The organism is Occallatibacter sp. FHG110214_02, from assembly GCF_059115385.1.
Genome location: NZ_JBZYWK010000015.1, coordinates 1 through 57671, shown reverse-complemented (window position 1 = coordinate 57671; position 57671 = coordinate 1). Strand labels below are relative to the sequence as shown.

46 protein-coding genes are annotated in these 57671 nt (G+C 60.0%); 21 read left to right on the top strand and 25 right to left on the bottom strand.

The features are described 5' to 3' along the window. Positions 1-291 precede the first annotated feature (291 nt). Entirely contained in the window at positions 292-3216 is a 2925-nt protein-coding gene (locus AC5S3R_RS13985; protein ID WP_494267690.1) for a TonB-dependent receptor, read from the bottom strand. Positions 3217-3609: 393 nt separating this feature from the next. After that, entirely contained in the window at positions 3610-4842 is a 1233-nt protein-coding gene (locus AC5S3R_RS13980) for a nucleoside permease (protein WP_494267689.1), read from the bottom strand. A gap of 264 nt (positions 4843-5106) precedes the next feature. Here AC5S3R_RS13980 and AC5S3R_RS13975 point away from each other — a divergent pair, with 264 nt between their 5' ends. The 3 genes from AC5S3R_RS13975 (at position 5107) to coaE (ending at position 7490) form a co-directional block, all read left to right on the top strand. Beyond that, the gene (locus tag AC5S3R_RS13975) at positions 5107-5628 is read left to right on the top strand and encodes a hypothetical protein (protein WP_494267688.1); all 522 of its coding nucleotides are present in this window, start codon (positions 5107-5109) and stop codon (positions 5626-5628) included. A 243-nt stretch (positions 5629-5871) separates the two neighbouring features. Beyond that, the gene (locus tag AC5S3R_RS13970; protein WP_494267687.1) at positions 5872-6786 is read left to right on the top strand and encodes a bifunctional 5,10-methylenetetrahydrofolate dehydrogenase/5,10-methenyltetrahydrofolate cyclohydrolase; all 915 of its coding nucleotides are present in this window, start codon (positions 5872-5874) and stop codon (positions 6784-6786) included. Continuing rightward, on the top strand, positions 6786-7490 hold the full coding sequence (coaE, locus tag AC5S3R_RS13965; protein ID WP_494267686.1) for a dephospho-CoA kinase: 705 nt from the start codon (positions 6786-6788) through the stop codon (positions 7488-7490). The genes AC5S3R_RS13970 and coaE overlap by 1 nt, the downstream gene beginning before the upstream one ends. A 138-nt stretch (positions 7491-7628) precedes the next feature. Here the strand turns inward: coaE and AC5S3R_RS13960 are convergent, their stop codons facing one another. After that, positions 7629-8918, bottom strand: a complete 1290-nt coding sequence (locus AC5S3R_RS13960) for a GGDEF domain-containing protein (protein WP_494267684.1) — start codon at positions 8916-8918, stop codon at positions 7629-7631. A gap of 245 nt (positions 8919-9163) precedes the next feature. Between AC5S3R_RS13960 and AC5S3R_RS13955 the strand changes: the two genes are divergently transcribed. Beyond that, complete coding sequence (locus tag AC5S3R_RS13955) at positions 9164-10339, top strand: S1C family serine protease (RefSeq protein ID WP_494267681.1); 1176 nt, start codon at positions 9164-9166, stop codon at positions 10337-10339. 248 nt (positions 10340-10587) lie between these two features. Here the strand turns inward: AC5S3R_RS13955 and AC5S3R_RS13950 are convergent, their stop codons facing one another. Together AC5S3R_RS13950 and AC5S3R_RS13945 are read right to left on the bottom strand one after the other, a co-directional pair. Beyond that, positions 10588-10818, bottom strand: a complete 231-nt coding sequence (locus AC5S3R_RS13950; protein ID WP_494267680.1) for a hypothetical protein — start codon at positions 10816-10818, stop codon at positions 10588-10590. 105 nt (positions 10819-10923) lie between these two features. Next, entirely contained in the window at positions 10924-11202 is a 279-nt protein-coding gene (locus AC5S3R_RS13945) for a hypothetical protein (RefSeq protein WP_494267679.1), read from the bottom strand. 447 nt (positions 11203-11649) lie between these two features. Between AC5S3R_RS13945 and AC5S3R_RS13940 the strand changes: the two genes are divergently transcribed. Beyond that, entirely contained in the window at positions 11650-13044 is a 1395-nt protein-coding gene (locus AC5S3R_RS13940; RefSeq protein WP_494267678.1) for a dicarboxylate/amino acid:cation symporter, read from the top strand. A gap of 133 nt (positions 13045-13177) precedes the next feature. Here the strand turns inward: AC5S3R_RS13940 and purN are convergent, their stop codons facing one another. From purN to AC5S3R_RS13900, 8 genes are all read right to left on the bottom strand, one after another. Further along, entirely contained in the window at positions 13178-13798 is a 621-nt protein-coding gene (gene purN / locus AC5S3R_RS13935; RefSeq protein WP_494267676.1) for a phosphoribosylglycinamide formyltransferase, read from the bottom strand. 90 nt (positions 13799-13888) lie between these two features. Continuing rightward, positions 13889-14938: a phosphoribosylformylglycinamidine cyclo-ligase gene (purM, locus tag AC5S3R_RS13930; protein WP_494267674.1), complete on the bottom strand. Its 1050-nt coding sequence runs from the start codon at positions 14936-14938 to the stop codon at positions 13889-13891. Positions 14939-15141: 203 nt separating this feature from the next. Continuing rightward, positions 15142-16131: a serine hydrolase gene (locus AC5S3R_RS13925; RefSeq protein ID WP_494267673.1), complete on the bottom strand. Its 990-nt coding sequence runs from the start codon at positions 16129-16131 to the stop codon at positions 15142-15144. A 148-nt stretch (positions 16132-16279) separates the two neighbouring features. Then, positions 16280-16705 (bottom strand): peptide-methionine (R)-S-oxide reductase MsrB, encoded by a 426-nt coding sequence (gene msrB, locus AC5S3R_RS13920; protein WP_494267672.1) that lies wholly within the window; start codon positions 16703-16705, stop codon positions 16280-16282. A 131-nt stretch (positions 16706-16836) separates the two neighbouring features. After that, a complete protein-coding gene (gene ypfJ, locus AC5S3R_RS13915; protein ID WP_494267671.1) occupies positions 16837-17736 on the bottom strand; it encodes a KPN_02809 family neutral zinc metallopeptidase in 900 nt (299 codons plus the stop codon). A 64-nt stretch (positions 17737-17800) separates the two neighbouring features. After that, the gene (locus tag AC5S3R_RS13910; protein ID WP_494267670.1) at positions 17801-18190 is read right to left on the bottom strand and encodes a RidA family protein; all 390 of its coding nucleotides are present in this window, start codon (positions 18188-18190) and stop codon (positions 17801-17803) included. A 56-nt stretch (positions 18191-18246) separates the two neighbouring features. After that, entirely contained in the window at positions 18247-18660 is a 414-nt protein-coding gene (locus AC5S3R_RS13905) for a DUF1761 domain-containing protein (RefSeq protein ID WP_494267669.1), read from the bottom strand. A 69-nt stretch (positions 18661-18729) separates the two neighbouring features. Further along, on the bottom strand, positions 18730-19629 hold the full coding sequence (locus AC5S3R_RS13900; protein WP_494267668.1) for a DNA-formamidopyrimidine glycosylase family protein: 900 nt from the start codon (positions 19627-19629) through the stop codon (positions 18730-18732). Between the two features lie 185 nt (positions 19630-19814). On the opposite strand from AC5S3R_RS13900, the gene AC5S3R_RS13895 reads away from it, so the two are divergent. Further along, the gene (locus tag AC5S3R_RS13895) at positions 19815-20516 is read left to right on the top strand and encodes a hypothetical protein (protein ID WP_494267667.1); all 702 of its coding nucleotides are present in this window, start codon (positions 19815-19817) and stop codon (positions 20514-20516) included. 26 nt (positions 20517-20542) lie between these two features. Here the strand turns inward: AC5S3R_RS13895 and panC are convergent, their stop codons facing one another. Then, positions 20543-21385, bottom strand: a complete 843-nt coding sequence (gene panC, locus AC5S3R_RS13890) for a pantoate--beta-alanine ligase (protein ID WP_494267666.1) — start codon at positions 21383-21385, stop codon at positions 20543-20545. Between the two features lie 123 nt (positions 21386-21508). After that, positions 21509-23548: a threonine--tRNA ligase gene (gene thrS, locus AC5S3R_RS13885; RefSeq protein WP_494267665.1), complete on the bottom strand. Its 2040-nt coding sequence runs from the start codon at positions 23546-23548 to the stop codon at positions 21509-21511. Between the two features lie 289 nt (positions 23549-23837). Between thrS and AC5S3R_RS13880 the strand changes: the two genes are divergently transcribed. Further along, the gene (locus AC5S3R_RS13880) at positions 23838-24620 is read left to right on the top strand and encodes a hypothetical protein (RefSeq protein WP_494267664.1); all 783 of its coding nucleotides are present in this window, start codon (positions 23838-23840) and stop codon (positions 24618-24620) included. A 96-nt stretch (positions 24621-24716) separates the two neighbouring features. Here the strand turns inward: AC5S3R_RS13880 and AC5S3R_RS13875 are convergent, their stop codons facing one another. After that, the gene (locus tag AC5S3R_RS13875; protein ID WP_058187212.1) at positions 24717-24917 is read right to left on the bottom strand and encodes a cold-shock protein; all 201 of its coding nucleotides are present in this window, start codon (positions 24915-24917) and stop codon (positions 24717-24719) included. A gap of 269 nt (positions 24918-25186) precedes the next feature. Between AC5S3R_RS13875 and AC5S3R_RS13870 the strand changes: the two genes are divergently transcribed. The 7 genes from AC5S3R_RS13870 (at position 25187) to AC5S3R_RS13840 (ending at position 37108) form a co-directional block, all read left to right on the top strand. Continuing rightward, positions 25187-26590: a pyridoxal phosphate-dependent decarboxylase family protein gene (locus tag AC5S3R_RS13870; RefSeq protein ID WP_494267661.1), complete on the top strand. Its 1404-nt coding sequence runs from the start codon at positions 25187-25189 to the stop codon at positions 26588-26590. Next, positions 26587-27579: a hypothetical protein gene (locus tag AC5S3R_RS13865; RefSeq protein WP_494267660.1), complete on the top strand. Its 993-nt coding sequence runs from the start codon at positions 26587-26589 to the stop codon at positions 27577-27579. Before AC5S3R_RS13870 ends, AC5S3R_RS13865 begins: the two co-directional genes overlap by 4 nt. Positions 27580-27592: 13 nt before the next feature. Further along, entirely contained in the window at positions 27593-28756 is a 1164-nt protein-coding gene (galK, locus tag AC5S3R_RS13860) for a galactokinase (RefSeq protein WP_494267659.1), read from the top strand. A gap of 193 nt (positions 28757-28949) precedes the next feature. Beyond that, complete coding sequence (glgP, locus tag AC5S3R_RS13855) at positions 28950-30713, top strand: alpha-glucan family phosphorylase (protein WP_494267658.1); 1764 nt, start codon at positions 28950-28952, stop codon at positions 30711-30713. Between the two features lie 378 nt (positions 30714-31091). Continuing rightward, positions 31092-34379, top strand: a complete 3288-nt coding sequence (locus AC5S3R_RS13850) for an efflux RND transporter permease subunit (RefSeq protein ID WP_494267657.1) — start codon at positions 31092-31094, stop codon at positions 34377-34379. An 18-nt stretch (positions 34380-34397) separates the two neighbouring features. Beyond that, entirely contained in the window at positions 34398-35627 is a 1230-nt protein-coding gene (locus tag AC5S3R_RS13845; RefSeq protein WP_494267656.1) for an efflux RND transporter periplasmic adaptor subunit, read from the top strand. 2 nt (positions 35628-35629) lie between these two features. Further along, positions 35630-37108, top strand: coding sequence for an efflux transporter outer membrane subunit (locus tag AC5S3R_RS13840; protein ID WP_494267655.1), 1479 nt, complete (start codon positions 35630-35632; stop codon positions 37106-37108). A gap of 195 nt (positions 37109-37303) precedes the next feature. Here the strand turns inward: AC5S3R_RS13840 and AC5S3R_RS13835 are convergent, their stop codons facing one another. The 5 genes from AC5S3R_RS13835 to AC5S3R_RS13815 all read right to left on the bottom strand — a co-directional run bounded on the left by AC5S3R_RS13835 (position 37304) and on the right by AC5S3R_RS13815 (position 46353). Continuing rightward, positions 37304-39985, bottom strand: a complete 2682-nt coding sequence (locus tag AC5S3R_RS13835) for an ABC transporter permease (RefSeq protein ID WP_494267654.1) — start codon at positions 39983-39985, stop codon at positions 37304-37306. Between the two features lie 8 nt (positions 39986-39993). Then, positions 39994-42624, bottom strand: a complete 2631-nt coding sequence (locus AC5S3R_RS13830) for an ABC transporter permease (protein WP_494267653.1) — start codon at positions 42622-42624, stop codon at positions 39994-39996. Positions 42625-42632: 8 nt separating this feature from the next. Next, positions 42633-45251: an ABC transporter permease gene (locus AC5S3R_RS13825; protein ID WP_494267651.1), complete on the bottom strand. Its 2619-nt coding sequence runs from the start codon at positions 45249-45251 to the stop codon at positions 42633-42635. A gap of 24 nt (positions 45252-45275) precedes the next feature. Then, on the bottom strand, positions 45276-45620 hold the full coding sequence (locus tag AC5S3R_RS13820) for a PadR family transcriptional regulator (protein ID WP_494267650.1): 345 nt from the start codon (positions 45618-45620) through the stop codon (positions 45276-45278). Between the two features lie 175 nt (positions 45621-45795). Further along, entirely contained in the window at positions 45796-46353 is a 558-nt protein-coding gene (locus tag AC5S3R_RS13815; protein ID WP_494267649.1) for a gamma carbonic anhydrase family protein, read from the bottom strand. A 292-nt stretch (positions 46354-46645) separates the two neighbouring features. On the opposite strand from AC5S3R_RS13815, the gene rpsU reads away from it, so the two are divergent. Together rpsU and AC5S3R_RS13805 are read left to right on the top strand one after the other, a co-directional pair. Beyond that, positions 46646-46843, top strand: coding sequence for a 30S ribosomal protein S21 (gene rpsU, locus AC5S3R_RS13810; RefSeq protein WP_026448468.1), 198 nt, complete (start codon positions 46646-46648; stop codon positions 46841-46843). Between the two features lie 362 nt (positions 46844-47205). After that, positions 47206-47490: a zinc-ribbon domain containing protein gene (locus tag AC5S3R_RS13805; RefSeq protein ID WP_494267648.1), complete on the top strand. Its 285-nt coding sequence runs from the start codon at positions 47206-47208 to the stop codon at positions 47488-47490. A gap of 173 nt (positions 47491-47663) precedes the next feature. On the opposite strand, the gene purD is transcribed toward AC5S3R_RS13805, so the two are convergent. Continuing rightward, positions 47664-48935, bottom strand: a complete 1272-nt coding sequence (purD, locus tag AC5S3R_RS13800) for a phosphoribosylamine--glycine ligase (RefSeq protein ID WP_494267647.1) — start codon at positions 48933-48935, stop codon at positions 47664-47666. A gap of 83 nt (positions 48936-49018) precedes the next feature. On the opposite strand from purD, the gene AC5S3R_RS13795 reads away from it, so the two are divergent. The 5 genes from AC5S3R_RS13795 (at position 49019) to AC5S3R_RS13775 (ending at position 54458) form a co-directional block, all read left to right on the top strand. Continuing rightward, positions 49019-49222 (top strand): hypothetical protein, encoded by a 204-nt coding sequence (locus tag AC5S3R_RS13795; RefSeq protein WP_494267646.1) that lies wholly within the window; start codon positions 49019-49021, stop codon positions 49220-49222. A 101-nt stretch (positions 49223-49323) separates the two neighbouring features. Beyond that, entirely contained in the window at positions 49324-50265 is a 942-nt protein-coding gene (gene miaA, locus AC5S3R_RS13790; RefSeq protein ID WP_494267645.1) for a tRNA (adenosine(37)-N6)-dimethylallyltransferase MiaA, read from the top strand. A 102-nt stretch (positions 50266-50367) separates the two neighbouring features. Next, positions 50368-51801, top strand: coding sequence for a dihydrolipoyl dehydrogenase (gene lpdA / locus AC5S3R_RS13785; protein ID WP_494267644.1), 1434 nt, complete (start codon positions 50368-50370; stop codon positions 51799-51801). A gap of 55 nt (positions 51802-51856) precedes the next feature. Beyond that, the gene (locus AC5S3R_RS13780; RefSeq protein ID WP_494267643.1) at positions 51857-53482 is read left to right on the top strand and encodes a M28 family metallopeptidase; all 1626 of its coding nucleotides are present in this window, start codon (positions 51857-51859) and stop codon (positions 53480-53482) included. 139 nt (positions 53483-53621) lie between these two features. Beyond that, entirely contained in the window at positions 53622-54458 is an 837-nt protein-coding gene (locus AC5S3R_RS13775) for a sugar phosphate isomerase/epimerase family protein (RefSeq protein ID WP_494267642.1), read from the top strand. A 7-nt stretch (positions 54459-54465) separates the two neighbouring features. On the opposite strand, the gene AC5S3R_RS13770 is transcribed toward AC5S3R_RS13775, so the two are convergent. The 3 genes from AC5S3R_RS13770 to AC5S3R_RS13760 all read right to left on the bottom strand — a co-directional run. Further along, entirely contained in the window at positions 54466-56412 is a 1947-nt protein-coding gene (locus tag AC5S3R_RS13770; RefSeq protein WP_494267641.1) for a S53 family peptidase, read from the bottom strand. 484 nt (positions 56413-56896) lie between these two features. Further along, positions 56897-57274, bottom strand: coding sequence for an iron chaperone (locus tag AC5S3R_RS13765; RefSeq protein WP_494267640.1), 378 nt, complete (start codon positions 57272-57274; stop codon positions 56897-56899). Positions 57275-57382: 108 nt separating this feature from the next. Next, positions 57383-57671: transposase (locus AC5S3R_RS13760; protein WP_494267639.1), on the bottom strand; the 289-nt coding region annotated here is incomplete at its 5' end.

Below are 57671 nucleotides of genomic sequence, written 5' to 3'. Positions count from 1 at the left end.
ACGCTCCATTTTGTGAGTGAACAAAAAACAGGGGGCTGGCGGTGTGGGTATCCCATGTCCCCAAGTGCAAGGACCCTTCGGCAAGCTCAGGGCAGGCTATGGGGCACCCGATATTTGTAGCTAGTCGAGAAAAAGCAACGACAAGAACAACTGCAGGTCCTTCAGCTTCGCTCAGGATGACAATGCCTGGGGGGATGGGGAGAGCTCTCTCGGTATCGGTATCCCCGGTCCCCAAATGACAGGGACCGGGGGGCACCCAGGTACGTGACTGCCCGACGGCGAATCCTTGTCCTAGAAGCGGAAGAAGGTTTCAAGGGCTATGCTGCGGCCGGGGGTGCTGTTGCCAAAGTTGCTGTTGAGGGCGGTGGATTCGCCGAAGTAGCTGGAGCTCAGGATGCCTACCGGCTGGGAGTAGTTGGGATGGTTGAGGACGTTTTGTGCCATTACGGCCAGGCCCAGCGTGTATTTGCGCTCGATGGGGAGCGGCTTGGGCTGCTTTTTGCTGCCGGGCTTGGCGGGCGGGGCCTGGGGCTGCTCGTCCTTGGGGAGCGGCGGGCCGAAGTTGAAGCGGCGGTTGATGCGGGCGTTCCATGAGAAGAGGCCGGGACCGGTGCCGTAGTTGATGGGGATGATTTTCTGGCCCGCGATGGGGTCGGCGTCGAAGGTGCCCCACTTGGTTTTGTAGACGCTGGGGCGGGTCAGGTCCGTTGCGAAGGCGGGGCGGTCGTTGAACTGATTGTCGCCGTTGAGGTCGTCGCCGACAGTGATGTTGAAGGGCGAGCTGGACTGGTACATGACGAAAGAGTTGAAGGTAAAGTGCTGCGGGAGGCGCGTGTATCCGCCGGCAAAGACGCGGTGGTGGATGTCCCATGAGGCGCGGCCCCAGTCCTGGCCCAGGTTGTACTGGTTGGAGGGGAAGCTGTTGAGGCCTCCGGTGTCGGCGCTGGCGTGGCTGAACATGTAGTTGCCCCAGAAGCCGCTGATGCGGGTGTTGTAACCCACATTGACGTTGATGCGGTTGCGCTCGGAGAAGCCTTCGGAGCCGTACTGGTAGATGTTTTCAAAGACGCCGAGGGGGCGCGTGCCGCTGGTGGGGTCCTTGGGGTTGTAGGTGCCGGGGAGCGGGGCGTTGATGTTGCGCGTGACGAACTGGTGCAGGCCGCGGGTGTAGAGATAGTTGACGGAGAGGGAGAGCGACTTGAAGAGCTGCTTATCTACTCCAACTCCGGCGATGGCGAGGTAAGGCGCGCGGAGGGTGGGGCTGAGCGCGAAGATGGTGGGCGCGCTGGTGCTGTCCGTGCCGCTGGAGCAGGCTGTGGGGTCGGTGTTGCAGGTGCCGGGGAAGAAGTCGGGGTTATTGATGACGACGGCGGATTGTGTGATGCCGTTCTGGCGCTCGGCCTGCAGGAGTCCGGTGGAGGCGAAGCGGGTATAGAAGAGGCCGCCGCCGGCGCGGATGATGGCGTGGGGCGGTTTGGGTCCGCCTTTGATGACCTTGCCGTCGGGGCCCTTGGTGTCCGGCATGTTTCCTGCGGGGATAGACCAGGCGATGCCGAAGCGTGGGGCGAAGTCCTCGTGGTCGCTGATGCCGGTTTGTGATTCAAAGCGGATGCCGTAGCTGAAGGTGACGCTGGGGACGATCTTCCAGTTGTCTTCGGCGAATGCGCCTACGTCCGCCATATCCACGACGATGGAGGGCGTGCCGTGGGTCTGGGTATAGAGGCTGGCTCCGCCGCCGTTGGCGCGGATTTCAGCAGGGGTGAGTCCCGCGGCTATGCCTTGCTCTGTTATCTGGTAGTGGTTGAGGTCAGCAAAGGTGTAGGAGCCGTTGTAACCCGCAGTCGAATAATTGGAGTCGCGGATGATGCGGAGGCGCGCACCGGTGTTGATTTCGTGGTTGCCGCGGTCGAGGCGGAGGAGGTCGTAGAACTCATAGTGGTCCTGCGCGTCGCGGTTGATGCCGGTGTTGGAGCCGCCGCTGGTGAAAGCGCCCTGCACGGCGATGGTGGGGTCGGTGGAGAGGGGCGTTTGCTCGGTGCGGTCGCGGGTGTACTGGAAGTGGACTTCGTTGAGCGTGGTGGGGGTGAATGCCTGCGAGTCGCTGATCTGCAGAACCTGTTCGGTGGCCGTGGTGCTGACGGCTTGCGACTGCAGCGCAAACTGGCCGACGCCGGAGTTGGAGGCGGTTTCGCGGTTAATCATGTAGCGGATGCTGAGGGTGTGCACGTTGCCGAGCTGCCAGTCAAAGCGCTGGGTGAGGTAGAGCTTGTCGGACGGCGTGCTGACGGCCTGGGTGAAGGCGACCTGGTTGAGCGTGGCGGGGTCGAGGATTTCGGCGTTGATGACGGAGTTGTTGATGGCTCGCTGCGTCCACATGGAGTAGAAGTAGGACGAGGTTTTGGTGACGGGGCCGTCGAGGTCGCCTTCGAGCTGCCACTCGTAGTAGGGCGGCTGCTGGGTGGAGGGGATGAGGGGGTTGAGGGCGTTCCACGGGGAGTTGTTGCCGTGGACCCAGAGGTCGCCGTGGAGCTTGTCCGCGCCGGGCTTGGTGAGGATTTCAATGCGGCCAAAGCCTAGCTGGTCGTACTGGGCGGAGTAGGGGTTCTGGTTGATGCGGATTTCGCGGATGGCGTTTTTGGGCGGGAGCTTGCCGCCGGTGAATCCGTCGACGTAGATTTGCGAGCCGGTTTCGGCGTCGGCTCCGGCGATGGACTGGAGCTGGGTGGAGAGCTCGTCGGGGTCGTCAGAGAGGGCGGAGAGGTTATCGCCTTTGAGGACGACGGCTCCGCCGTTTTTCTCAGGGCTGGTATCGGGCTCGTCGGCGTTGACGACTACGGATTGCTGGTCGGAGGCGATGGCCAGGGTAAGCGTGAGGGTGACGGAGCCTCCGGCGGCCAGGTGAACGTTTTCAACGTGGGCGGGGGAGAAGCCGGCCTCGGAGGCTTCAAGGATGTAGGAACCGGCGGCGAGGCCGCTGAAGGAGAAGTGTCCGGCGGCGTCCGAGGTGGTTCGGACGGGTGCGTGGCCGGTGCGGGTGGCGGTGACGACGGCGTTGGGAATGACTGCGCCGGTGGGATCGGCTACGGTTCCGCCGATGTGGCCGGTAGAGGCGGGTTCGGCTGCTGTGGGGTGGATGTCAGCGTGGCCGGGGGCTGCGGAAGCCAGCGAGGCACAACAGAGCGGAAGAGCGAGAGCAAGAGAGAAAAAGGCACGCATAGATCAGCCGGCTACTCCTGGAGAGCACTGGAAGAGGGGAATTGTGGGTAGTTCACAAGAAAAAAGAGAGTGCGCAACAGGCTGGGCGATCTTGCCGGGTGGGTCTGCCCTGAGAGTTGCCACATATGAGACGAGTCGAGATGGGGTTTCGTTCCTAAAGAAAGTGAAAAAAGCGGGTACAGGGGGTAGCGTTTGGGGTACAGGGTTTTAGATAAAGGGCTAAAGGCTATAAAGAGCAAAAGCTATAAAGGGCAACCGCAGATCCTTCGCTCCGCCTACCCCACTTTGTGGGGCCCCAAAGCGCTTCGCTCAGGATGACACTGCTTTCTTTTGTGGGAGGACGAGGGCGGTATTCCCAGGTCCCAAAAGCAGGGACCTGGGAATACCGGAGATTTAGTGACCTGCGGTCAGGGGGGCGGGGGATGGGGTGGGTTGCTCTTTCTCGCGGAAGGCGAAGAAGAAGAGGATGAGGATGACCGCGGAGAGGCCGCCTGCGGAGAGCCAGATGGGGGTCCACTGGTGGGTTGCGGAGCCGTCGGTGGCTACGGTGGCGTAGCGGTCTACGATGGCTCCGGAGAGCCAGGAGCCGACGAGCATGCCGGCGCCGTAAGTGATGAGGGTCATCATGCCCTGGGCGGCGGCGCGGGCGGATTCGGGGGCCTTGCGGTCGGTATAGATCTGGCCGGTGACGAAGAAGAAGTCATAGCAGATGCCGTGGAGGATGATGCCGAGCATGAGAATCCACGTTCCGGCGCCGGGGTTGCCGAAGGCGAAGCAGGCATAACGGATGGCCCAGGCGATCATGCCGGCGATGAGCATGTATTTGACGCCAAGGCGGCGGAAGAACCAGGGGATGAGCAGCATGCAGCCCAGCTCAGACCACTGGCCGAAGCTCATTTTGAAGGCTGCGAAGGGGACGCCGATTTCGTTGAGGAAGTTGTTGGTGAAGGCATAGTAGAACTGCAGCGGGATGCAGATGAGGAAGGCCGCGACGGCGAAGACGGCGTAGGCGGGCTGCTTGAGGAGCGCGAGAGCTTCGGTGGGGAGGATTTTGCCGAGGGAGAAGCCGCCTTCCGACTTGACGGGCGGGGTGTGCGGGAGGGTGAGCGAGTAGATGGCCAACACTAGCGAGGCTCCGGCGGCGATGCGGAGGGGCTGCGCGGTGGCTTCAAACTTGAGGAAGCTGACGGCGGAGCTGGCGATAATCCAGCCGAGGGTTCCGAGAACGCGGATGGGGCCGAACTCCTGCTGGGGGTTGGTGATGTGGCGGAAGGCGATGGTGTTGACCAGGCCGAGCGTGGCCATGTAGAGGCAGGCGTAGGCGAGCACGAGCCAGTAGATGGGGCCGTAAGTGGTGTGGCTGGCGGCGATCCAGAGGAGGATGGCTCCGGCGAAGTGGAGGGCGGCGAGGACGTGCTGGGTGGCGAAGAAGCGGTCGGCGATCCAGCCGGCGATGAAGGGGGAGACGATGGCTCCGACGGCGGTGGTGCTGGCGACTTGCGCGATCTCAATGCCGGAGAAGTGGAGCGTGCGGCCCAGCCACGTGCCTACGGTTACGTACCATGCGCCCCAGATGAAGAACTCCAGAAACAGCATTGCGGCGAGCCGCACTTTGATTAGCGACATTCTTGAGGGCCTCGGGAAGGATGGGTAGAACTTCGCTAGTAAGGATACGACAGGGACAAGGGAAAAGCGGTAGTGGGTCAGTTTGAATTCATAGACAGATGGAATCAGTGTTGAAGAGCGTGCCAATTTCCGAGTAGGCGACAAATTAGATGCAACCTCATTCCTGGGCCCTAGCGCGTTTCCCGGTACCAAACTACTTCACGCCGTGACGAGGCATCAATGTCGAGGGTTGCGGTCCGTTCAGCAGATAAAATGGAGGCTCCTATGAACTCCGTATGGAACTTGCATCTTCAGCGTTGCGTCATCGAAGATGGTGAGCCAGAGCTCCACGTTGGTGACGTATTCGATTGGCCTGTCACATTCTGGACTGAAACGTTGCTGAGCCGGGCTATTCAAAAAATTGAGGCCGCTCTTCCGCTCGCTGGCAACTATTACCGTGTGAATGCAAAAGTCATCTACATATCGCAAGACCCCACTCAGGCGGGCTGCATTCTGGATTTCGGTATTCAAGCCATCTCCGAGCTAGGTGGCCTCTTGGGCGTTCCTCTTCCGTCAGAGTGCGAACAGGGAGAGTACGTGGCCGGCGAAGTTCGGCTGGACCTCGCTCTCTGTACTGTGGTTCACCCGCTTAACATTACTCGCAAGTGGCGGGTGGAAGAGATTTCCGCCGATTTGGCCCACTACAGATTAAAACCGGGCGACACTTCTGGGCCTCTCTACCAAAAGGTCTCCAGTACCGATGCCGTTCGGGCGGGATCTTATGTTTTGCATTGCTCCCTGGTCTGATTTGAGCGGTTCGTTTGGCTTTCGGTGGAGCTTGGCAAATTAGAGGTCTTTCCATTCGAGTATCCCGCTGGGTAACGAGAAGTCGGTTTATTGGAAGCTACTGCCTAGCAGTTGGCGCAGTTCCGAATGCGTGACCGGCAATTCGGGAGTTACTGATCGCATCCTTGAGATACAAACTAACCCCATTGCCGAAAATCTGCCTTGCGTAATGCGCATTTAAGATTGTGTTTTGGAGCGAAGAGCATGGCGACGATTCTGGATGGGGCTACGATTGCGGCGGCGATTAAGGCCGATGTGGCGGAGGAAGTGAAGAAGCTGGCGGCGCAGGGCGTGACGCCGGGGCTGGCCGTGGTGCAGGTGGGGCATGTGGCGGCCTCCGAGATTTATGTGCGCAACAAGGTGGCTACCAGCAAGGAGCTGGGCTTTCTGAGTGAGCACATTACTCCGCCGGATACGGTGACGACGGAAGAGATGCTCGATACGATTCATGCGCTGAATTCGCGGGATGATATCGACGGCATCCTGGTGCAGTTGCCGCTGCCGAAGCAGGTCGATGCCAAAGTTCTGCTCGATGCGATTGCGCCGGAGAAGGATGTGGATGGGTTTCACCCGGTGAATGCGGGCAGGTTGCAGGCGGGCCGGCCTGCGCTGGCTCCTTGCACTCCGGCGGGCGTGATTGAGATTTTGAAGCGGAGCGGGATTCCGATCAGCGGCGCGAATGCGGTGGTTGTGGGGCGCAGCGATATTGTGGGCAAGCCCGCGGCGATGCTGCTGCTGCATGAGAATGCTACCGTCACGATTTGTCATTCGAAGACGCGCGATCTTGGCGCAGTGACGCGCGAGGCGGACATTCTTGTGGCTGCGATTGGGCGGCCGGGGTTTATTACGCCGGAGATGGTGAAGCCGGGCGCGACGATTATCGACGTGGGCATCAATCGCGTGGAGACGCGCGAGGAGTTCGACAGGTTTTTCAAGGGAAATGAGAAGCGTGAGGCTGCGTTTGCCAAACGCGGCTCGGTGATTGTGGGCGACGTGCATCCGGCGGCGTTTGAGGTTTCTGGTGCGTATACTCCGGTGCCGGGTGGAGTGGGTCTGCTTACGATTGCGATGCTGATGTCGAACACGGTGCGGGCTTGCAAGCTGAGGCACGGGCTCTGATGCTTCGCGTTGGGCTTACCGGCGGGCTTGGCTCGGGTAAGAGCACGGTTGCGGCGCTGCTGCGTGGGCTTGGTGCGCAGGTTATCGAGGCCGATGAGATGGGGCGTGCGCTGATGGAGCCGGGGCAATCTGTGTATGACGGGATTGTTCGCGTATTCGGACCGGATGTTGTCGGCGCGGATGGGAAGCTGAATCGGGCAAAGCTGGCGGAGATGGCCTTTGCCGGCGGGCGGTTGCAGGAACTGAATGCGATTGTGCATCCGGCGGTGATTGCGTCGCAGCGGGCGTGGATGGATTCGGTCTTTGCCAAGGATGCGAAGGCTGTGGCTGTTGTGGAATCGGCGCTGATTTTTGAGGTGGAGCGCGATGCCCGGGAGCGCGGCGAGAGTGAGGGCGTGCTTGCGGATTGGCGGAATCGGTTTGATCGCGTGATTGTGGTGACTGCGCCGGATGAGGTGCGGATTGCGCGGTATGTAGAGCGGGTTTGTTCTGGTAAGGATGCTGCGTGCCGCGAACGCGCTGTAGCCGATGCGCGGCAGCGGATTGCGAAACAGATTCCCGATGCGGAGAAGGCGTCGCGGGCGGATTTTGTGATTGCGAATGATGGGGATAAAGCAGCGCTTGAGGCTCGGGTTGGGGATGTTTGGCGGCGGCTGCAGGTTGAGAGTGCGGGTGTGGTTTCGATAAACGGCGAAGAGCTATAAAGAGCAAAGACTATAAACGGCAAAAGCTATAAAGGACAACCGCAGATCCTTCACTCCGCCTACCCCAATGCGCTTCGTTCAGGATGACACTGCCTTCTTTTGTGGAAGAACTGCGATGGGAACATCCATGATTTTTCGCTAGTGCAATGGGGTCGTTTCTTCTTCGCTGGTGTCGGAGCAACTCCAGATGACACTTTTGCTGTTGGCTTTGCTGCAGACTTTGTTTCTTCCGGCGCGCTTGGCGGAGTAGAGAGCGGCGTCGGCTTCGGACAACAGGTTGGGGATTGCTTCTGTGCCGCTGGCTACGCCGATGCTTGCGGTGACGTGTACATCGCGGCCTTTGCCGGGGTTGGGGATGCCGGCGGATTCGATTGCGGCACGGATTCGGTTGGCTACGCTCATGGCTGTGTTTTGCGGGACGTTTTCGAGCAGGATTACAAACTCTTCGCCACCGTAGCGGAAGGCGTGGTCGTTGTGGCGGCGCAGTTGCGACTGGATGAGGCTGGCGACGCGGACGAGGCACTGGTCTCCGGCGAGATGGCCGGCGTAGTCGTTCAGGTCTTTGAAGTGGTCGATGTCGAGCATGAGCACTGCATGCGGAGTTGGAATGGGATTGTTTTCGATTTCTTCTACGACTTCTCGCAGCAGGCGGCGGTTACCGAGGCCAGTGAGCATGTCATAGGCGCTGGTTCGGTTGAGCTCCGCATTTTGAATGCGCGTGAGAAGTGAGAGCAGGTAGGCATGCCGCGTTTGCTTCTCTGACATGTAGTTGCCGTAGGCAGCGAAGAGGGACGCGGTGACGGTGATGAAAGCGCAGGCGTAGAAGACGCTGCTGTTGTACTGCGGCAAGCGATAGGTGAGATAGATTTCAAAGATGCAGACTCCGATGCAGGCAATGATGGTGGGCAGAAAGCGTATCTGCTGCACGGAGGTGAAGTAGAGGAATGCAAGAGAGAACAACTGCAGCATGGCCCAGCGATAGGGAGACTGGCTCATGAGCGTGAGTGAGACGCAGTTAGCTGTGACAAGCAGCGCGGTTGCTACTACGCATAGCTCGCGCAAAAGCGGGTGCGGATTGCAACGCAGTATCCATTTGGCGGCCACGGCGAGCGGCGTGGTGATGCCCCATTGGATGAGCAGCATCTTTGGAAACATGGCGTCGCCGAGCAGCAGCTTTTGCGGATAGAGAACAAGCTGGAAGATGGCGAGTACGATGAGGCCCATGCGGAAGAGATAGCGGCAGCGCTCCTTGCCCGTCTCCTGCTCGAAGAAATTTTCGAGCGCTGGGGAAAATTGCAGACGCAGGGAATCGCTCTCGATGTGGTCTTCCACGAGGGAATGCGTAATGTGCTGTGGGATTGGACTGCTCAGCATCTTTACCTGATTTGTACTGATGGTTGGTGTCTTCTCATGTTCTGTTCGTTTCATTATCGACGGAATTTTTATGAATTGGTGGGCGTATCCAGAGCCTTTCCGGTGTTTCCGCCATTGTGGTGCCGGTATATAGAACCAAAAAGGCTTAAATTTGAGGCCGGGTAGTTTGTGGCGCATCTGGAAGAGGAAAACCGGGTTCATTAGAATAAGTGCTGAGCAAAAGTGCCGTATGGAGGGGCTGCGTTGAGCGGCTTTGCGTGCGGTGCGTTCGGAAACTTAATGTTCGCGAGGTGGATGGGATGAAGTTGCGCCGGATTCTTTTGGTTCTGCTGCTGGTGGGCGGTTTCTGGTACGTCACGGCGCATGTTTCGGGAGATTTGCGCTCGCTGGGCTTTCTTAAACCAAGCAGCAAGGGCACGGGGCTTGAGCTGACGGAGGCGCATGCCGCGCCGGAGTATGACTCCGAGGAACAGAACAACATTTCTGTTTACAAGCGTGTGCTGCCTTCCGTGGTGAACATTACGGCAACGAGCCTGACGTTCAACTTTTTCTATGGCGCGGTGCCGCAGCAAGGGCAGGGATCGGGGTTTGTGCTGGACAAGGCCGGGCATGTGCTGACGAACTATCACGTGGTGGCGGACGCGAATCGCAACGGCATTGCCAACCGCGGCATTGAAGTGCAGCTCTCGAACAAGCATAAGTATCCGGCGACGGTGGTTGGCACGGACCGCACACACGACCTGGCGCTGCTGCAGATCAATGCGCCGAATCTGCAGCCCGTTACGCTATCGGACTCCTCCGGGCTTGCGGTGGGGCAGAAGGTGTATGCGATTGGCAATCCGTTTGGGTTGAACGGCACGATGACGCGGGGCATTATCAGCTCGATTCGCTCGATTCGCGGCGGCGAAGGCGCGCCAATTGAGGATGCGATTCAGACGGACGCGGCAATCAATCCGGGCAACTCGGGCGGACCGCTGCTGAACTCACGCGGCGAGGTGATTGGCATTAACACGATGATTGCTACGAATGGTTCGGAGCAGAGCGCGGGTATTGGGTTTGCGATTCCGATTAACACGGCCAAGGCGGTGCTGGGCGACCTGACACGCTATGGGCATGTGAACCGTCCTTCGCTGGGGATTGTGAGCTTTCCGATTGGGCCGGATCTTGCGGAGCAGATGGGGCTTTCGGCGGATCAGGGCGTCCTGATTCAGAAGGTGCTTGCCGGCGGCGCGGCGGAGAAGGCCGGGCTGCATGGCGGCAATCAGCAGGCTTACCTGGGGAATACGCCGATTATGATTGGCGGCGATTTGATTGTCGGCATCGACGGGCAGCAGGTTACGGATACGCAGGATATCGATGTGATTATGGACAAGCACCAGGCCGGCGATACGGTAAGTGTGACGGTGCTGCGCGGGCAGAAGCAGATTACGGTAAAACTGCTGCTGGGCGGCGAGGTTAAGTCGCAGACGACTTGAAGGCAGCTTTTTAGCTATTAGCTCTTAGCTGGGCTGTGGGAGAGCTGGCCAGAGGTGCTATCCCACTCATGCGACAAAATGTGTTGCATGAGTGGGGTATTTGGCGCTGATGTGCAACGTGGCCATCTAAGTCGAAAAGGATGCCTCAGGGCCTAAAGGCCCTACTTAATGTGACCTGGTTGATTGCCGGGGCTGAAGCCCCGGCCTACCTGAAAACAAGCGATTGTGCATCAGCGCCGACATTGCGCTTATTGGCGCTGCGTTGTGGTTGTGACTGTGGAGGTTGCGGGGTCGCGGGAGATGAGGCCCAGCAATGCCGAGGCGAGTGCGGTGACGAGGGTGACGACCGTGCCGGTTCCGGCATGGCCCAGCGTGATGCCCTGCTGCGTGAGCACGCCGCCGATGCTGCCAACTGCGATGAGCAGGCCCGCGGCCGTGGTGCGTGGATGAAGCCAGATGTTGCTGATGAGGGTGTTCATGGGGGAGGACTCCTTTACAGGGGACAGGGTGCGGGGTACAGGGTACAGATATGCTTCGGAGTCTTTGGCCCCGTACCCTGCATCCTGTCCCCTGTACCCTGGTTTTTACAGCTTGACGCCGATGGTGGTGAGAAACTGCTTGAGATCGGGCCAGACGGCCTTGAGAGCGTTGACGGTTTCGACATCGAGCACGATGTTGAGCGGGTTGGCGGCTGCGCTGGAGGCGTCGGCAAGCGGCTTTTCAAGCTGGCCGAAGAGCGTGCCGAGGGCGGCTACTACGGTAGGAGCGACTTTCAGGTCGTTTTCGGCTCCGTTGAGCCACTTGAGAGCGTCTTCGGCTCCGATTTCGATTCCCTTTTCTATGCTGACGAGAATGTTTGCCATAATTTGTAGTTCCTTTTCAGAAGTAGTAATGGGCTCCTGACGGAGCCCTCTGCAAAGTTAGTGAACCCAGAACGCTTCGCGTGTCCTGCGTGCCGTGGTTGCGGACAAGCAGGACGCGCGCGGCGTGGCTGAAAATGACTCCACGCGCGCATCTCCACTTGCACTCTGGCAAGACTGCGGAGCGGTGCATGGGTGCATGAAAAAGGGCGCGCCGCTTTGTCCGTTGGGACTGGGCGGCACGCCCTTTGCAATGTCAATTTCCGGCTTATTCTTAGAGTAGCGAAAACACCCATAATTGAGCGCAAAACTGGCGAACTTTTATTCCCTTTAGAATCAGCAGGATGAAAATTATTTTCAGGTCTACCCCCTTGACAAGAATTTTTTCCACAGGCTGCGGGCACCCGGATGGGAGGCCGTATGCTGAGCTAAAGAGATTGCATGGAACGTATGACGACTGAGACTGGCACCCCTCGTAAAGCACTTGATCGCGCATCTGTTGCCGCGCTGGCTGGCGGCGTTTTGTTTTTGTTGCTGGGGGCTGGGCTTGAGCTTGCCGGACTGCATGATGTGGGTGTGGCGCTGCGGTGGGCGGGCACGCTGGGGCTGGCGGGGTATGCGCTGCGGCAGCCAACGCTGATGACGTGGACCTTTGTCTGCATGGTAGTGGGTGTGGAGCTGGGGCTGGATGCTCCGGGGATTGCCGCGGAATGCAGGCTGCCGGGGGATTTGTTTTTGCGGCTCATCAAGATGATTGTTGCGCCGCTGCTGTTTGCCACCATTACGACGGGAATTGCCGGGCATGGCCACTTGAAGGACGTGGGGCGCGTGGCGGTGAAGGCGCTTATCTACTTTGAGGTGGTGACCACGGTTGGGATGGTGCTGGGCGCGGTGGCGATGAACGTGCTGGGCGTGGGTTGGGGGCTGGCCGGGGCTGCCGCGGCTGCGGGTGTGGCCCAGGTGCCGACGGTGGCAACGCATACGTGGCAGGATTTTGTGCTGAGCATCTTTCCGGAGAACATTGCCAAGGCCGTGGCCGACAACCAGATGCTGGAGGTGGCGGTTTTTGCGGTGATGTTTGGTGTGGCGCTGGCTATGGTGGAGCAGGAAAAGCGCGCGCCGATGATGCGGCTGCTGGAGTCGCTGGCCGGGGTGATGTTCAAGCTGACGAAGATTGTGATGGTGCTGGCCCCGGTGGCAGCGGGGTCGGCGATTGCCTATACCGTGGGCAAGATGGGGATGGGGACGCTGGCTTCGCTGGCGCGGCTGGTGGGGACGTTTTACGGGACGCTGGCGGTGTTTGCGCTGGCGGTTCTGCTGCCGATTATGCTGATTTTCCGGATTCCGATGGGGCGGTTTTTGAAGGCTGCGGGCGAGCCGGCGGCGATTGGGTTTGCTACTACGACTTCAGAGGCGGCTCTGCCGGTGGCGATGGAGAACATGGAGTCCTTCGGCGTGCCGCGGTGGATTGTCTCGTTCGTGATTCCGGCGGGGTATAGCTTCAATCTGGATGGGTCGAGCATATACATGTCGATGGCGGCGGTGTTTGTGGCGCAGGCTTCGGGGATTCATCTGGGCTTTGGGCGGCAGGTGGAGATGCTGCTGGTGCTGATGCTGGCGAGCAAGGGTGTGGCTGGGGTTCCGCGAGCGGTGCTGGTGGTGCTGATGGCGACGGCGGGGGCGATTGGGTTGCCGAGTGCGCCGATTCTGCTGATCCTGGGTGTGGATGCGCTGATTGATATGGGACGCACGATGACGAATGTCTTTGGGAATTGTTTGGCTTGTGCGGTGATGGCGCGGAGTGAGGGGCAGCTTGCGCTGCCGAGGACAGGGGACGGGGTGTAGGGTACAGGGTTTAGGTACACGGCGAAAAGCTATAAAGGCAAAGGCTGTATATATTCCATCCATGCGACAAAAAGCGTCGCATGGATGGAGCACCCGGCTTTTGGGGTGGAACCCACTGCCAAGGCTTGGACAGTCAGCTCTTTTTGAGGTAGCGGCGCCCTTCGATTTTGTAGTTGCCGCTGGCTACTCTGGCGATGGCTTCAGTGTAGGCCTGGTGCTCTTCTTTCAGGATGCGGGCGGAGAGGGATTCTGCGGTGTCTTCTTCCAGAACTTCGATGGCGCGTTGCAGGATGATGGTGCCGTGGTCCAGGTGCTCATCGACAAAGTGGACGGTGCAGCCTGCGATTTTTACGCCGTAGTCGAAGGCCTGGTGTTGCGCGTCGAGGCCCGGAAAGGCGGGCAGAAGAGACGGGTGGATGTTGAGGATCTGGTTGGGGAATGCGGTGATGAACTCCGGTGACAGGAGGCGCATGTAGCCGGCGAGGATTACCAGGTCTATGTTGTGTTGCTTGAGGCAGGCGGCTACGTCGGCGTCGTGTTCGGCGCGTTTGCGGCCTTTCGAAACGTAGAGGGCTGTGGGGAGATTGAGCTCCTGCGCGGCGGTCAGGCCGGGGGCTTCTGCGATGTTGGAGATGACTACGGCGATTTCTACGTTGGGCAGGCGGCCTTCGCGGATGGATTGGGCAATGGCGAAGAAGTTGGAGCCGCGGCCGGAGAGCAGGATGCCGAGTTTCAGTTTTTCCGGAGAAGCCAAAGCATACCTCAGGGGCTAAAGCCCGAATGATTCTGCGGCGGGAGATTGCCGGGGTTAAAACCCGGCCAACCTTGCCATCTGCCGCTGTGCTTACAGGTACTGGACGCGCTTTTCGCCTTTGACGATGCGGCCAATGACGTGGAACTTTTCTTCGGCGCGGTCGAGGAGGTTTTTGGCGCGGGTGAACTTGGCGGCGGGGATGACGGCAATCAGGCCGATGCCCATGTTGAAGGTGCGCATCATCTCGTCTTCACTGACCTGGCCGAGCTGGCGGAGGTGCTCGAAGATGGGCAGCACAGGCCAGGAGCCGATTTCGATTTGCGCGGCGGTGTTTTTGGGCAGGATGCGCGGGAGGTTTTCCGTAATGCCGCCGCCGGTGATGTGCGCCATGCCCGCCGTGAGGCCCGCGTTGACGAGCTTCTGGATGATGGGCAGGTAGCTGCGGTGCGTCTTCATGAGCGCCGCGCCGGCCTTCTCCTTGATGGCGGTTACGTATTGCGAGGGCTTGTATCCGGCCACTTCAAAGAGCAGCTTGCGGGCGAGCGAGTAGCCGTTGGTGTGCAGGCCGGTGGAGGGCAGGCCGATGAGCACGTCGCCTGGCTTGATGGTTTCGCCGGTGACCATCTTTTCACGGTCCACGGCGCCGACGATGAAGCCGGCGAGGTCGTATTCGCCATCCGAGTAGAAGCCGGGCATCTGTGCCGTTTCGCCGCCGATGAGCGCGCAGCCGTTGGCTTTGCAGGCTTCGGCGAGGCCGGTGACTACGTCTTCGGTCACCTTGGGGTCGAGCTTGCCGGTGGCCAGGTAGTCGAGGAAGAAGAGCGGCGTTGCGCCCTGCACGGCGATGTCGTTGACGCAATGGTTGACGAGGTCCTGGCCCACGGTGTGATGGATGCCGAGCTCGAAGGCGAGCTTGAGCTTGGTGCCTACGCCGTCCGCGGAGCTGACGAGGATGGGACTCTTGAACTTCTGGAGGTCGAGACGAAAGAGCGCGCCGAAGCCGCCAATGCCGCCGAGGACATTGCGGTTGAAGGTCTTTTGCGCAAGGTACTTGATGCGGTCCTTGGCGCGGTCGCCGGCGGAGATGTCCACGCCGGAGTCGGCGTAAGTAACGGATTTCGGCTTGGTGATTTCAGGCACGATGGAGGCTTTCGTCAGGTGAGATGAAGGTGGGCGAAAAGAAGCCCGAAAGGGTGATTTTACCAGCTATTAGCTGCTAGCTCTTAGCTTTTAGCCTGACGGTGGGAGAACTGATAGGAGTGCTATCCCACCCATCCGGCAAAATGCGCCGTATGGATGGGGCACCCAGACTTGTTCTTCTGCAATGAACTAAAAGCTAAGAGCTAATGGCTGGAAGCTGCTTTTTCGAGCGGGTTTTCCCAGTTGATGATGTCGGAGTCGAGGCCGGTGGGGGACCACTTCTTAACTACGGCTTCGCCTAGTTTGCCGAGGAGCTGCTGGGCGGTGTTGTCGCCGGTCCAGCGCTGGTCCTGGTTGTCGTAGGTGAAGGCGGCGATGACGATGGGGCCGGATTTGCTGGCGATTAACGCTACGTCATTGCGGACGGCGTCGAGTGCGCCGGTTTTGTTGGCGATGGCGGAGCCTTGCTCGCTGGTGTCGAGGGATTCAATGTAGCGCGGGAGGTCTTCGCGGTCTTGCTGCTGGCGGAGGGAGGCGAGGATTTTGGCGCAGATTTGGCCGTCTGCCGGGAGTGAAGCGGAGCCGTCAAGCGAGAGTTTGCAGGTGGCTATGCGGGCCATGATGGAGGCCATTTCGCGGGCGGTGGTTTTGCCCAGGCCGAACTGCTTCTGGTCAGCGGGCATGGGGCCGGTGGCGGGCTTGAAGACCTTTTTGTAGAGCCACGTATTTTTGAGGCCCGCCTGCTGGATGGTGCCGTTGATGTGGTCGAGGCCGAGGCGATCGATGGCCATGTTGGTAGCCGTGTTGTCGCTGAGGACGACCATCAGGTGCAGCACGTCATGCAGGGTGAGCGTGAGCGGTGTGTCGAGCTGGCCGATTACGCCGGAGCCGGGGACCTGGTTGTCCTTATTGAGGATGAGTTTTTCATCCCATGCGGCTTTGCCTGCGCGGATTTGCTCGGCGGCGTCGAGGAGAATGGCCATTTTGATGGTGGAGGCCGTCTGGACGGGCGTGTCGGCGTTGAGGGCGGCAGTTGCGCCGGTTTTCAGGTTTTCCGCGTAGAGAGTGACTTTGCCGTGGTGGGTGGCGGCTATCGTTTGCAGCTCGGTATTGAGGGCGGCGTCTTCTTTTTGTTGGGCGAAGGCGGGGATGGCGGCAAAGAGCGCGGCGGCTAGAAGGAGGGTGCGGGGCATGGAAACATCGTAACGGCGGGAACAAGGAATAAGGGAAGAGGGACAGGGAAAAACAAGAACAAAGACAGTTTTGTGATGAATTGATGGGCGTGTTATCCCCACCCATGCGACAAAAAACGTCGCATGAATGAGGCACCCAGCACCCAGCTTATTCCTTGTTTTCTGCTGGCTGTTCTTTGGTAAAGGTCAGTGAGGCGCTGTTGATGCAGTAGCGGAGGCCGGTGGGTCTTGGGCCGTCGGGGAAAACGTGGCCCAGGTGGCCGCCGCACTTGGCGCAGGTGACCTCTACGCGGCGCATGCCGAAGGTGTTGTCTTCGTGCTCGTCGATGGCCTTGGAATCCGCCGGAATCATGAAGGCGGGCCAGCCGCAGCCGGAGTCGTATTTTGCGCCGGAAGCGAAGAGCAGGGCTCCGCAGCCTGCGCAGTGGTAGCTGCCGGATTCAAAGTTGTATTCGAGCGGGCCGGTGTAGGGGCGCTCGGTGCCTTTTTCGCGCAGTACGTGGTACTGGAGCGGGTCGAGCTGGGCGCGCCATTCGGCTTCGGTTTTGATTACTTTTTCTGTGGTGTCGGCCATGAGGGTTCTCTCTGAGAGATTAGATGGAGTGGGTGAGGTAAAAGCTTCCGGGGCTAAAGCCCCTCATCCTTATTCGCAGCTATTTTCAGGGGCCTGAAGGCCCCTGCTCCCTCCGGTCCATTCCTGCGATTTTACGGAGCCAGCTTGCCGTTGAAGGTGGTGCAGGCGCTGGCTTTGCCTGCCTGGAAGCCGGTGGTGAACCACTTTTCGCGGTCGGCGCTGGAGCCGTGGGTCCAGGTTTCGGGGCTGACCGCGCGGCCGCTCATCTTCTGGATGTGGTCGTCGCCGACGGCTGCTGCGGACTTGAGAGCGGCAGCAATGTCCTGCTGGTTAATCTTGCTGCGCTGCTCGGTGGCGTGGCCCCAGACGCCGGCGAAGCAGTCGGCCTGCAGTTCGAGAGAGACGGAAGCGGGGCTTTCCTGCGAGGGATTTTGCTGGATGAACTGCTGCTCGCGGTTTTCAATGCCGAGCAGGTTCTGGATGTGGTGGCCCAGCTCGTGGGTAATGACGTAAGACTTGGCGAAGTCAGCAGTGGAGCCGCCGAGCTGCGTCAGCTCGTCCCAGAAGCCGAGATCGATGTAGATTTTCTGGTCGGCGGGGCAGTAGAAGGGGCCAGTGGACTCCTGCGCCGTTCCGCAACCGGAGGTGGTCTGGTTGCGGAACAGGACCAGCTTGGCGTGGCGGTACTGGCGGTTGTTGGCCTGGAAGATTTGCGCCCAGGAGCTCTGCGCATCGTCGAGTGTGTAGCTGATTAGCTGCACGTCGCGCTGCTCAGAGGCTGGCGCGCTTACCGGGGCCTGCGTGCGGGAAGCGGTGCCGCTGTTGCCACCGACAAAGTTGTGCCCATGGAAGACGCTGAAGAGCACAATGAGGACGAAGACGCCGATGCCAATGGGACCGGCGCCGAGCAGGCCGACGAAGTTAAGCGGGTTGATGCCGCCGCCACCGCCGCCGAGGTTGAAACCTCCACCGCCTGATTGCCCGCGGCGATCCTCAATATCTTTACTTTCTCCGCCGTCTTGCCATTCCATTGGGTCTTTCCTCCACTTGCTGGTCCTTCAACAGGCTTAGATGCGCAGCGGTGACGTGGTGCGATTAAACTTCCGCGACTAGCTCGATTTCTACGAGGATGTCGCCGGGGAGGCGTGCGGCCTGGATGGTGGTGCGGGCCGGAGGGAGCGTGCCTTCGGGGGCCAGGTATTTCGCGTAGATGGCGTTCATGGCGGCGAAGTTGTTGATGTCAGAGAGGTAGACGTTGGCCTTTACGACGTTGAGGAAGCTGGTGCCCGCAGCTTCCAGCACGGCCTTGAGGTTTTCGAGGGTGCGGATGGTCTGCTCCTCGATGCCGCCGGGGACAATTTTGCCGGTGGCCGGGTCAAGCGGGCCCTGGCCGGCGGTGAAGAGCAGGTTGCCGGTGACGACTCCCTGCGAGTAAGGACCGATGGCGGCAGGGGCGTTGGGAGTGGAGATGATCTTTTTGCTCATGGGGACATTTTAGGGGACAGGGTGCAGGGTACGGGGTACAGGAAAAACAAAATGCTTTAACGCCAGACGGCTAAGATTCCGCCAATCAGGGTCAGGCCGACGAACCAGTAGCCGCCGACGATTAGGAAGTAGCGGAAGGGGCGGCCTTCATAGATGCGCTGCGGGTATTGCACGCCGGCGATGAAGCCCAGCCATGCAATGAAACCGAGGAGTGCGCCATGCAGGAAGCCCGTGGCATGGCCCCAGACGACGAGGTGGTCGAGCACCAGAACGGCAAGGAAACCGCCGACAAACGATGCGATCATGCCGTGGACGACACCCTTGGGCTTCTGGCCGAGCTCGCGGCCCACGATGGCGGCCCATGGCTTGGCGAAGAGCGCGGGCGAGAACCAGAAGGCTCCGAGAATCCAGAGGACGATGGCGGACACGAGAATCGCCCACCAGTTAAGCATGTGGTGCACGTGCTCCATGGACTGGACCTCCGAAAATCGATTCCAACTCTCGTTGATATCAACAGACACGGTCAAGGGAAATTTTGATTATTTCCGCTTGAGAGCTTCCAATTCATCCAGCGTACGGGGCCAGTCGGAGCCTAAGAGGCGCGAGAGGCCGCGGTCGGCGAGAACTTTGCCGCCGGTCTGGCAGGTGGGGCAGTAGTTGGTTTCGTTGTCAGCATACTGGATGTGCTGGATGGGCGAGCCGCAGCGCGGGCAGGGCTGGTTGAACTTGCCGTGCGCGGCCATTTCCGGGCGGAAGGCCGTCACTTTTTCCGGGAAGGCTTTGCGGGCCTCGGCATTGAGGCGGCCTATCCATAGCGTGAGCGTGGAAAGCGTTGCGGTGTAGAGGCTGTCCCACTCTTCATCTTTGAGCTTGTGGGTTTGCAGGATGGGCGAGAGTTTGGCCTCGTGGAGGATTTCGTCGGAGTAAGAGTTGCCGATGCCGCTGAGGATGCGCGGGTCGGTGAGAGCGCGCTTGAGGGTGCGGTTTTCGCGGGTGAGCGCGGCGCGGAACTCTTCCAGGCTTGCGCCGAAAACTTCGAGGCCACCGGGGTTTACTTCTTCTAACGCTGCTTCGCTGCCGAAGACGTGGAGCGATGCGCGGCGTTTGCTGCCGGCCTCGGTCAGGAGCAGCGTGCCGTTGGGGAAGTCGAAGGCGGCGAGGCCGCGCTTGCCGGGGATTTTGGTGTTGGGAGGGCCCCAGTGCAGGCGGCCCGCAATCATCAAGTGCAGCACCAGCCACAGGTCGCCTTCAAGGCCTATGGCGATTCGCTTGCCGATGCGCTTGAGTGCGGTTACTGCGCGACCATCTGCCGATTCGAGCGGCGGTTGCACTGTGCGAAGAAGAAAGATGGAGCCAAGACGAACGTGTTCGAGCTTCTGGCCGAGGATGCGGGCTTCCAGCGCGGTGATGTAGGCGGTGATGTCGGGTAGTTCCGGCATGGAGAATTGATTGTAGTGCGGGCTGAGGATATCTCACGCACTCCTACGGCAAAATGCGTTGTGTGGATGAGAGCCCGAAGCTGAGAGGAGGCAGGACAAGGGGGGACCGCTTCGCGTTTCTTCAATAAACCTGTTTCGCAGTATCCGCATCTTAGCGAAAAAGAAAATGGAGTTCCACCAAACTTATGAAAATTTCCTATCTTCTTGCTCTCGTATGTGTTGCTTCGTCTGCCTCCGTTTGTGTTGCGCAAAGCTCGGACTATCCGGGCGCGTCAGACATACCAACCCTCGCCCGGCCCGCGAATAGCTTCATTATTGGAGCCATGCACATCGACAACGACGAATACCAGGTGCCTGTCGGTTCTGTTGCGCAGTCGGCAACGAAATTTGGCAAGACGGTTACAGCAACCGGCGCTATTGATGTGCTTGCCTACTCCGGGCCAGTGACGACATCTTCGCTGAGCACCTACATGGCCCTGGCAAAACAGCTTCAGGACGGCGGTTACACAGAAGTCTGGAGCTGCGCCCGCGCTACTTGCGGAAGTGCGTTCACGTTAATCAGCCTGCTTAGCCAGCCATTGGTGGATGCCACCAGCCAGACAAATATTATCGATGCCCTCGATGCCGCCAATGATGATGTGCGCTATGGTGCTTTTCGCAAGGGAGATGAATATATGTTGATTGCCGGTACACTTTCTCCCGGAAAGGCGTCTGGGGCTTTTGTTGCCCGTGTGGGCGGACCAGCCGGCCAGAGCGTCATGCAGTCCGGTTCTCCAGCCGCACAAAACAGCACACCCTCTGATAACAACAGCAACTCTCAAAATTCGGGCAAGGCGCAGAAAGTTCGTTCTGTAGCGCACTCTCTCTGGAATCGCATTCCGCAGTAACAGGCGGGATGCGATTCCAGGGGGGATTAGGCAAGAATCGTGTTGTCGATGAGGCGGGTTGTGCCCACGTATGCTGCGACGGCGAAGAGCGTTCCCGGCGTGGCAAAATCGACGGGCAGCAGCGTGGACCAATCGACCAGCTCGATGTAGTCGATGCGGATTTTTGGCTCAGCGGCGAAGATTTCACGGGCGGCGCTGATGAGAACGGATGTGTCGCGGACGCCGTTGGTGAAGAGGGATTCTACGCGGTGGATGGTGCGGCTCAATGTCAGCGCTTGCTTGCGCTCTTCGGCGCTGAGGTAGACGTTGCGCGAAGAGAGCGCGAGGCCGTCTGCGTCGCGGATGATTGGACAGACTACGATTTCGACTCCGAAGCGGAGGTCGGCGGTCATGCGGCGGAGGACGGCGACTTGCGCGGCGTCCTTCTGGCCGAAGTAGGCGCGGTCGGGCTCGGCGGCGAGGAAGAGCTTGCTGACGACGGTGGTGACACCGCGGAAGTGGCCGGGGCGCGAGGCTCCGTCGAGGCGGTTCGATAGGCCTTCGACTTCTACGAAAGTGGATGCGCCTGCTGGATAAACTTCTTCTACAGTCGGCGCGAAGATTACGTCTGCGCCTTCCTGTTCTGCGAGTTTGCTGTCGGCTTCAAAGGTGCGTGGATAGCGGGAGAAGTCTTCGTTAGGGCCGAACTGCGTGGGGTTGACGAAGATGCTTACAGCTACGGCATCGCACTGCCGATGCGCGCCGCGGATGAGGCTGGCGTGGCCTTCGTGGAGCGCGCCCATGGTGGGTACAAGGCCGACGGTTTTGCCTGCGGCGCGCTGGGCGCGGGACCAGGTGCGGAGTTCGGATACGGTATGGATGATTTGCATGGCTGCTCTCTGCTGAAGGCCGTGTGGTCAGGTCCCTCGCTTGGGCTTGCTGGATTTGCGTTCGTGGTGCCCCATGTCCCCAACCCAACTGCAAGGACATAGGGCACCCGGCAATGAGTTCTGTTAGAGTTCCGTGGATTGTGTGGCTGCCAGTTCCTTCGCCTTCGCGATGAAGTCGGCGAGTGGAACGGAGCCTTGGTCGCCTTTGCCTCTTGCGCGGACGCTGACGGCTCCCGCCTCTGCTTCCTTGTCGCCAAAGACGAGGATGTACGGCGTCTTCTGGTTGGCAAAGTCGCGGATCTTGGCGTTCATCTTTTCGTTGCGCAAATCGGTCTCTACGCGGAAGCCTGCGGCCTTTAGCTCGGCTTCGAGTTTTTCAGCGTAGGCGGCGTGGCGTTCGGCGATGGGCACGAGGCCAATCTGCACAGGCGCGAGCCAGAGCGGGAAGGCTCCGGCGTAGTGCTCGATGAGCACACCGAAGAAGCGCTCCACGCTGCCGAACAAGGCGCGGTGCACCATGACGGGCTGGTGGCGCTCGCCGTCTTCGCCTACGTATTCCAGTTCAAAACGAGCAGGCAGGTTGAAGTCAAACTGCACGGTCGAAAGCTGCCAGAGGCGGCCAAGCACATCGACGAGTTTCACGTCGATCTTGGGACCGTAGAAGGCGGCTTCGCCGGGGATGGTCTTGTACTGGATACCTTTGCGGTCGAGGGCGCTCTTGAGGCCATTGATGGCGAGAGCCCAGTTTTCATCCGAGCCGGCATAGTGGGCGCGGTCGCTGGGGTCCCATGTGGATAGTTCCACTTGAAACTCTTTGAAGCCGAAGGTTTTCAGCGTGGCTTCCGCAAAGTCGATGCACGCGACAACTTCATCCTCAATCTGCGAAGGCATGCAGAAGATGTGCGCGTCGTCCTGCGTAAAGCCGCGCACGCGCAGCAGACCGTGCATGGTACCGGAGCGCTCGTAACGATACACGTTGCCCAGTTCGGCGTAGCGCGCGGGCAGGTCACGGTAGCTCTTCGGCGAGTTCTTATAGATAAGGATGTGGCCGGGGCAGTTCATGGGCTTGAGTCGGTATTCGGCGTCGTCAAGTTCCATGGGGGTGTACATGTTGCCGGAATAAAAGCCCTCGTGGCCGCTGACCTTCCATAGCTCGCGGCGCATGACGTGCGGCGTGTAAACAAGCTGATAGCCGCGATTCAGGCACTCTTCGCGCATCCAGTCTTCGAGCGTCTTGCGGATGATGGCTCCGCGCGGGTGCCAGAAGATGAGGCCGGAACCGGCCAGCTCCTGGATGCTGAAGAGGTCAAGCTGCTTGCCGAGAACGCGGTGATCGCGCTTGGCAATTTCTTCCAGGCGTGCGAAGTGCGCGTCGAGGTCTTTCTGCGAAAAGAACGCGGTGCCGTAGACGCGCTGAAGCTGCGGGTTCTTCTCATCGCCAAGCCAGTAGGCTCCGGCAAGATTGGTTACCTTCACGGCTTTCACGCGGCCTGTCGAAGGCACGTGCGGGCCGCGGCAGAAGTCGATGAAGTGACCGTTGCGGTAGAAGCTGACCTCCGCCCCGGGGTCGGTGAACTTAGTGACGAAGTGCTCCTTCATGAAGTCGCCGTCTTTGTGGAATTCGGCGAGAGCCTGCTCACGCGGCTCATAAATGCGCTCGAATTTCTCATCGCGGGCGATGACTTCGGCCATCTTGGCTTCGATGGCGGCGAGGTCTTCCGGCGTGAAGGGCTTTTCACGGTAGAAGTCGTAGAAGAAACCGGAGTCGGTTGCAGGGCCGTGGCCCAGCTTGGTTTCGGGGAAGAGCTCGAGCACAGCCGTCGCCATGACGTGCGCGGCGGAGTGGCGAACGACCTTCAGCGCTTCGGGGTCTTTCTCGGTGATGAGCTCAAGCTTCGCATCTTCCGCGAGCGGCGTGGAGAGGTCAACGAGCTTGGGCGCGTTGGCGGCTTCCGCGGCATACATTGCGGCCTCGCCGGACTCAGCTTCCTTGTCCTCGCCGTCGCCAGAGGTTCTTGCATCGGCAGGAGTGATGCGGGCAACAACCGAGGCTGCGGCAAGGCGCGGCGAAATGGAGTTGGCAATGTCGAGCGGCGTTGTGCCGGCGGCGACTTCGCGAACGGAGCCGTCGGGAAGAGTGATCTTGATTTGCTTCGAGCTCATGATGAAAAGTAGTCCTGAAATAGGTGGGCTAACGCTTCAGGATAAATGACGGGCAGGGGCCGCGGGAGACAATCGCGGATTTCGGGTGCGGCTCCTGCAGTGCTGGCCCAAAGTGGTCTTGCGAAAAGAGAAGAACCTGGGCTATTGTGGTCTTCGCACGGCCTCCCCTGTACATTCTGCATCGCATTTTCCCGTAAGACATTCGCCTGACGAAAAAAGAAGACAGATTGGACTGTCCTCCAGGGCGGATTGTTTCGACTGATTGAATGGGCCCCTTCAGGAGGAAATTATGACCGCCGGAGTCCTTCCTTTTTCTGCACAGATTGCCGCAGCAGCGTTCCAGTGGACCGATGTGCCCTGGGCGCGGGGAGTGTGCGCGCTTGTCGCATTTGGAGTTGTTTGCTGCATCGCCTATACAAAGATGTTCCCAGACAGGAACGCGCCTCTCGGAGTCTTAGTGGCGTTCAATGCGACGGTGGCAGTCAGCGGCGGAGCGGCGTTGATTGTCGGATTGAGCGAAAAATGGCCTGCGCTCCTCCTGGTGGCAGGCGCCTGCCTTGGAGTGGGTTTTCTCTTTGGCCTCATCTTCGGTTATCCGCTTTCTCCCCCGAGGCCACAGAATGGGCAAGGCCCTCCGCCAGCTTCTGCAACGACGACAACGACACCTGCGCCCGGAGCAACGGCTACTACACCTGCGCCGACAACAACGCCTGTGCCTACCACGACACCAGCGTCTGCACCTGCCTCTGCTTCTGTGTCTGCATCCATTCCTATGGCAGCGTTTGCTGGAGGCATGACTGTTCCAAGACAAACGCTACTGCAGCAAACCGCTGATTCCTTGAGCAAGGTTGTTGCCGGAGCCAGCCTTGCAGGCCTGCCGCAGCTCTACGGGCAATTTCTGAATGTCTCGCAGGCAGTGACGCAGATCGCTACGTCTAATGAGTCCGTGCACAATTACACCTACGGGGCGGCGCTGATTTCCTATTTCCTGATCCTGGGATTCCTGACCGGCCTGCTTTTGCCGAACTATTACCACCTGCTAGGGACGACCGACGGGACGGAGAAGAAGTAGGTCTGAGGCATGGAAACACATAAAGGGCTGGGATTGCTCCCAGCCCTTTACGGTTACATCATTGCTAAGATTCTGCCGGAATCCGGCCTATCGGGTTTAGAGAGGCTGCACGTCGGCAGCCTGCCATCCCTTCGGCCCCTTCACTACGTTGAACTGCACTGCTTGGCCTTCCTGCAAGCTCTTGAAGCCATTTGCATTGATTGCCGAGTAGTGCACAAAAACGTCTTCACCATTCTGACGCGAGATGAAGCCGAAGCCCTTCGCGTCATTGAACCACTTCACAGTACCTTGTTCCATCTGGATCATGTTTCCTGAATTGAATTGCGCTGGATGAATCGGAGCGACACCTGGCAGAATCTTGCTTGGTTGGGCGAGTTACTGCTCACACCCGGTTCGACTCTAACGCTGAGGAAATTGTAGCATCTACTCCAAGCAGAGCCCCTCGCTTTTCTTTTTTGCGGGAAAGATGGGGTCGCGCGAGGACGTTACGAAAGTCGTACAGAATGAGGGACCTGCGGGAGTGACTACAAGGCTCCACAGGGGGTGTGTTAGGGTGAAAAGTCGTCATGCCTGTTGACCCTGTCCCCGAGCTTCTGGTCCGCGCCACCGACCGTCTGGCGGCAGAGTTTTCCTCATTGCCGCCTGTGGAAACTGCGGAAAATTGGGCGGAAATCGCCGCTGCGCTGGAAAAAACCGCTGCACGACTTGGGGACAACTATCCTTACTTTCACCCCCTCTATGCAGGGCAGATGTTGAAGCCGCCGCATCCGGCGGCGCGGGCTGCCTATGCGCTGGCGATGGCGGTGAATCCGAATAATCATGCGCGGGACGGCGGACGGGCCAGCTCCGAGATGGAGATTAAAGCTGTTCGGGGAATTGCCGCGATGTTCGGCTGGGCGGAGGCGGGCCGCTGGTCGGAAAGCGGGTTTCTGGGGCACCTAACCTCCGGCGGGACGATGGCGAATCTGGAGGCGCTGTGGATTGCGGGGCAACTGGCACCGGGGAAAAGGATTGTTGGCTCCGGGCAGGCGCATTACACGCATAGCCGTATCTCCAGCGTCCTTAAACTCAACTATTCTGCGGTCTCTGCGGATGCGGCTGGACGCATGGACCTGAATGCATTGGAAGATGAGTTGAAGAAGGGTGATGTGGGAACCGTGGTTGCCACACTCGGAACGACGGCGCTGGGGGCTGTTGATCCTTTGCACGAAATCATTAGCCTGAAACAGCGCTATGGCTTTCGGGTTCATGTGGATGCTGCATATGGAGGTTATTTCCGGCTCATTGTGAACAATCTGCCGCTGTCGGCGGGGCTGGCTTTTCAGGCGATCGATTTTGGCGCGGATTCGATTGTTATCGATCCGCACAAGCATGGACTGCAACCGTATGGATGCGGCTGCGTTTTGTTTCGCGACCCGGCGGTGGGTCGGTTTTACAAGCACGATTCGCCGTATACCTACTTCACGTCGAACGAGCTGCATTTAGGTGAGATTTCGCTGGAGTGCTCGCGGGCCGGGGCCGCGGCAGTGGCGCTTTGGACGACGATGCAGCTTCTTCCGCTGACTCCGGATGGCGCATTTGCTGCGGGTCTGGCTGCTGGCCGGCGCGCGGCGGTAGAGCTGGACCGGAGGCTGCTGGAGGATGCGCGCTTTGAGACCCGCCCCAGCATCGGGCCCGAGCTTGATATTGTGGTTTGGGCAGTGCGTGCGGCGGAGTCGCAGAAGGCTTCCGGGCTGGCCCAGGAGGTTTTCGACAGGTGCGCGGAGCGCAACCTGCACCTGGCGCTTGTACAATTGCCGGTACAGTGGTTCGGCGGCAGCGAACGGGAGACACTTACCTGTTTGCGCTCGGTGCTGATGAAGCCCGAACATGAAGCGTGGCTTCCGCGCATTTGGGATGAGCTGAACGCGGCGACAGACCAGGTTTTAGCAAGCCAGGTTCTACGAAAGGAAACAGTTCAACAGAGATGAGCAGTGACATCGGAAGTCTCGCCAAAAAAGAAAACGTTGTCATTCCGTCTGCCGTGCTCACGGCGGGCGATTGCGCAGTCACTGTGCTGCCGGAGTTCGGCGGAAAGATTGCTTCCATTCGTGTGAAAGGCCGCGAATTGCTGCAGGCTCCGCTGGCACCGGTTGCACCACGTACGCAGACCATGAGCTTTGACGCGGGTGATGCGAGTGGCTGGGATGAATGCTTGCCGTCAGTGGGAGCGTGTACGTTAACGTATACTGGCGGCGTCGCCGAAGTGCCCGATCATGGGGACCTCTGGCGCGTTGTGTGGGAAGACGAGGTACAGGGTGCAGGGGACGGGGTGCAGGGAGCTGCACTTGCGCTGCGCGCTCGCTGTTTTTCGCTGCCGCTGGAAGTGAAACGGACGATGGCTCTTTCCGAGACTGATAAAGGATTTTTGCTTTCGTTGGATTACACCGTCACTAATACGGGGGATGTTCCAGTGCCGTGGTCCTGGGCGGCGCATCCGCTCTTTCTCGCGGAGGCTGGGGACCGCATTGTGCTTCCTGATGCGATTCAGTCGCTTCGTCTGGAAGGCTCGGGCGGCAACCGGCTCGGCAAGGGCGGCGATGCGGTGGACTGGCCTGCCGCAAAGCTGGCGGCGGGTGGGGAAACGGACCTTAGCCTTGCCCTTGCGCCGGATTCCGGCGTGGGTGACAAGCTTTTTGCAGGTCCGCTGGCGGCTGCCGATAACTGGGCTGAGCTGGTGCGTCCTTCTGCTGGCGTAAAGATTCGCGTGAGCTTTGACACAGTGGCCACGCCCTACCTCGGTTTATGGATTTGTTATGGCGGCTGGCCGGACAAGGATGGTCCGAAACAGACTTGCGTTGCCCTTGAGCCTGCCACCGCGCCCGTGGACTCGCTGGCGGTTGCCGGACCGTGGTCGCGGACACTTTCCCCGCAAGAATGGTTCAAGTGGCCCATGCGGGTGGAGATTGAATTTCTGTAACTTCTGGAGATATATGCACGATCCTTCCCAATTGCGTATTTTTCATCGCGAGCGCTACGGCGCAGAGCCCGGCCTTTTTGTTGCCCCGGGCCGTGTCAACCTGATTGGCGAGCACACAGACTACGCCGAGGGCTTTGTAATGCCCGCGGCGATTGACTTCGCCACCCTTGCCTCCATCTCTCCGCGCGAGGACGGCAAGGTCGTTCTCTACTCCAAAAACTACGAAGAGGAGCGCACATTCGATGCGGCGCACCTGCCATGGGAGCGCTCCGGCCACTGGACCGACTATCCGCTCGGCGTACTGGCGATTCTTGCCGGACAGGGAATTACGATTCCCGCTTTCAGCCTGAGCATCTGGAGCGACGTGCCGCTTTCGGCGGGTCTTTCAAGCTCGGCAGCGCTGGAGGTTGCCACGGCGGTTGCCGTCACCTCGCTGGTGGGCAAATCCTTTCCCGGACCCGTGCTGGCTAAGCTCTGCCAGCGGGCGGAAAACGAGTTCGTCGGCGCATCGAGCGGCATTATGGACCAGTTCATCTCCGCGAACGGCAAGAAGGACAACGCGCTGCTGCTTGACTGCCGCGACCTGAGCTACAAGCTCGCGCCCATTCCGGAAGACCTGGCGATTGTGATTGCCAATACCATGATTAAGCACGTCATCACCGGCACGGAGTACACCAGCCGCCGCACCGAGGTGGAAGAGGCCGCCGCCGTCATCGGCAAGCATCGGCCAGAGGTAAAGTTTCTTCGCGACGCCACGCTGGAAGACCTGGAAAAGTACGGCAGCGAGATGAGCCCCAACGCCCTCAAGCGTGCCCGTCACGTTATCAGCGAGAACCTGCGCACCGTGGCTGCGGCGGAAGCGCTGCTCAAGAACGACCGCGCCACGCTCGGCAAGCTGATGGCGGAGGCGCACTGGAGCTACAGCCGCGACTTTGAAGCCAGCGTGATTGAAGCCGACACCATGGTGGAGCTTGCGCAGGACCTGCCCGGCCTTGTGGGAGCGCGCCTTACTGGCGGCGGTTTTGGTGGCTGCACGGTGAACCTTGTCGAGGCCAGCCACGCGACGGAGTTCGCCAAGGCGCTCGGCGAGCGCTACGAAGCAAAATTCAACATCAAGCCCCAGATTTATATCAACCACGCTTCCGAGGGTGCCCGGAGGCTCTACTCAGCGGAATAAACGGCACTTAGGTGCCGTTTTGCACATGGATGTGTGACATTGGGACCGGGCTGTGGAAACTATTCTTGGTAAAATCGCTGTACGACTGGGTGGTTTTTCATAAAAAGCCCGGCATCCTTCCCGGAAAATTGCAGATACAAATCCAGGCTGTTCCCTTTTTTGGCGGACAGCGTGCCGGAGGCACATAAAGCCCATGCCATTCTCCACTGCCAAGACGTTTACGCAGCAAAGCCTGCCCACGACTGGCCAGGTTGCCTACTTTTCCATGGAAATCGCAATCCGCCCGGAGATGCCCACCTACTCCGGCGGCCTTGGCGTGCTTGCCGGCGATACGCTGCGCTCCGCAGCGGACCTCGACCTGCCGCTGATTGCATTTACGCTGCTGCACCGCAAGGGGTACTTCCGCCAGCACCTGGACGGCAGCGGCCAGCAGACCGAAGAGGTGCAGCCATGGAACCCTGCCGACTTCTGCACCGAAGAACCGGCGCGTGTGACGGTTTCCATTGAAGGCCGCACGGTAACGGTTCGCGCCTGGCGCTATGACCTTGCCGGTCGCACGGGGCACATTGTTCCCATCTACCTGCTCGATACGGATATCGAAGGCAACTCCGGCTGGGACCGCGGCCTGACCGACCATCTCTATGGCGGCGACACCAACTACCGCCTGCAGCAGGAGATTGTCCTCGGCATGGGCGGTGTGCGCATGGCTGCCGCGCTTGGCGCGGAGGTCAACGTCTACCACATGAATGAAGGCCACGCGGCGCTGCTGACGCTGGCGTTGCTCGAAAGCCAGATGGGCGGCGGCCCGCAGGGCATTGCCACGGAAGAAGACGTGGCGCTGGTTCGCCAGAAGTGCGTCTTCACCACGCACACGCCGGTTCCCGCAGGGCATGACCGCTTTTCAACTGAGCAGACGATTCGCATTCTCGGCCAGGGGCGTACCGAGCACTTGCAGAAGCTGGACACCTTTAAGGACGGCCTGTTGAACATGACGCTGCTGGCGCTGCGCTTCTCGCGTTACGCAAACGGCGTTGCGCTGCAGCATGGCAAGGTTTCGCGTGAAATGTTCCCCGAGTTCGCCATTGATTCCATCACCAACGGCGTGCATGGGCCAACATGGATTTCCGCGCCAATTCAGCAGATGCTCGACGAGCATATTCCTGCATGGCGGCGCGACCATCTCTATGTTCGCAACACGATTGACGTGCCCAAAGAGGCGATTCTTGCAGCGCATGCACGCGCCAAGGAAGAGCTGCTAGCCGTCGTTGCCGCGCGCACCGGCCAGGTGCTCAATCCCAAGGTGCTGACGCTGGGCTTTGCCCGCCGCGTAGCCACCTACAAGCGCGCCAACCTGCTGTTCACGCAGCCGGAGCGGCTGGTGGAAATCGCCAAGGCCGCGGGCGGCCTGCAGATTCTCTACGCAGGCAAGGCGCACCCGCAGGACGAGCCCGGCAAGGCGCTCATCCGCGAGGTGGTTGAGCGCGCACAGACGCTCGAAAGCGACACGCTGAAGATTGTTTATCTCGAAAACTACGCATGGGACCTGGGCGCGCTGCTTACGGCGGGTGTGGACGTGTGGGTGAACACCCCCAGGCGTCCTTATGAAGCCAGCGGCACCAGCGGCATGAAAGCCGCGCTCAACGGCGTGCCGAGCCTGTCCATCCTGGACGGCTGGTGGATTGAAGGCTGTATCGAGGGTGTGACTGGCTGGCTGATTGAAGACGGCGCGGACGACGCGGCGGAAGCGGGTTCTCTTTATGAAAAACTAGAGAAATCCGTGGTGCCGCTCTATCGCGACTCGCAGGAAAACTGGGCTCGCCTGATGCGCACTACGCTGGCCATCAACGGCACCTACTTCAACACCAACCGCATGGTGCAGCAGTACGTAAAGAACGCGTACTACCCCGCGCCGCTGGTAGAGCCAGTGCCTGTGGGAGAAGCTGCTTTCGCGGATTAAAGGCAAGGGGATAGGGTATCGGGTGCAGGGTATGGGGAAGGGCAAGTCTCCTCATTCCCGCACCCCGTTTGCAGCGCCCGACAATTACCCCTGTACCCTGCCCCCGACACCTTGTACCCCGACTTAGACCTCGGTCTAAGTCTATGATGTCGTGGCGTCTGCGTCATTTCCGGGCTGTTGCACGTCTTAGTAGAATGTGTGCAGTAATTCCTTCGTGCTGAAAACCATGCGTGCATGGTTCGTGTTGGCAACTTGTTCTCATTAACCTGATTGAACTCAGGGACCCCAGCGGGTCCGGCCGCATCAAGCGCAGTCTAGCGCTGTCAGCGCAGGCAAGCGTTCGCAGTCCGGCTCAGCTCTGGAGCGGAAACCAGCCCTATGATGTGGATTGTCCGGCTTGCGCTACGGCGGCCTTATACCTTTGTCGTCTTTGCGCTTTTCATTTTGATCCTTGGCGTCTTCAGCATTGTTTCGATGCCAACGGATATTTTCCCGAATATCGACATCCCTGTCGTGACAGTGGTGTGGCAGTACGCTGGCCTCTCCGCTGACCAGATGGCCAACCGCATTGTCTCGAACTCCGAGCGCGGCATGACCACCACGGTCAGCGATATCGAGCACATTGAGTCGGCGTCCCTCAACGGCATCGCCGTTATCAAAATCTTCTTCCAGCCGCACGTGGACATTGGCTCGGCCGTGGCGGAAGTCTCGGCAATTTCGCAGGTGCAGTTGCGCTCGCTTCCGCCCGGCACCACACCGCCTTTCATCATTCAGTACAACGCATCGAGCGTTCCCGTTCTGCAGCTTGGCCTCTCCGGAGTAGGCCTCGACGAGCAGAGGCTCAACGACCTCGGCCAGAACGCCATCCGCACGCAGCTCGCCACCGTGGAAGGCGCGCAGACGCCCTTCCCCTACGGCGGCAAGCAGCGCCAGGTCCAGGTCGATATCGACCTCGCCGCTCTCCAGGCTCGCGGCCTTTCGCCCGCGGATGTCGTCAACGCCGTTGGCGCGCAGAACCTCATTGCTCCTTCAGGCACCATGAAGGTGGACCGCTTTGAGTACGCCGTCGAAACCAACTCCGCACCCAGCATCGTTGCACAGTTGAATGACCTTCCCATCAAGGCCTCGAACGGCACCGTTGTCTATATTCACGACGTTGCGCACGTCCGTGACGGCAGCCCGCCGCAGACGAATATCGTCCACATTGACGGCCGCCGCGCCATCCTGATGAACGTGATGAAGACCGGCTCGGCCTCCACGCTCGACATTATTGCCGGCGTCCGCGAAAAGGTGGACAACATGGTGAAGCGCGGCGAGCTTCCCGAGCAGTTGAAGATTGTTCCCCTCAGCGACCAGTCCATCTTCGTCAAGGGCGCCATCGGCGGCGTGGTGCGCGAAGCCATCATTGCGGCCTGCCTCACCGCCATCATGATTCTGCTCTTCCTCGGAAGCTGGCGCTCCACGGTTATCATTGCCGTGTCGATTCCGCTTTCAATTCTCTGCTCCATTGCCGTGCTGGCCATGCTGGGGCAGACCATCAACATCATGACGCTCGGCGGCCTCGCGCTCGCCGTCGGCATCCTTGTGGACGACGCAACCGTCGAAATCGAGAACATCAACCGCAATCTCGAATCGGGCAAGGAGATCGAGCAGGCGATTCTCGACGGCGCGGCGCAGATCGCTACGCCCGCGCTCGTCGCCACGCTCGCCATCTGCATTGTCTTCATCCCGATGTTCTTTCTGAGCGGCGTGCCGCGCTACCTCTTCGTGCCTCTCGCTGAAGCCGTAGTCTTCGCCATGCTCGCCAGCTACCTGCTCTCACGTACCGTTGTGCCCACCATGGCGCGCTACCTGCTCAAGGAGCACGACGAAGCCGAGCACCAGAAAAAGCTGAGCAGCCGCAATCCCTTCATCCGTTTCCAGCTCGGCTTTGAGCACCACTTTGAAAACATTCGCGTCGGCTACCTGCGCATCCTTACGCTCTGTGTCAACCACGCGCGCGTCTTCCTCATCCTCTTCCTGCTTTTCATGCTTGGGTCCATCGGGGCGCTTGCGCCGTTCCTTGGGCAGGATTTCTTCCCCGCGGTAGACTCCGGCAGCTTCAAGATTCACGTCCGCGCACACACCGGCACGCGTATCGAAGAGACCGCAGCCCTCTGCGACCGCATCGACGCCACCATCCGCCAGAACATTCCGCAGAAGGAAGTCGTCAGCATCGTCGATAACATCGGCCTGCCCTACTCCGGCCTGAACCTCTCGTACTCCACATCGGCCCCGGTCGGCACGGCGGACGCCGATATCCAGGTGCAACTCAGTGAAGACCACCATCCCACCGAGCCTTACCTCGACCACATCCGCCAAGTGCTGAACCGCCAGTTCCCCGGCGTTACCTTCTACGTGCTGCCGGTTGATATCGTCACGCAGATTCTCAACTTCGGTCTCTCCGCGCCTATCGACATCCAGATTGTCGGCAACAACCTCGTCGCCAACCGTGGGCTTGCCGAAAAGATTCTGAATGAAGTGCGTCAGGTGCCCGGCGCGGTGGATGCCCGCATTCAGCAGCCGTTTGACCTGCCCAACTTTACCGTGGATGTGGATCGCACCCGCGCTTCTGCTGTTGGCCTGACGCAGCAGAACGTGGCGCAGACCGTGCTCGTCTCGCTGTCGGGCAGCTTCCAGACCACGCCCAGCTTCTACCTCGACCCGCGCAACGGCGTCAGCTACAACGTGGCCACGCAGATGCCGCAGTACAAGCTCAATTCGCTGGCCGGCTTGAAGAGCCTTCCTGTCACCGGCAGCGCATCGGCGGCCAATCCAGCGGTTGTCGGAGCGGGCGGCTCCATCACCACCACCGCCGGCACCACGGCCCCCGGCGCGCAAAAATCCGTCCAGGTCCTCGGCAACCTTGCCGACGTGATTCCCGGCACGGAGCTTGGCGAAGTCTCCCACTACGACGTGCAGCCTGTGCTCGACATCTACACCAACGTCAACGGCACGGACCTCGGCACCGTGACGCGCAAGATGCAGGAGATCGTCAACAAGCATGAGAAGGACCTGCCGCGCGGCTCGCACTTCACCCTCCGCGGCCAGAGCGAAACCATGTACAGCTCGTACATCGGCCTTATCGGCGGCCTCGCCATGTCGATCCTGCTGGTCTACCTGCTTATCGTGGTCAACTTCCAGAGCTGGCTTGACCCGGCGTTGATTATCTCGGCGCTGCCTGCCGCACTGGCCGGTATCGTGTGGTTCCTCTTCCTCACGAATACGCGCCTCAGCGTTCCGGCGCTCACCGGAGCCATCATGTGCATGGGCGTGGCTACGGCGAACTCGATTCTCGTCGTCAGCTTTGCCCGCGAGCAGTTGGAAGAGCTTGTCGGCGATGCGCGCAAGTCCGCGCTGAACGCGGGTTTTGTCCGCTTCCGCCCCGTGCTCATGACGGCTCTTGCCATGATTATCGGCATGGTGCCCATGGCGCTTGGCCTTGGCGACGGCGGCGAGCAGAACGCTCCGCTTGGCCGCGCCGTTATCGGCGGCCTGTTGCTGGCAACGGTTGCCACATTGTTCTTTGTTCCTGTGTTCTTCTCCGTTGTGCATGGCTGGCTTGGCAAGCACCGCAAGACAGAGCTCACCACCGGCAGCGCAATCCTAAACGAGTTTGAAGAGTAGTAAGGGAGTATCCAATTTATGACGAGCGAAAACCAGAACCACGCCCCGAACGGCGCCAAAAACCACGAGACCGAGAGCGCTCCCGACCACGCGCCCGTCTCCGGCCGCGGCGCGACCATTGCAATTGTCGTTGTCCTGGTGGTCGTGGTGGCGCTGGCCGTGCACGGTATCTTCAAGCGGCATCACGACAGCGAAGTGCTGGCCGACACCACCAACGAGCTGGCTGCTCCTTCGGTCATCGCGTTGCCCGCCAAGCCCGGCGCGCCCACGGACAACTTCATCCTTCCTGGCAACGTTACGGCCTACTCGGACTCGCCCATCTACGCCCGCACCAGCGGCTACCTGACCAAGTGGTATTACGACATTGGCGCAAGCGTAAAGAAGGGCGCGCTGCTTGCGACGATTGCCACACCGGAACTCGACCAGCAGCTCGCGCAGGCGCAGGCCGACCTTGTTACCGCCGAGACCAACGCGAAGAACGCGCATGTGCAGGCCGACCGCTACAAGGGCCTCGTCGGTTCTGATGCGGTCTCCAAGTTCGACACCGACACCTTCGTCACGCAGGAAGCCGCAACCGCCTCCGCCGTGAAATCCGCACAGGCCAACGTGCAGCGCCTGAAGGAACTGCAGAGCTTCGAGAAGATTTACGCGCCCTTTGATGGCGTCATCACCTCGCGTTCGGTGGACAACGGCCAGCTCATCACCGAAGGCTCCACGCAGGAGCTCTTCCACATGCAGGCCGTGCACACGCTGCGCGTTTACACCAACGTTCCGCAGATTTACACGCCGTCCATCAAGCGCGGCGAGAGCATTGACCTCACCTTCCCCGAGCATCCCAACAGAACGTTCCAGGGAACGCTCGTGCGCACCGCCGACGCGCTTGACCCCTCCAACCGCACGCTGCTTGTCGAGGTCGATGTGGAGAACAAGAGCGGCGAGCTGCTTCCCGGCTCGCTTGCTCAGGTGCACTTCAAGACTGCTGCCGTTGGCCAGACCTTCATCATCCCCGCATCGGCTCTCATCTTCCACAAGGAAGGCATGCAGGTCGGCACCGTGGTCAATGGCAACATCGCCAAGATTGTGCCCGTCACCATTGGCGAAGACGACGGTGCAACCGTGCAGATTATTGCTGGCCTCACCGGCGACGAAAAAGTTATCCAGGACCCGCCTGACTCGCTCGTTGACGGTGAAAAGGTGCATCCGGAAACCCCGAATCACGGCTCCAACCAGCCCGGCGGAGGCAAGTAAGCATGCGGAAGCAGTCCATTATTTCCGCCGCTGGCCTTGCCGCATTGGGCCTGCTGGCGGGTTGCAAGCCGGTCGGTCCCAACTACTCGCGCCCGCAGCTCACCGCGCCGCCTGCGCCTGCTTATAAAGAATCCGGCGGCCCGAACGTCACCACGCCTCCGCCCAACCCCGACGGCGGCGCATGGAAGCCCGCCACGCCTTCCGACGGCATGCTCAAAGGCAACTGGTGGGAGGTTTACAACGACGCGGAGCTGAACAAACTGGAAGTGCGCATCGCCACCGACAACTACGCCGTCAAGCAGGCCACGGAAAACTATCTCGCCGCCCGCGACCAGGTTGCGGCAGTGCGCGCGCAGTTTTACCCGCAGCTTTCCGCAGGCCCCGGCTTCGCGCACTCGCGGGAGTCGGCTCGCCGTCCGCAGTCCACTTCACCCGTTCCGCCCAACTTCAACGACCTGACTTTGGCTGGCTCGGCAAGCTGGGAGCCCGACTTCTGGGGCCGCATCCGCCGCAGCGTAGAAGCAGCCCGCGCTAACGCGCAACTCACTGCTGCGGAAGGCGCCAACCTCACGCTCTCGCTACAGGCTGAGCTTGCCGCTGACTACTTCCAGCTCCGCGGCCTCGACTCGCAGATTCGCCTGCTCAAGTCCACCGTCAGCGACGATGAAAAGCAGCTCGACCTGACCACGCGCCGCCGCAACGGTGGCGTGGCGACCGACGTAGACGTAGCGCAGGCCCGCACCGAGCTTGAAACCGTGCGCGCGCAACTCGTGGACCTGAATGTGGCCCGCTCCACCTTCGAGCACGCCATCGGAACCATCGCCAACATTCCGCTGCACGACTTCAGTATTCCGTTCTCACCGCTTGACCTGCCGCTGCCGCAGATTCCCGTAGGCGTGCCCTCGCAGCTTCTTGAGCGCCGTCCAGACATCGCCGCCGCCGAGCGCCAGGCGCAGGCCGCCAACGCGCAAATCGGCATCGCTATCAGCGCCTACTACCCCACCATCAGCCTCAACGGCACGGGCGGCTTTGAAAGCACCCACGGCGGCACATGGATTCAGGGCCCCAGCGCGCTCTGGTCGCTTGGTGCATCGGCAACGGAACTGCTCTTCGACGCAGGCCAGCGCCACGCCCTCACCGACCAGGCCCGACACCAGTACGAAGCGCAGGCCGATGGCTACAAGAACACGGTTGTCACTGCCTTCCAGGACGTGGAAGACAACCTCTCCACGCTGCGCACGCTCAACGATGAAACCGCAGTCGAGCAGGGCGCAGTCGCCGCCGCGCAGCACTCGCTCGATCTCTCCAACCAGCGCTACAAAGGCGGCGTAACCACATACCTCGAAGTCATCACCGCGGAAACCACGCTGCTCACCAACCAGCGCACCCTCACCGACCTGCAAACCCGCCAGTTCGCGGCAAGCGTCCAGCTAATCCGCGCCCTCGGCGGAGGATGGGATACCACGCAGTTGCCGAAATAAAGCAGGGTACGGGGTTCAGGGTACAGAAAACTAAGGCTGCATCGGTTATTCGGTGTAGCCTTTCTGCTTTGAAAGCTAAATTATTCCCGTAAGTTTGGGTGCCCAGGTCCGTGTTTTCGGACCTGGGATAGCTCAAAGCCCCGTTCTCCCACCATCAAGCTAAAAGCTAGAAGCTAACAGCTAAAAGCTGCCTTTTCACTCCGCCCGCAGCGCCACCACCGGATCAACAGCAGCCGCTTTCCGCGCCGGCAGATAACTCGCTACCGCAGCCGCAGCCGCCAGCACCACTGGCACCGCAACAAACGAAACCGGGTCGAGCGGGCTCACGCCGAAGAGCAGCGACTTCATCAAGCTCACCAACCCCGCCGCCGCGCCCACGCCAATCACCACTCCAATTGCCGTCAGCACCATCGCCGAGCGAACAAACATCCACCGCAGCCCGTCCTTCTGCGCTCCCAGCGCCAGCCGAATCCCAATCTCCCGCGTGCGCTGCGACACCGAGTACGAAATCACGCCGTAAATTCCGATGATGCTCAGCAGCAGCGCCATCGTACCCGCAATCGCCAGCATCACCAGCGTGAACGAAGTCTGCGCCATCGACCTTGTATAAAGCTGCTGCAGCGTGCCCACCTGTGCCAGCGGCAAATCCGCATTCACAGACCACACCGCCTGCTGCATCTGGTTCAGCAGGTCCTCCGTGCCCACGCGGCTCGTGTGCATTGCAAACGAGACAAACCGCAGCCCAATCATCGCCGGAGGCGGCGCAAAGCGTTCGTAAAACATCGTAGGCCAGTAGATGATGCCGGGAGCCGCCGTATCCACGCCGTGCACATACACGTCCTGCACCACGCCAATCACCTCCTGCCATGGCGAATCGTTATACTTCTTCAGTCGCTTGCCAACCGCAGCCGCAGCAGAGCCCCAGTTCTCCTTCGCAAAACTCTCCGAAACAATCACCATAGGCCGCACGCCTTCCAGGTCATCCCATGTAAAGTCGCGGCCCGCCACCAGGCGCGTTCCCAGCGTCGCAAAATATCCCGGCGAAATGTAGTTGTAGAGCTGCATCGGCCCATCGCCGCCCGGATACGCCTTTCCCTCCACCGCAATCAGGTCATAGTTCGGGTCATCCCCATCCATCGGCATCGCGGCTCCAAAGCCAACCGAAATCACGCCCGGAATCGCCCCAAGCTTGTCCATAATCTCGCGCTGCATCCGCGCCACTACATGCTGGTCGTCCGCCATCTGCGCCGGGATAAAGATATTCACGGTCTCGATATGCGCCGCATCCTGAAAGCCCGGCTCAACATGCCGCAGCGCCGCAAAGGTGCGAATCATCAGCACGGAGCTCACCAGCAGCACCATCGCCATGGCCACCTGCGCCACCACCAGCACATTGCGCGAGCGCTGCTGTGCGCGCCCCACGCTTGCCGTGCGGTTGTTGCCAACCATCATCGCCGCGCCCTTCATCCGCGCATACTTCAGCGCCGGAATCGAACCAAACAGCAGCCCCGAGAAAACCGACAGCGCAAACGTAAATCCCAGCGAGCCGGCATCAAATCGAATCTCGCTCAGCCGCGGCAAATCCACCGGCCCCATCGCCGCCAGCAAACGCAACCCCGCATACGTCACGCCAATCGACACCACGCCGCCCATCAAACCCAGCACGACGCTTTCCATCAGCAGCTCGCGCACAATGCGTCCGCGACCCGCACCCAGCGCTGCGCGAATCGAAAGCTCCTGGTGCCGCGTCTCCGCACGCACCAGCAGCAGATTCGCCACATTCACGCACGCAATCAGCATCACCAGCCCCACTGTCGCCATCACCACCCACAGCACGTTGCCAATGTCGCCAACCACCTGCTGCTTCAGCGGACGAAAGTTCGGCCTTATCTTCCACACCTCGTAGTAGTGCGGATTCGACCCCGGCCCGTTCGACCACGAATCCATCCATAGTCCAATCAGCCGCGAAACATCCGCATCCGCCTGCGCCAGCGTTACTCCCTGCTTCAGCCGCGCAATCCCCGCATACCCAAACCCCGCCAGCTTCTGGTTCGTCGGATCAATCGCCAGCGGAATCAGCACGTCAAAGTCCTGGTCCACTACGCGAAAGTTCTTCGGCATCACACCCACAATCGTGCGTGTCTGAGCATTCACCTGCAGGCTGCGGCCAATCACGCCACGGTCACCGCCAAACCTGCGCTGCCAGTAGCCATAGCTCAACATCACGGACATGTCTCCGCGCGGGTCCTGGTCCGCCGCCGTAAACCAGCGCCCTGCCACAGGCGGAACAGCCAGCGTCTCCAGCACTCCGCCGCTCACAAGCACCGCATTCACTTCTTCCGGCTGCGCAATCCCCGTGATGTTCACGTTCTTCGTCGTCAACACGCCCATCGACTCAAAGCTATGGTTGTGCTGCGAGAAGGTCAGGTACATCGACCGCGAAAGCTGCAGCCCGTTGCTGGCATCGGACAAGCCACCCGCTCCCGGCGCATCCAGCCGCAGATACGCCAACTGTTCCGCATGCGGATAAGGCAGCGGCTTCAGCAGCACATCATTCACCACGCTAAAGACTGCCGTGTTCGCGCCAATGCCAATCGCCAGCGTCAGCAGAATCGTCACCGCAAACCCCGGAGCCTTCCGCAGCCGCCGCAGCGCAAACCGCGCATCGCTCAGAGCAGACTCAAGCCACGCCCACTGCCACACCTCTCGGCTGCGCTGTTCCATGAGCGTAGCGTTGCCAAACTCCCGCCGTGCCGCCTGTTCGGCCTCTTTGCGCGTCATGCCGTCAGCCACAAGCTCATCGGCACGCTCATCAATATGCTCCTGAATGGAGACAGAAATATCGTCATACCGCTTCTGCCGCGAGAAAAAGCTCATACTCACTCCTATTCGGCTCGAAGAGCCTGCATGGGATCAACGGATGCAGCACGCATGGAGGGAATATACGCAGCCAGAATGCCCGTCAGCGCCACCACAACGCAAACAGTCGAAAGCACCAAAGGATTGCGAGGCTCCACGTCATACAGTACGGTTGCGAGCACGGACGCCGATGCAAGCGATGCCGCAACGCCAATCGCAATTCCGGTAAACAGCAGCACGGCAGCTTCACGCAGCACCATCCCCATCACGGAGCTTCGTTGCGCCCCAAGAGCCAGCCGCACGCCAATCTCACGCGTTCGCCGCGATACCGAGTACGCGATCACTCCGTAAAGCCCAACCACCGTCAGCAGCAACGCCAGCCCTGCAAAGGCTCCCAGCAGCACCATCGCGAAGCGCGGCTGGCTCAGTTGCAGCGAGAGCAGTTCCGGCATGGTGCGTACTTCCGTCACCGGGATATCGCTGTCCATCGAAGCAACCAGCCGCCTCACTTCCGGCTCAAGGCTTGCCGGATCGAACGATGTGCGTACCGCGGAATACAGGCAGCACCACTGCGGAACCTGGCTGGCGGGCACATACATCATCGGAGCCATCTCAAGCTGCGTGGCGTAGTGCCGCACATTGCCCACAACGCCCACGATGGTGCGCCACGGCGAACCCTTCTCCGGACTGCCGCCCACGCCCGGCTTAAGCTTCTTTCCAATCGGATCTTCTCCGGGAAAATAGCGCTGCGCAAATGCCTGGTTCACCACCATCACCTGCGGCGCATTCACGTTGTCTGCCTCGGTGAAGTCGCGGCCCTTGATCACCGGAACCTGTAACGTCTGAAAAAAACCGGGAGAGTTGAGCGAAAGTTCCGCGCCCGACAGTTGGCCCTTCGGAACAGGATGCTCCGGATTCTCAAAGGTGATAACAGCCGAATCATTCACCATGGGCAGAAACATGGTTCCGCCCGCGGACTTCACTCCCGGCAGAGCGCGCAGCTTCTCAAAATACTCCTGGTAGAACTGTGGGCGCGTGTCCTTGTAGCGAGAGTCGGGCGTCTCAAAAGTAAAAGTCAAAACGTGATCGGGACGGAAGCCTTCATCCATGCGCGTCAGTTTCACAAAGCTGGTAATGAGCAGCCCCGCTCCGGCAGTCAGCACAATCCCCAGCGCCACTTGTCCCACAATCACCGCCGAGCGAAGCCAGTCGTGGCTGGAAACATCGGAGCGTCCGCCTTCCTTCAGCGTGGAAACAAGATCTACCTTTGCGGCAGTTAGTGCGGGAACAACTCCGAAGACGATTCCGGACAGCAGCGCTACTGCCAATGCAAATCCCAGCACCGGCAAATCTACTCCCGCATCTGCCGCGCGCGGAACGCTATCGCCAATGAGCCTAAGTACAACGGGCGTGCAGACAAAGGCAAGCACGCATCCCGCAACGCCACCTGCAAGCCCCAGCAAAAGGCTCTCCGCTAAAAGCTGCCGCACAATTCTCATCCTGCCTGCGCCCAGCGCGGAACGCATTGCAATCTCGCGCTGCCGGTCTCGCATCCGCGCCAACATCAGATTGGCAATGTTGCCGCAGGCAATCAGCAGCACCAGCACCACCGCGCCCAGCACCACCATCAGCAGCGTACTCGTATCGCCCAACACGGACTTGAGTTCGCTTTCCACCTGCACAAAGCTGTGGCGCGTGTTCGTCTCGGGATACTGTTTCGCAAGCCTCGCTGCAATCGCCTTCATCTCCTGGTCAGCCTGTGCAATGGAGACTCCGGGCTTCAGCCTTCCCATCACGGAGAAAAAATGTACTCCGCGATTGTTGGTAAGCGGGTGCGGATCAGCGGGATCGTCGTCTTCCGCCAGCGTTGTCCACAGGTTGTTCTTCGGCGCCGTCACCGGAAAACGGAACGTTGCCGGCATAACTCCGATAATTGTGTAGCTCTTTCCGCTCAAGCGAAGAGCATGGCCGACGATGGAAGGATCGCCGGCAAACTGCGACTTCCACAAATCATGACTGATAAGGAGAACGCGTGTTCCGCGCTTCTCATCCTCGGGCGAAAATGCACGACCCAGCTCTGGTTGAATGCCGAGCGTCGGAGACATCTCCCACGAAACAACTTCACCACTCAGCCGCACCGGGCGCTCTATCCCAGTCAGTGTGTACGACACGTCATGATATGAGAGCATGTGCTCGAAGCTATGATTCTGGGCGCGCCAATCGAAGAAATCCGGATAGCAGACATTGCTCGATTCGTACTGCTGATCCTGGCTTGTTTGCACTTCTACAAGCTGTTGTGGCTTGGCATACGGCAGCGGACGAAGCATTACCGCATCCACAACGCTGAACACAGTTGTATTCGCGCCAATGCCCAGAGCCAGGATCGCCATGACAACCGCGCTGAATCCCGGAGCCTTGCGTAATTGCCGCATTGCGTACTTCAGGTCAGCCCATAAGCTTTCGACGAATGCCCACTGCCACACCTCTCGGCTGCGCTGTTCCATAAGCGTAGCGTTGCCAAACTCCCGCCGTGCCGCCTGTTCTGCCTCTTTGCGTGTCATGCCATCAGCCACCAGCTCATCGGCACGCTCATCAATATGCTCCTGAATGGAGACAGAAATATCGTCATACCGCTTCTGCCGCGAGAAAAAGCTCATACTCACTCCTATTCGGCGCGTAGCGCTTCGGTTGGATTCACTCCAGACGCCTTCCATGCAGGCTGCAACGTTGCCAGCGTTATAGGAATAAGCAACAGCAGAGCAGCCAGAAGATAGACCGGCGCGCTTGCAGGATCGACGCCGTAAAGCTGGCTCACAAGAAAACGGCTCAACACAAGAGCTACACACGCGCCGATAGCCATGCCCACCGCAGCGGCTGTTAAAGTCCGCCGCATAAAGTGGAGCGAAATCTGTTTCCGCGTTGCGCCTAAGGCCATGCGTACGCCTATTTCCTGCGTTCGTTGCGCCACGGAATAAGCCACCACGCCGTAGATACCCACGCAGGCCAGCAACAGCGCTGTGAATGCAAAAAATGCAACCAGCAGAATATTGAACCTCGGCTGCGCAACAGCCTGGTCAAGCAGATCGTCCATTGTGCTTACGTTGCCAATAGCTTGCTGTGCATCAACCTGGTGCACTTGTTCCCTGACAGCCTCAATCAACTGTTCCGGAGGCAGATGCGAGCGAAGGATGAAATAGCGCTGCACCACTCCGTCATTCACCATGTCCGCAGGCCAATAAATCTCCGCGCCCGGATGATTCGCAATCGAACCCGCTGTTCCGCGCACGTTGCCAATCACTCCCACAATCTCAAACGAGTCCTTGCCATACAGCAAGTGCTTTCCAATGGGGTTTCCATCCGGAAGATATTGCTGTACCAACTGCTGGTTTACCATGATGCGGATAGGTTTTGCATTCAGATCAGCTTGCGTAAAGCCGCGCCCAGCCAGCAGCGGAATCCCCATTGCCTTGAGATAGTCGCCGGCAATATGCCGGTCTTCGGCATTGATTTGCGGATGATTGGGAATACGCGGAAGCCAGTCTGCATCGAAGCTGCTTCGCAGTTGCCAGTTAATCGTCGGCAGTGCGTCAATCTGCCCAACGGCAATTACGCCCGGCAGCGACTCAAGTCTCTGCTGCACGCCTGTGTAGAAATTGTGGGTCTCCGCGTCCTTGGTGTACCACGGCAAATTGATAGAGAACGTCAGCCGGTGGTCGGGTTCAAAGCCAAGCGGAGACTTCACAAGTTTCCAGAATGACTCGCCCAGCAAAGATGCCCCAATCAGCAGCACCAGCGAAAGCCCCACCTGAACTGCGATAAAACCGTTACGCACCTTATTTCCGGATGTGCTGCTGAGTCGCGAGTCACTATGTTTCAAGCTCGTATTCAAAGCCAGACGGCGGCTCATCGAGGCAGGCACAAGGCCAAACGCAACTCCCGTGAAAACCGAAATGCCAAGCGCAAACCACATCACCGGCCAGTGCATTTCCACAACGCCCGGCGTTCCAAGCCGCCCAGGTAGCTTGCCGGAGGTTGCATGCACAAGCACAAATGCGGAAGCCAGGCCAATCCCTCCGCCAAGCAGTGCCAGCAAGATGCTCTCTACAAGAAATTGCTGCAGGATTCTGCGGCTGGATGCTCCCAGTGCTCTTCGCAAAGCCACTTCGCGTTCCCGCGATGTGGCGCGCGAAGACAGCAGGTTGGCAACGTTGATGCAGGCAATCAGAAGCAGAAAACCGGACGTGCTCAACAAGACCAGCAGCGCAGGCCGAAGCCCGCCATAGAGGTCATCTCGTAGCGTCTCACTTGTGAATTGCCACACCACATCGGTGGATGGATATTCCCGCTGCAGCTGCTCTCCAATGCGCTGAAAGTCCTGCTGCGCTGTCGCAAGCGACGTGCCTTCCTTCAATCGCGCAAAAACGTTAATAAAGCGCGTGCCTTCATTGCGGCTAGTCGTCCAGCCTGGTGTGAAGTGCGCCGGATGCCAGAGGTCGATTCCTGCTGGCTCGGCAAAGTTTTGCGGCATGATACCGACAATGGTCGCGGCTTCTCCTGCGAACGCCACTTTTTTATTGAGCACGTTGGGATCGCCGCCAAAGATTCTCTGCCAGCCGGAGTAGCTCAACACAATAGCATCGGGCACATAAGGCTGGTCTTCGCTCTCGTTAAAAGTGCGGCCCAGCAACGGCTGTACATCAAAGACCTTCCAGAACTCCCAATTGGTACTCACACCTTTGACGGCAACGGGCAGGTGCGTATCCCAGACAAGAGTTTTGCGGTCAAAGTAAAAGAAGCTCAGGTTTTCGATGGACCTTGTACGAGCATGCAGGTCAAAGAAGCGAAGCACGCCCATCATTCCCGCCGTGGATTGCCCTTGCAGCCGTTCATCCTTGATGTGGATGATGCGTTCTGCGTGAGAATACGGCAGGCTGCGCAGCAGCGTTGCATACACCAGCGTAAAGATGAGCGTAGTCGCCCCGATGCCAAGCGCCATCGTCAGGACCACTGCTACGGCAAACCCCGGCCATTTTCTAATCTGCCGTAAGCCCTGCTGCATATCTGCCCATAGCGACTCCAGACGCGCCAACTGCCACACCTCGCGACTACGCTGCTCCATGAGCGTGGCATTGCCAAACTCCCGCCGCGCAGTCTGCTCGGCCTCTTTGCGCGTCATGCCGTCAGCAACAAGTTCGTCAGCACGCTCATCAATGTGCTCCTGAATCGATACCGAAATATCGTCATAGCGGCGACGGCGGGAAAAGATTTGCCCAAGCAATCCCATGGTGAGCCTCCGGATTTCTGGCAGTTATGCCTTGGCAATAGCCAGCACGCGCGTAATCCCCGCAAACATCCGCTCAAAACTCACAACTTCTTTTTCAAGATGCCGAATCCCCGCCTCGGTAAGCCGGTAAATGCGCGTAGGGCGGCCTTTCGCCGAAACCCCAGCCTCCGCCTCCAGCCAGCCTTCCTTCAGCATTCGCTGCAGCGCCGGGTAGAGCGAGCCTTCCTCCACTTGCAGCAGATCGTCGGAAACCTCTTTGATGTGCTTCACAAGCGCATAGCCGTGCATGGGCTTCAGCCGCAGTGACTGGAGAATCATGATCTCCAGCGCCCCCGGAAATAAATCGCGATGATGAGGGTTTTTCGCCATGCAGGGAGAATACGCCTAAAATACCTATTTTGAAAATAGGTATTTTGGCATTGCATGCAGCTACTGCGGCCTGGCGGCCGCCAATCAGCCTCCGCGGCGCTCCCTGCGGAAGCCTGCAAAAATATCTATAAGACATTGTTTCTATAGGCTTTTCGCTTTTTATGGCCTTTGCTGCTTATTTATAAACCCCTGTCCCCTGCACCCCGTCCCCTGCACCCTGAAGATTTTCCGCCAGGAAAATCTTCGTGTAATCCAGATAGTTCTTCGCATATTCCAGAATCAGCTCGCGGTCTTTATCGCCCAGCTCACGGCGCAGCTTGCCCGGCACGCCGGCCCACAGCGTCCGCGGAGGAACCACCGTATGCTCCGGCAGCACGGCCCCGGCGGCAATAATTGACCCCTCGCCGATGCGGCAGTCATTCAGAATAGTCACGCCCATGCCAATCAGCACAGCGTCCTCCACCACGCAGCCGTGCACCGTGGCGTTGTGGCCAATCGTTACCCAGTCGCCCACCGTTACGGAGTAGAGGTTCCGCTGCCCATGCAGCACGCAGCAATCCTGCACGTTGGAGTTGTTTCCGACGCGAATCGAGTTCACATCGCCGCGAAGCACCGCGTTGAACCACACCGAGGAGTTTTCCCCCAGCGTCACGTCTCCCAGCACCTGCGCCGACACATCCACATAGCTGCTGGCGGGAATTTTCGGCCAGCGCCCCTGGTAGCTGCGAATCATAACTTCCTCCGTTCGTCTGTAGCTGCCTTCACAAATAGATGTTTTTCAATGCGTTACAAAGGTAAAGCTATAGCCGCAAGGGTTACGTGCAAGCCTCAAGCGCTTGCCACTGGCTCTTCAGGCAACAATCCAGTATCATAGATGAGAGCAAATTCTGAGTAAGCCTGTCTTATGAGCTTTGTTCAAGGTTGCCGCTCCCCGGTGGGCGCGTCAACTTAAGCGCTGTGGCTTCGAGATACAGCAACTCAGAATTTACTATGGCCGCCCAGGCAGGTTTGGAGGTGTATACCCTTTGGCGGAAGTTCGTGTTCAAGAAGGCGAGCCGTTAGAAAACGCGCTGCGCCGCTTTAAGCGGAAGGTTCAGCAGGAAGACATCATCAAGGAAGTCAAGCGTCACTCCTACTACCTGAAGCCGGGCGAAAAGAAGCGCGTCAAGGCTGCTCTGGCCCGCAAGCGCAATCGCAAGAAGGCTCGTAAAGAGCAGGACTAACTTAATAGGGCTCTTCCGCCGGCGGCACAAAGCAGCCGGCGGAAGGAATCCTGAAACGCTTTACAAGTTCAAAACACCACACACAGTCGTTCCCCCGCACGCAGTCTTTTTACCTGTCGCCCGGTTCATCACATCAATAAAGGCGGCAGCTTAAGGTACAGGCAACACTCTCCTCCGACGGTGGGTAGCCATTGCCCCTGATTTAGTAAACCCTTCTCCGGAAGGTGCGTTGTTTTGCCGCTTATTTATTTGCGGCCGGGCCCAGGCAGTACATAGAAGTGCGGATTAGGGGAACGGGACCGGCTCACGCGCGCAGATTATGGCCGATCAACAGGATTTCCCTGTCTTTTGGGAAGCCGGTCATGGAATTTACCGATCAAGTGCTCACGTGTGTGGATTGCGGTAACGAGTTCGTTTTTACCGCTGGCGAACAACTCTTCTTCCAGGAAAAACACTTTACCAATACGCCCAAGCGCTGCAAGCCCTGCAAGGCAAAGCGCGCCTCTGGCGGAGTGCGTGTACGCGCGGAAACGCGCACCACGTGTTCCGAATGCGGAAACGAGACCACAGTCCCTTTTCGCCCCACGCAGGGCCGCCCCGTGCTCTGCCGCTCCTGTTTTCAAAAAGCGGCGCCCGCGCGAACGTAGGCCACTGCTCTTTGTCACCCATCTCACTGCAACGCTGTGAGATGGCAGACTGCGGCTTCACAAATTATAGGTTCTAACACCTTTTGGTTCTATAGAAATATAGCTTCGCCTCTCACACACGCAGAGCTATCACCACTCTGCGCGTGTAAGAAGCTTTTACCCCGTACCCTGCTTTACTTCTTCAACGCCCGGTGCCCAATATCCCGCCGGAAGTAGATCCCCTCGAAGCTGATCTCTCCCATCGCCTGGTAGGCCCGGCCCAGCGACTCTTCCAGCGTCTCTCCGGTAGCCGTAACCGCCAGCACGCGTCCGCCCGCCGTCACAACCTGCCCATCTTTCAAGGCTGTGCCCGAGTGAAACACCTGCACGCCCGGCACCTTGGCGGCGTTCTCCAACCCGCTGATCGGATACCCCGTGTGATACTTCCCCGGATACCCAGCCGAGCTTGCAACCACGGTAGCCGCGGCCCCCGGCGTCCACTTCAGCGCCTTCTCGTTCAGCTTGCCGTCAATGCAGGCCTCCAGCAAGTCCACAAGGTCGCTCTCCAGCCGCAGCAAAACCGCCTGCGTCTCCGGATCGCCAAAGCGTGCATTGAACTCCAGCACCTGCGGCCCGCGCGGCGTCATCATCAGCCCCACATACAGCACGCCCACAAACGGAGTCTCCTCCGCAGCCATGCCGCTGATCGTCGGCTCCGCAATATGCCGCAGAATCCAGTCCGTCATGTTCGCATCCAGCAACGCGTCGGTCGAGTAGACGCCCATTCCGCCCGTATTCGGCCCCTTGTCGCCCTCGCCAATCCGCTTGTGGTCCTGCGCCGGAGCCAGCGGAACAACGTGCGCCCCATCACTCAGGCAAAGCAGGCTCAGCTCCTCGCCTTCAAGAAACTCCTCGATAACAATCTGCTCAGCTTTCTCTCCCAGCAGCTTGCCGGAGAAAAGCCCATCCACCGCCTCCAGCGCCGTTGCGCGAGACTCGCAGATAATCACGCCCTTGCCCGCAAACAGCCCGTCAGCCTTCACCACAATCGGCGCGTGGAAATGCTCCACCGCCTCGTGCGCCTCGGCCAGGGTGGTGCAAACCGCATACGCCGCTGTAGGAATCTTGTGCCGCTGCATAAACCGCTTGGCAAAGCCCTTACTGGTCTCCAGCATCGCGGCCTCTTGCGTAGGCCCAAAGGCGCGAAAACCGCGCTCCTCCAAAGCATCCACAATGCCCAGCGAAAGCGGCAGCTCGGGCCCCACGATGGTCAGGTCAGGTCGCTCAGCCTCGACAAGCGCAATCATGGCATTCAAATCGCCAACATTCACGGGCACAGTGCGAGCAATCGCCGCCATACCGCCGTTGCCCGGCGCGCAAACCAGTTCAGTAACCTGCGGAGAACGCAGCACAGCCCAGGCAATCGCGTGCTCCCGCCCGCCCGCGCCAAGAATCAGGACTTTCATCAGTCAGTTATTCCCTTCGTAAAAGCCTATGGTCAGCAATCACACAACCCTAAGTCAATGTGCGATGGAAACCCAGCGATAAGATGGTTGCAGAAGCCATGCCCAACCGCCGCATCCAGCCCCATATCGAGCAGCAGGAAGCCGCCGCCCGCCGCGCCGCGCAAACCCGCACCTTCCAGCGCAACCAGGTCTTCGGCCTGCTCTTTTTCGCGCTGGCTATTCTGGCATGGTGGTACTTCCACGGCAACAAAGCATGGCTCTGGATCCCAAACTGGTGGAAGCCATAAGTGAAGGGTACGGGCTTCAGCCCGTACATCCCTGTCGCAAAAGAAACTGGGCTTTAGCCCCTGAGGGAATCTCCCACTCACATGCCGCATAAACTAGCTCTGTGAGCAACACCAGCACATCCGAACCGCTCGCGGTCCTCCTGCTCGGCCCCACCGGCAGTGGCAAAACCGCGCTCTCGCTCAAGCTCGCTGAGTTCTTCAACGGCGAAATCGTAAACTGCGACTCCGTAGCCGTCTACCGCGGCATGGACCTCGGCTCCGCCAAGCCCACACGCGAAGAGCGCAAACAAGCCCCGCACCATCTCATCGACGTAGCCAACCCCGACGAGCCCTACACCGCTGGCGAGTACAGCCGTGAAGCCCGCGCCGCTTTGCATGAAATCGCAAAACGAGGCCGTCTCCCCATCGTCACCGGCGGAACCGGCCTCTACCTCCGCGCCCTGACGGAAGGCCTCTTCGCCGGACCCACGCGCAGCGAGGACCTCCGCGACCGCCTACGCGCCAGCGCCGAAAAACATGGCCCCAACTGGCTTCATCGCGTTCTCACCAAACTCGATCCCGCAACAGCCGCCCGCATCCATGCCAACGACACCCCCAAGCTTATCCGCGCCATCGAAGTCACTCTCGCTAGCCGCAAGCCCATGTCCGAGCAGCTAACCCGCGACCCGCTCACCGGCTTCCGCTTGTTGCGTATCGGCCTCAACCCGCCCCGCGCAGCGCTTTACGACCGCCTCAACCGCCGCTGCGCCGAAATGTTCGCCTCAGGCCTTATCGAAGAAACCCGAACCCTGCTCACTCGCTATGGCCGAGTAAAAGCTCTCGACTCCCTTGGTTACAAGCAGGCTCTAGCCATCCTCGACAACATGCTCACCGAGCCCGAAGCCATCGCCGCCGCGCAACAGGGCCACCGCAACTACGCCAAGCGCCAGCTCACATGGTTCCGCCGCGAGCCGGAAGTCCACTGGCAAGCCGACTTCGGCGACACCCCTGCCACGCTCTCCGCTGTCCTCCACCTCGTCCGCGCGAATCTTTTCCCCTCCTGAACGACTCTTTAGGTAGGGCAATCTGGTAGGCCGGGGATTAACCCCAGCCAATCGCCCCTTCCGCTAAACTGAAGAGTCACAAGCAACCGAACGGAGCAAACCTTGGCAGACGCAACTTCCGAAATCCTCTATGACGTAGCCGTACTCGGCTCCGGCCCCGCCGGTTATACCGCCGCCATTCGCGGAGCGCAGCTTGGCCTCAAGGTCGCACTCATCGAAGCGGAAAAAGTCCTCGGCGGCACCTGCCTCCACGTCGGCTGCATCCCCACCAAGGCCCTGCTCTTCAACGCCGAAATCTGGGACCATCTCAAGCACGCCGCAGCCTACGGCATCGACGGCATCGGCACGCCCCAGCTCAACTGGTCCGCCGTCCAGCAGCGCAAGACCGGCATCGTCAACAAGCACACCAAGGGCCTTGAGTTCCTCATGAAGAAGAACAAGGTCACGACCATCTCCGGCTACGGCCGCCTCACCGGCCCCGCAGTCGATGGCATCCACACCCTTGAGCTCACCACCGCCGACGGCGCCAAGTCCGAAGTCAAATCGAAGAACATCATCGTCGCCACGGGCTCTGAAGCCCGCACGCTCTTCAACATCAAGCCCGACGACCGCATTCTCACCAACATTGAAATTCTCTCCATCCCCGAGCCGCCCAAGTCCCTCATCGTCGTCGGCTCCGGAGCGGTCGGCGTGGAGTTCAGCTCCATCTTTCGCAGCTTCGGCACAGAAGTGACCATCGTCGAATTCCTCCCGCGCATCGTCCCGGTAGAAGACGAAGAAATCTCCAAGGAGCTAACCCGCCTCTTCAAAAAGCGCGGCATCGACGTCAACACAAGCTGCACCGTCGAGAGCATTGAAAAAACCGAAACAGGCGTGAAAGTAACGTGGAAGACCGCCGCAGGCAAGCTCGTCGAAAAGGAAGCCGACAAGGTGCTCGTAGCCGTAGGCCGCGCCCCGCGCACCGGCGGCATCAACATCGAGAAGACCAAAATCGAGCTGGACCGCGGCTTCATCAAGGTCAACGAAGCCCAACAGACCGCCGAGCCCGGCATCTACGCCGTCGGAGACATCGTCGCCGGCCTGCCGCAGCTCGCCCACGTCGGCGGCATGAGCGGCATCGTCGCCATGTACGCCATTGCGGGCCGCAAATTCCGCCCCGTCCGCCGCGACCGCATCCCAGGCTGCACCTACACCGAGCCGCAAATCGGCTCCGCCGGCCTGACAGAAGCGCAGGCCAAAGAAAAAGGCTACGAAGTCAAGGTAGGCAAATTCCCCTTCGCCGGAAACTCCAAGGCAACAATCGTGGACTCCCACGACGGCTTCGTAAAAATCGTCTCCGACGCCAAGTACGGCGAGATTCTCGGCGTCCACATCATCGGCCCGTCGGCCACCGAGCTAATCGCCGAAGCCGTAGCCGTAATGGAATTGGAAGGCACGGTAGACGAGCTGATGTTCACCATCCACGCCCACCCCACGCTAGCCGAAGCGTTGCTAGACGCCTACGCCGCCGTAGAAGGCAAAGCCATCAACGCATAAGGCGCCGCGTGTAACACGAATTGCGCGAAGCACAATTCGTGTTACGATGCGCCACATGCGGAGAATTCCAGCTTCCCTGTGCGCAGCCCTCGCATGCGCAAGCCTGATCTCTATCCACGCCGTCGCACAAGCCCCCGCGCACCCCCGCGACGCGCAGATTCACGATGCCGACACCCGCGCATGGTGGCACCTCACCGAAGCGCTCTCGAACGATGGCATGGAAGGCCGCGACACCGGCACCGCCGCCTACCAGCACGCCGCCGAGTTCGTAGCCGACCGCTGGAAGCAAGCCGGCCTCCAGCCCGCCGGAGAAAACGGCAGCTACTTCCAGGCCGTCCCCATGCACCAGGTCGATGTAACGCCCGAAGGCACCAGCTTCCTCGTCACGCGCACCTCAGGCGAAGCACTCCCTCTCCGCTTCCTCGAAGAAATCACTGTCACCCCAACCGCCGCGCCCAACGGCATCGAAGGCGCACTCGTCTTCCGCGGCTACTGCGGCAAAAACGATGTAGGCCCCGACGTAGCGGGAAAATTCGTGCTCTGCTTCGGCACGCAGCGGCAGGGCCTCCCCAACGGCGGCGAGCGCACAACCAGCGTCCGCGCTGCCGGAGCCGCAGGAATTATCAACATCGACGACCCATACTTCTCCATCGAGCCGCCGCGCTGGCCCTTCGCCTACTCACGTTCCGTCTCGCTGAAACAAGGCAGCAGCGAACGCCACAGACCATCCGCAGACGGCAAGCCCTTCCTCTCCATGCGCCTCAGCGCGGCAGCCTTCACCAATCTGCTAAAAGGCTCCGGCCAGGACGCCGCGGAAATCCTCAAAACCGGCGGCGCCAAACAGCCCCTCAAGAGCTTCGACATCCCCGCCCGCCTCGCCGTCAAAGTCACCACCACGGAAAAGGAAATAAGCTCTCCCAACGTGCTCGCAGTCCTCCCCGGCACTGACCCAAAACTCAAAGACGAATACGTAGTAGTAGCCGCGCACCTCGACGGCTATGGCTACGGCACTCCCGTCAACGGCGACGCCCTCTACAACGGCGCGCTCGACGACGCAGCCTACGTCGCGCTGCTCACGCAAATGGCAGAAGACATGAACCCCGCCCTGCGCGCCGCGCATAAATCAGACGGCCTCTCACTCCCGCAGCCCAAGCGTTCCATCCTCTTCTGCGCCTTCACCGGAGAAGAAAAAGGCCTCCTCGGCTCCAACTGGTTCGTCGCGCACCCCACCATCCCGCTCGCTCAAATGGCCGCCGACATCAACCTCGACCAGCTCCGCCCGCTCTTCCCGCTCAACATCCTCACCGCCATGGCCATCGACGAAACCACCCTCGGCGCAACCACCAAACAAGTCGGCGCAAAAATGAGCATCGAGCTGCGTGCCGACCGTGAACCCGAACGCGGCCTTCTCCGCCGCGCCGACCAGTTCCCGTTCCTCCGCGCAGGCGTCCCGGCCATCTCCTTCGTCTTCGGCTTCGACCCCGGAACCGACGCCGAAAAGCGCTACCGCGAGTGGTATCAGGTCCGCTACCACCGCCCGCAAGACGACCTTACGCAGCCCATGGACTTCGACGCCGCTACCAAATTCAATCTCTTCTTCTACCGCCTCGTCGGAGCCGTAGCCGACACCTCTCAGCGCCCCGCCTTCCTCCCCGGCAGCCAGTTCCAGCACGGGCAATAACCATCCGCGCCCCCGCACCCCAACAGTAACCTCAAACATTCACTGCTTCTTCGCTGTAAGTTATTCAAAAAGTGAGAAAATAGGAGGTAACAATGGCCGATTCCTGCAATTTATCCAGAACGGCCTGGAGTTGTGACTCATGCTGCGGGTTCTCTCTACGCATCTATTTTTGAATCAGCGCCTGCACCCCGGACTGCTCGAAACGATCCGGGGCACGGGTGTACAAGCGGTTGAAATCTTCGCCGCCCGTCAGCATTTCGACTACACCAGCCGCGACAGCGTGCTGGAGCTTGCCAATTGGTTCCGTTCCAACCCGCTGGAAGCCTTCTCCATGCACGCGCCACTCTTTCCTGACCGCGAAATGGGCCGCGCCGGCGCTCCCGCCGTCAACGTCGTTCACCCGGAAAAAGCCCGCCGCATCGACGCCATGGACGAAATCAAGCGCGCCCTTGAAACCGCCGAGCACATCCCCCTCAAGTTCCTCGTCGTCCACCTCGGCGAGCGCACCGATACCTGGTCGCAGCGCACCATGGAGTACTCACTCACCGCGCTCGAACACCTCGGCGCATTCGCAGCGCCCCTTGGCGTCAAGCTGCTCGTAGAAAACCTCATCAGCGAGCCCACAACACCCGAGCGCCTGCTCACGGTCCTCGACCTCGGCCATCTCGATAACGTAGGCGTCTGCCTCGACCTCGGCCACGCCAACTGTACCGTTGGCATCCCGGAGGCAGTCTCCGTCCTCGCCAAGCGCGTCAAGTCGCTGCACTTTCACGACAACCACGGCATGCGCGACGAACATCTCTGGCCCGGCGACGGCGACATCAACTGGGAACAGACCACAAGCCTGCTGAAAGCCATTCCCACGCCCCCCGCGGCCGTGCTCGAAATCGGCTACGCCCTCGGCGACAATCCCGCCGACATCCCCGCCAAAATCCAGAGCGCCTTTGCCAAGCTCGGCGAAAACCTCTCGGAATAAGCGCGAATCAGTAAGCCCGCGCCGTCCGCATCGATTTTGCCGGTCCTGAAACAGGGCCGGCATGAATCCCCACCGGCTGCGGAGTAGCCTTCGGATTCAGCTTCGTCACCGCCCACTTCGCCACCAGCACCTTCGCATCCACACTGCCCAGCCCCGTCGCCAGGTTGTATGTCTCGCCCGTCGCTGCAAATCCCGTCACGCCCGGCACCGAGTTCGTCCCGGAAGCCGTCTCATGCCACGCTCCCGGCTCCGCCTTCGCCAGCATATACAGCGCCGAATTCACATTCCCCTGCCAGCCGCCCTGCGACTCCACCACCAGCGCCATCACCGACGCAAAGCTCGGCGTAGCCGCAGACGTACCGCTCACCACCCACTGCGACCCGTTCTCAATCACCACATAGCCATCATGCGCCGCCGCCGTCAGCGCCACATCCGGCACCGTCCGCATCGCGTTCGCCGTCACGCCCGTTTGCCACGACGGCTGCGTATACACCGTGCTCACCCCGCCGCCCGTAGCCCAAAGCCCATAGCCGTTGTCCGCCGCGCTCTCATTCCAAACCTGCTCGGGAATATACCCCAGTGCCGACCCGTTCCCCGAGCCATTCGCATCCGTCCAGTACTCCTGCGCGTCTGCCGAATCCTCAAACTCCGTTCCGCCCACGCAGGTCGCATACGGAGACGAGCACATCCCATTCACCGCCGCCTGCGTGCCTTCCTCATCCGTTCCCGCATTGCATCCCGCCGCTCCCTCATCGCCGGATGCCACAAAGACGCTCATCCCCTCCGCCGCTGCCTGCTCCCAAAGGCTGTTGTAAAACGCCATCTCCGCCGCGCCCATCGCCTGCTCGCACTCGGCATAGCTCACGCTCACCACCGGCGCAACAGCATGGTTCACAACGTAAGCCGCTGCCAGGTCCACCCCATCCGTAGTCGCCGAAGTCTTTCCAGCTACCAACGTCACCTTCGCCGCCGGAGCCATCGCCCCCGCCCATTCCACATCCAGCGTCGACTCAATCTGGTCGCCGGTAACCAACCCCGGGTCCTTGCCCGGCAAAATCACCTCCGGCTTGCTTGCCGGCAGCCCCGCCGCCTTGCGAAATGCCGCCACATCGCTCTCCTGCAGATTGCTCCGCCCCACTACAGCAATCCCCACGCCCTTACCCGCCGTGCCATCGGTGTAAAGCGGAGCTGCGTCATAAATCGCCGCCATATCCGCCGGGTAGAGATAGTGAAAGCCCCCCGTATCCCACGCCCCGCGCGAATCCTGCTTTTGCGCGACAAGCGGCTTGTTCACATGCAAAGCTGACCGCCGCCGCACATCATGCAGCGAAACCACCCCGGCCACCACTCCCGCCAGCGCCGCCGGAACCTCCGGGTCCCGCACATTCGCAATATGTTCCACAGCAGAAGAGCCAATCCCCATTGCAGCAAAGCGGTGCATCGGAGCTGCAAAGGCATCCTCTACCTGCGCCGCCGAGCCGGAAAAGCAAATCACCCGCCGCCCCGCCGCCACCTCGTCTACAGAGAACCCATGCCCCTCAAGCCACGCCGTTACCTGCGCCACATCGCCGGCATCCGCTCCAAATCTCGCCCCAAAATCCTCCGGCGTCACCCAGCGATGAAACTCCGCAGCCCCCGGCTTCTGCTGCGCCGCCACCAGCGCATCCAGCGCCGCCTGTTTCTGCGCAGAAGGCTTCAGCAGCAACATCATCTTTTCAAGCTGCAGCCCACCATCCACCGGCCCCATATCAATGCCGGCCCGCACAATGGCAGGCGTATTTCCAGTCAGAACCACCCGACGGCTCTCATCCAGCCGCAGCTCCGGAGCTAAATCCGGACGCACCAAAACCTTCCCCGGCGTCTGGGCCGACACCGTCAAGAGAGAACCAGGCACATACAAAACAGTAGCCAGGAGCACAGTTGCCCCAGCATGGGTAAAACGAAAGTTGTCCAAGGGTCGCTTCCTTCTCTAGGAGAGCTTTTTTGCGCAGCGGCCCGCGCCTTTATCGATATGCCGCTTTCTTAACTCCCTCTAATCTAGTGTTCCGGCGCGCAAAACATTAGCAAAATTCTTTCCGCCACTCGTCACAAAGGTACTCCGCACAGTAACCAAAGGTACTTGGAAATAAAGGTACTTACCGGCTATTTCGTAAGTGACTCAAACCTATACAAAAACCGTACCCAACCCCGCACAGGCATTGTCTGGATTTAAGCCACCAGGGCACTGGGTAGGCCGGGGATTTATCCCGGCAATCAGAAGGCCTACAAAAGCACAGGGCTTTAGCCCCTGAGGTATGCTTTTACCCCAAATCTGTCGTGCCCCATCCTTGCGGTTTTTTTCTGCTGTACCGGGGCCCCCGGCGAGCGATTTGTGCTCGCTGGGGTGGAGAAGGGTGGGAACTCATACCCCCGTCCTCAATCCCCACAAACCCGTCGCATTACTTCCTCCGCGCCAAATTCTCCGCCACGCGAGCCTTCACAATCTTCTTCACCAACGCCGCAGGCAGCGGCCTCTCATGCGAAAACTGCAGCGTCCCCTTCGCCGTCCGGTACCGCGCCACGGCCTCGCCCATCGCATCCATCAGCGCCGCCGACATGGGAAACAAGCTGCAATGCCCTTTAAACGCCGCATAACTCACCAGCACGCCCTTATACCGGAATGCCGGCATCGCATAGCTCATCCCCTCGGTAGCCTCCTCCGGCACAGCTGCGCGAATCGCCTCCCGCACCTTCCCCAGCGTAGAGCGAGCCGGTTCCGGCACCGCCGCCAGGTAAGCCTCCACCGCCTCCAAATCCGACCCACCGGCCTTCTTCATGCCGACCCTCCAGAAAAAGGATGATATCAACATGATTCCGCACTGAAAACATTATTCGACTTTTTAGCCTCGCACATGCCGCAGCAATAGAGTTGCCTTTACTAGTCCCTAGGCCGTATCGACAATTAGGTTAAGGATGATGGCAGAGCAGGCGAGTGCGACGAGGGCTTGGAAGCACGTTTTCGATTTCTCGTAGCGAGTGGCGAATCTGCGGAACTGTTTTAATCTGCTGAAACAGCGTTCGATGCGGTTGCGCAGCTTATACAAGGTTCTGTCGTACTCGCGCTGCAGCTTGCGGTTGGAGCGCGGCGGAATCACCGCCTGGGCTTTCATCGCCACTTTCACATGCGCGACGATCTTGTCCGAGTCGTAGCCCTTGTCGGCAATCACGGCCTCG

Coding starts and splice junctions, on each gene's coding strand:
- AC5S3R_RS13985 (WP_494267690.1), bottom strand. CDS start 3,216: ATGCGTGCCTTTTTCTCTCTTGCTCTCGCTCTTCCGCTCTGTTGTGCC.
- AC5S3R_RS13980 (WP_494267689.1), bottom strand. CDS start 4,842: ATGTCGCTAATCAAAGTGCGGCTCGCCGCAATGCTGTTTCTGGAGTTC.
- AC5S3R_RS13975 (WP_494267688.1), top strand. CDS start 5,107: ATGAACTCCGTATGGAACTTGCATCTTCAGCGTTGCGTCATCGAAGAT.
- AC5S3R_RS13970 (WP_494267687.1), top strand. CDS start 5,872: ATGGCGACGATTCTGGATGGGGCTACGATTGCGGCGGCGATTAAGGCC.
- coaE (WP_494267686.1), top strand. CDS start 6,786: ATGCTTCGCGTTGGGCTTACCGGCGGGCTTGGCTCGGGTAAGAGCACG.
- AC5S3R_RS13960 (WP_494267684.1), bottom strand. CDS start 8,918: ATGAAACGAACAGAACATGAGAAGACACCAACCATCAGTACAAATCAG.
- AC5S3R_RS13955 (WP_494267681.1), top strand. CDS start 9,164: ATGAAGTTGCGCCGGATTCTTTTGGTTCTGCTGCTGGTGGGCGGTTTC.
- AC5S3R_RS13950 (WP_494267680.1), bottom strand. CDS start 10,818: ATGAACACCCTCATCAGCAACATCTGGCTTCATCCACGCACCACGGCC.
- AC5S3R_RS13945 (WP_494267679.1), bottom strand. CDS start 11,202: ATGGCAAACATTCTCGTCAGCATAGAAAAGGGAATCGAAATCGGAGCC.
- AC5S3R_RS13940 (WP_494267678.1), top strand. CDS start 11,650: ATGACGACTGAGACTGGCACCCCTCGTAAAGCACTTGATCGCGCATCT.
- AC5S3R_RS13925 (WP_494267673.1), bottom strand. CDS start 16,131: ATGCCCCGCACCCTCCTTCTAGCCGCCGCGCTCTTTGCCGCCATCCCC.
- msrB (WP_494267672.1), bottom strand. CDS start 16,705: ATGGCCGACACCACAGAAAAAGTAATCAAAACCGAAGCCGAATGGCGC.
- ypfJ (WP_494267671.1), bottom strand. CDS start 17,736: ATGGAATGGCAAGACGGCGGAGAAAGTAAAGATATTGAGGATCGCCGC.
- AC5S3R_RS13910 (WP_494267670.1), bottom strand. CDS start 18,190: ATGAGCAAAAAGATCATCTCCACTCCCAACGCCCCTGCCGCCATCGGT.
- AC5S3R_RS13905 (WP_494267669.1), bottom strand. CDS start 18,660: ATGGAGCACGTGCACCACATGCTTAACTGGTGGGCGATTCTCGTGTCC.
- AC5S3R_RS13900 (WP_494267668.1), bottom strand. CDS start 19,629: ATGCCGGAACTACCCGACATCACCGCCTACATCACCGCGCTGGAAGCC.
- AC5S3R_RS13895 (WP_494267667.1), top strand. CDS start 19,815: ATGAAAATTTCCTATCTTCTTGCTCTCGTATGTGTTGCTTCGTCTGCC.
- panC (WP_494267666.1), bottom strand. CDS start 21,385: ATGCAAATCATCCATACCGTATCCGAACTCCGCACCTGGTCCCGCGCC.
- thrS (WP_494267665.1), bottom strand. CDS start 23,548: ATGAGCTCGAAGCAAATCAAGATCACTCTTCCCGACGGCTCCGTTCGC.
- AC5S3R_RS13880 (WP_494267664.1), top strand. CDS start 23,838: ATGACCGCCGGAGTCCTTCCTTTTTCTGCACAGATTGCCGCAGCAGCG.
- AC5S3R_RS13875 (WP_058187212.1), bottom strand. CDS start 24,917: ATGGAACAAGGTACTGTGAAGTGGTTCAATGACGCGAAGGGCTTCGGC.
- AC5S3R_RS13870 (WP_494267661.1), top strand. CDS start 25,187: ATGCCTGTTGACCCTGTCCCCGAGCTTCTGGTCCGCGCCACCGACCGT.
- AC5S3R_RS13865 (WP_494267660.1), top strand. CDS start 26,587: ATGAGCAGTGACATCGGAAGTCTCGCCAAAAAAGAAAACGTTGTCATT.
- galK (WP_494267659.1), top strand. CDS start 27,593: ATGCACGATCCTTCCCAATTGCGTATTTTTCATCGCGAGCGCTACGGC.
- glgP (WP_494267658.1), top strand. CDS start 28,950: ATGCCATTCTCCACTGCCAAGACGTTTACGCAGCAAAGCCTGCCCACG.
- AC5S3R_RS13850 (WP_494267657.1), top strand. CDS start 31,092: ATGATGTGGATTGTCCGGCTTGCGCTACGGCGGCCTTATACCTTTGTC.
- AC5S3R_RS13845 (WP_494267656.1), top strand. CDS start 34,398: ATGACGAGCGAAAACCAGAACCACGCCCCGAACGGCGCCAAAAACCAC.
- AC5S3R_RS13840 (WP_494267655.1), top strand. CDS start 35,630: ATGCGGAAGCAGTCCATTATTTCCGCCGCTGGCCTTGCCGCATTGGGC.
- AC5S3R_RS13835 (WP_494267654.1), bottom strand. CDS start 39,985: ATGAGCTTTTTCTCGCGGCAGAAGCGGTATGACGATATTTCTGTCTCC.
- AC5S3R_RS13830 (WP_494267653.1), bottom strand. CDS start 42,624: ATGAGCTTTTTCTCGCGGCAGAAGCGGTATGACGATATTTCTGTCTCC.
- AC5S3R_RS13825 (WP_494267651.1), bottom strand. CDS start 45,251: ATGGGATTGCTTGGGCAAATCTTTTCCCGCCGTCGCCGCTATGACGAT.
- AC5S3R_RS13820 (WP_494267650.1), bottom strand. CDS start 45,620: ATGGCGAAAAACCCTCATCATCGCGATTTATTTCCGGGGGCGCTGGAG.
- AC5S3R_RS13815 (WP_494267649.1), bottom strand. CDS start 46,353: ATGATTCGCAGCTACCAGGGGCGCTGGCCGAAAATTCCCGCCAGCAGC.
- AC5S3R_RS13805 (WP_494267648.1), top strand. CDS start 47,206: ATGGAATTTACCGATCAAGTGCTCACGTGTGTGGATTGCGGTAACGAG.
- purD (WP_494267647.1), bottom strand. CDS start 48,935: ATGAAAGTCCTGATTCTTGGCGCGGGCGGGCGGGAGCACGCGATTGCC.
- AC5S3R_RS13795 (WP_494267646.1), top strand. CDS start 49,019: ATGGTTGCAGAAGCCATGCCCAACCGCCGCATCCAGCCCCATATCGAG.
- AC5S3R_RS13780 (WP_494267643.1), top strand. CDS start 51,857: ATGCGGAGAATTCCAGCTTCCCTGTGCGCAGCCCTCGCATGCGCAAGC.
- AC5S3R_RS13775 (WP_494267642.1), top strand. CDS start 53,622: ATGCTGCGGGTTCTCTCTACGCATCTATTTTTGAATCAGCGCCTGCAC.
- AC5S3R_RS13765 (WP_494267640.1), bottom strand. CDS start 57,274: ATGAAGAAGGCCGGTGGGTCGGATTTGGAGGCGGTGGAGGCTTACCTG.